Origin of the sequence: Campylobacter sp. US50a, from assembly GCF_004379015.1 — a bacterium.
Lineage (GTDB): Bacteria > Campylobacterota > Campylobacteria > Campylobacterales > Campylobacteraceae > Campylobacter_D > Campylobacter_D jejuni.
Genome location: NZ_RYYJ01000005.1, coordinates 57,672 through 115,342, shown reverse-complemented (window position 1 = coordinate 115,342; position 57,671 = coordinate 57,672). Strand labels below are relative to the sequence as shown.

Below are 57,671 nucleotides of genomic sequence, written 5' to 3'. Positions count from 1 at the left end.
CCTTTTATGGCAAAATCAGAACTTCCGTCGGTTTTAAAATTAAGCTTATATCCTTTTTCTCCATCTTTTTCATAAGTTTCAACTTTAACTGTTAAACCTTCAATACCTTTACTATTGATATGATCAGCTAGATTTTGAAGCATTTCTTGTTCTGTTTTTCCTGTTAATTTAAAATCAGTTCCATCAGCATTTTTAGATAAATCATAAGTTTCAAAATTCGTAACAATTTGAAACTTACCTGAAGAAAAACTTATACCTTTATCATCACCTTCACCCACATATTTGTTAAGACTACCTTCTTTAATTAAATCACCAGTATAGTTTATATCCTTGTATTGAGTAATGCCTGAAAAAAAGCTTTCAGTTAAATCAGGATTTTCTTTCATCTTGCTTTCAAAAGTAGAAGAGTCAAAATTTAAAGTTCCTGACTCAGTCATACTTAAACCATAGTCTTGCAAAGAAAGCATTACCTTGGCACTTACTTTATTTCCATTAGTATCTTCTACGGTACCATCAACTGATTGAGTTTTAAAAAGCACAGAAATAATACTAGATCGAATAGAATTTACTTCGGTTACGCCTTGTAAAGAACCTTTGGTTCCTGTTTCGCTGTTATAGTCTGTAGCGGCATTAAGATTTAACACTAAACCATTATAGGCATCAACCATATCTTGCATAGCCTTGGTAACAGACTCACTATCTTGCTGAACATCAAAATTAATTTCACCTGTTTTATTTAAAGTCAAAGTAATACCTACACCAAGATCGGTTATAGTATTGCTCGATCTTGTCATCTTGATACCATCCATGGTAAATTTAGCATCCTGAGCTTTTTGAATATGCAAAGGATTATCTTCGCTATCAATAATGCCAACACCTTTTTTACTTTTAGCAGGATCAAAATCTTCAGCACCTAAAGCTTTATCGTCGAGTTGCCAACCAAGACTTTCAAAAACACCTTTAGCATTTTCATCAACTTGATATTTCCCATCAGCATTCTTTTTCCCTGGATAAAAGCTTATAGCATTATCTTCACCTGTTTCCTTGCTTGTTAAAGTTAAACGATAAGGTGCGTCTTTTTCTCCTGTATTTACCATCTTAGCTACAATTTCTCCACCCGTAGCAGTATTGATCTTATCAGCCAAATCTTTATAAGTCGTATTTTTATCTATAGTGACACTGTATTCTTTTCCATTAGAAAAAAAAGTTAAATTTGTAGGTTCTTTTAAACTTGCATTGATAATTCCTGTATCATTTACCAAGCCCTTGCTTTGATAAACATCTTTTTGAGCAAGTTGAGTCACATTGATATTCATGCTTTGCAAAGCAACACCTGAAGTCACACTAAGGCTTGCAGGAGGATTATCAGTGATACTTGCTATAACCTTTCTTTTAGCAAAAGCTGTAGAATCTCCCAACGATGACACAGCTGTTTGAAAAGTAGAAAGCTTGGTTTTAAGCTCGGTTAAATCTTTTTGTTTGGTTGTATTTTCTTCAATTTTTTTAGTATAAGGATCAATACGAGCCTTTTGTTCTGCTTCTTTTAACTTATCTAAGGTTTCTTGTTTTAATACTCCAGAACCAAATCCTAAACTAGATAAACTACCAAATGCCATTTTTAACTCTCCTTATCAAATATCATTCCTATCACATCTCTAAAATACTCAGCTAATCTCATAGCTTCTTCGCTAGGAATTTGACGAATTTCCCTTCCAGTACTTTTTTCAGTCACGCTAATATACATAGAATTAATTTTATCGCTATAACCAAAACGAACATTAGTATCTAAAGAATCCATTTGTTCATTTAACTTTTTTGTAATATCAGCTAACTTTTCACTCACACCTTGTTGTTGTCCATCATCGCCTCCTTGGCTTTGACTTCTATCGGTTTGAATGTTTAAACTAGCCTGTGTCTCACTTGTTCTTTGGCTAATGTTTGCCAAAGCTGTATCCATTTGCCCATTTGCCTTCGATATTTCCATTTTAAAATCCTTTTTAAAATTTCTTATTGCTAGTTACAAGCTTATATCGACAAATTTATAAAATTATGAACACCCTATAAAGAAAAATTTATTTTTCAATATAAAAAACAGTAAGCAAAAACTGTGCCAAAATTTTAAAAAAATTTCAAATTTATTAAAAAATTTCAAATTTATTAAAAAGATCTGGATTATTTTCTAAGATATTACGCAAGATTAAATCTTCTATCACGCTTTTAGTGCAATCTGTTTGCTTAGGCCAAGTTCTTAAATAGCCCTCAGCTTCACCCTTAGCACTTGCATCCACTCCAAGTCTTTCTTCTTTGATAAAAATATCTCTTTTAGCATCTATATTATTTACCACACGCCAAACAAGCATATAAGGGTTTTCAAGCTTATTTTCGGTATCCAAAAATACTAAAATCCTAAAATGTTTTTTAAATTCTAAAAGTTTATTAAAACTTTGTTCGATTTTTTCTTTTTTATCAAGCAAAATGCAAACTATAGGACTTTTGCTTTCTTTATAAAATTGCTTTAAATTTAAAAGCTCTACCTTAGTTTTAAAAAGTTCTAATAATTTTTTATCTTCTAAAATTTCAAGCTCTTCTACTTGTGTTTCCTTGCAAGCATCAAGTCCTGCTTTACCCCCAAAACAAGCATTAGGCGAAGCATGATCTAATTGATCGCAAATTCCTTCTGAAATTAAAATTTTTTCCGTATCAAAACGATTTAAAATATAAGGAATTAAAGCATCATAATCTTTCAAAGAAGGTGCATTTTTATCCACAAAAATTGCATGTTTAACAAAGCTCATTTGCCCCACTCCCCAAAATGCATGCATGATTTGTTGCGCATGAGCGGGATATTTTGCATCGATTTTTGCTAAGATAAGATTATGAAAAACTCCATTTTCGGGCATATTATAATCAAGTAAATCTGGAACTGAAGTTTGAAGCAAGGGTAAAAAAATTCTTTCGGTACCAAGCCCCATAATCTTATCTTCTAAAGGAGGCTTTCCTACAACCGTTGCTTGATAGATCGCATCTTTTTTAGTATAAATTTTTTCTACTTTCATCACAGGAAAAAGTTCGGCAGGAGTGTAAAAACCCGTATGATCTCCAAAAGGACCTTCAATTTTAAACTCTTCTAAATCCACATAACCTTCAATAACCACATCACTATCATAAGGTACAAAAATACCATTTTCACAAGGGGTAAGTTTTGCAGGAGTTTTTTTAATAAAACCATAAAGCAAAAGTTCAAAAATTCCTTTAGGTAAAGGTGCTTGAGAACACCAAATATAAAGCGGATCTCCGCCTATAGCTATACTTATAGGCATTTTTTTAAAACCAGCATTTTTGTATTCGTGATAAAAATTTGCCCCATCTTTATGAATTTGCCAATGCATTAAAAGTTCATTTTTATCGCTCATTTGCAAACGATACATTCCAAGATTATTTTGAGTTTTATCTAAATTTTGTGTATAAACTTGCCCCATAGTGATAAATTTACCCGCATCATATTCCCAAGTTTTTAGTATAGGAAGTTCTTCAAGTGAGTTTAAAATTTCATAATCATACAAGGCTTTATTTTTTTTCAGTCTTTTAGGAGGAACATTTTTAAAACTTAACAAATTCATAAAAAAATCCATTTTTGCTTTAAAACTCGTAGGAATATGAAGCTTGGTGAGTTTTGAAATTTCTTCAGCCACCTCTTCATAATCACGCCCAAAAGCTAAATTTAAAGCCTTTTCATTACAAAAAGTATTCATCAAAACAGGAAATTTATATTGTTTATTTAATTTTTTATCTATAGGATTTTTAAATAATAAAGCCTTACCTTTTTCTCCTTTTTTAGCTTCTATATAAGCTAAATGAGCGATTTCAAGATCTACATCTACAGGCTCTTCAATTACCCTTAAAAGATCATTTTCTTTTAAAATTTGAATAAATTCTTTCATATCATACTCTCAGCTTTTTTTAAAAGTTCTTTAGCACCTTTAGCAATAAACTCCTTAGCCAAACTCTCCCCAAAACCTTTAAAATCATTCTTTTTAATCATTCTTTTATCTTTTAAAATTTCACTTCCATCGGGTAGTCCAAGCACCGCACGCACACAAATTTCATCCCTTAAAAGCTCTGCGTTAATACCTATAGGAACCTGACAACCCCCTTCTAAAGTAGCGATAAATTCCCTTTCAATGCTTGTTTCAATCAAAGCATTTTCATCATTTAAACATTTTAAAAGTTTTAAAATTTTTTCATCATTTATACTTTCTATACCTAAAGCTCCTTGAGAGGCTGCAGGGATTAGTTCATCCTTGCTAAATTCATAAACAAAATTCACTTGCTTATCTAAGTTTAAGCGTTTAATTCCCGCCATAGCTAAAATAATCGCATCAAATTCATTATTTTTTAATTTCTCTATACGAGAATTAACATTACCGCGCAAAGAAATAATCTCTAAATCAGGTCTTAATAATAAAATCTGCATCTTGCGTCTAAGACTAGTAGTGCCTATTTTTGCACCTTTTGGCAAAGAAAGAAAATCTTTATAATTTTGACTTAGCATAGCATCATTGCTTTGCTCTCTTTTACTTACCGCTGCCAAAACTAAACCTTGAGGAAAAAAACTAGGCACATCTTTTAAACTATGCACCGCCAAATGTGCTTCTTTTCTTAACATACTTTCTTCAAGTTCTTTTGTAAAAAGTCCCTTGCCACCAATTTTTGCCAAAGGAGAATCCAGCAAAACATCGCCTTTTGTTTTAAAACCTTCTAAAAGCACTTCAATTTGATGTGTATTTTTTAAAATTTGGGCTACATGTTCACTTTGCCAAAGAGCTAATTGACTTTTTCTTGTTGCGATAATAAGCTTCATTTTCTATCCTCTATAATTTCAACATCAATGATTTCTTCATTAGAATTTTGATACTCTTGCTTAGTGTATTGATATTTTGATTTAGTCATTATTTTCAAAACAATACCAAAGAAAAACACAAAAATTCCAAAAACACTTGTAATAATCCCTGGAAAAACAAGTAAAAACCCTGCGATAACAAAAGAAAATTGTGTTAACATATCCTTTAAGCCACCCATTTGAAATTCAAGCATATTTTTCCAAAAAATTCCCAATAAAACCACACCAAAAATCATACTCAAAAGTATGAAAAATAAAAAATTACCAAAACCAAAAAACACTATAAAAAATATACTTGCAATAATTTCAAGTACAAATAAAGGACTTAAGCTTAATTTATAATTCATAACACTTTCTTTTTAAGAATTTCCATAAGTTCATCAGTTTTTATAAGTTCTTTTATCAAACCCTCTCTTTGGATAAACTCTATTTCATTATTTTCTAATCCTTTGCCAATAACTAACGCATAAGGAAAACCCATAAGTTCAAAATCATTCATTTTAACCCCAAAACGCTCATTTCTATCATCAAGCAATACCTCTAATCCAAGATTAGTTAAATCCTCATAAAGCTTATTAGCAAATTCTAAAGCCTTTTCATCTTTGAGATTTGAAACAATAATTTCAAGCACAAAAGGAGCTAAAGTTTTATTCCAGATACATCCTTTTTCATCATGATTTGCTTCAATAGCTACAGCCAACAAGCGTGAAACACCTATGCCGTAACATCCCATATAAAAAGGCTGACTTTTGCCATTTTCATCTAAGAAATTTACATTCATCGCTTTAGAATATTTTTGTCCTAATTTAAAAATATGCCCTACTTCTATACCTTTGCTTTGTTTTAATTTTGCTCCACATTTAGCACAGCAATCCCCTTCTTTAACTTCAATCAAATCTTTAAAACGATCTTTGTTTAAATTTACAACATCAATGCCGATTAAATGATAATCTTTTTCATTCGCACCCATAATCATTTGCTTTTCGTTTTCAAGCTCAAAATCTATATAAAAATCTATATCTTTTAATCCCACAAAACCTATAAAACCAGCTACCAAGCCAGCTTTTTCTAATTCTTCTTCGCTTGCATCGACTAGTTCAAGGGCATTGCAAGCATTTTGAGCCTTGATTTCTTGTAAATCATCACTTCCTCTTATAAAAAACACAACTAATTTGCTTTCATTTTCATAAATAGCTTTTTTTACCACTGCTTTAATCGTATAAAAAGCATTGATTTTAAAAAATTGTGCTAAAGAATCTATAGTTTTAATATTTGGAGTGTGAAATTTACTTGCATAATTTGCTTCGGGACGCTCATCTTGACAAATTTTTTTAGCTCTTTTTGCAGCTTCAACATTAGCCGCATAATCACAATTTTCGCAAATTAAAATATCATCTTCCCCATTTTTTGCCAAAACCATAAATTCCTTAGAACCGCTTCCACCAATAGCCCCACTATCAGCTTCAACTGCTCTAAAATCAAGTCCCATTCTTTGTAAAATTTGAGAATAAGTTTTATACATAAGCTCAAACTCACGCCCTAAATCTTCTTCATTAGCATGAAAACTATATCCATCTTTCATTAAAAATTCACGACATCTTAAAAGCCCAAATCTAGGCCTTGCTTCATCACGAAATTTAAGTCCGATTTGATATAAATGCAAAGGAAGTTGCTTATAGCTTGTGATTTTGTTTTTTACCAAAGAAAGCATAGCTTCTTCATGTGTTGGGCCTAAAACAAATTCATTTTCTTTTCTGTCTTTAAAACGCAGAAGTTCTTTTCCAAAAACATTATAACGCCCACTTTCTTGCCACAAACTTGCAGGAGTGATAAAACTAAGATTTACTTCTTGTGCTCCAGCCTTATCCATTTCTTCTTTAACTATATTTTTAATCTTATCTAAAACTCTTTTTCCTAAAGGCAAGAAATTATAAAGTCCACTGCCAATTTGTTCTACAAAACCCGCACGCGTTAAAAAAATATGACTAGGCAAACTCGCATCTTTTGGCGCTTCTTTTAAACTTGGTGCATAAAATTTAGTAAATCTCATCATTATTCTCCATATCAAATTCACATTTATATTGATTTAAACCTTCAAGATTATTTTGCAAATCAAAAACATAACGCATAGCATTAATCACTGTATCGCTTTGCATTTTACCTTGTAAATGTTTCAAATTCACAGTAGGTGTGTGTAAAAAAGCCTTAAAAACTTGATGAATCAACTTTCTAGCTTCTTCTTTATCAGATTTTTTCAAATATCCTTTTTTTAACGCAATTTCAAGTTGTTTATCTGCATATTCTTTAGCTTGCAAGCGTATGGCTTTGATAATAGGCATCAAAGCCAAATCGTTTAAATACCTAAAAAATTCACTTGTTTCACGACCTATTATCCCATAAGCCATACGAGCTTCTTGTTCTCTTAGTGCTAAATTTTTTTGAACCACAATCTCAAGATCATCTACAGCAAAAACAGATATATTTTCATTTTCATTAATATCGATATCCCTTGGAACTGCAATATCAAAAAAATACCTTTTGTAAGGAAGTTCTTCTATTAAAGAATTTGTAATAATAGCATTTGGTGCATTAGTAGCTGAGAAAAAAAACTCATATTGATTTAAATATTTTTTTAAATTTTCTAAACTATCATATTCGCTTAAAACACCAAGTCTCTCACACAAATCTTTGGCTTTTTGTAAATCACGATTTAAAATAATCACTTTAGCACCCGCAGCAATTAAATGTTTTGCTGCAAGTTCCCCCATCTCTCCAGCTCCAATAACAACAGCTTTTTTCTGTGTTAAATCTGCAAGTTCTTTTGCTTTTGCCACGGCAACGCTAGCTACAGAAATAGGATTTTTAGAAATTTGAGTTTCATTGCGTACCTTAGCAGCACATTTAAAAGCACTATGTACCGCTCTTGAAAGGTGTACTCCGCAAAAATTATTTTTTACAGCAAAAGCAAAGGCATCTTTTAATTGTCCTGCTATCTGAGTTTCGCCGACCACCAAACTATCCAAAGAACTTGCTACAGAAAAAAGATGGTGGATTGCTCCACTATCTTCAAAAATATCAGCTTTTTCAAGCAAAATATCTTTATCAACATCACAAAGTAAAGCCAAAGATTTAACAATAAACTCCGCACAGGCCATTTTTACAAAAGCAATAATTTCAACACGATTGCAAGTACTTATAACCAAACATTCTTCAATATTTTCATGAGTGCTAATGATTTTTAAAAACTCACTTTTTTTAGCTTCATTGGAAAAGCTTAACTTTTCCCTTAAGGCAATATCTGTATTTTTATGAGTAAAAGATATACAATAATACATTAAAATTCCCTATCTATCATAGCTTTAATAATATCATTAAGCTTGTTATTATCATATTTTTCAATCGCTTTACTAGCCTTTTTTGTATAAGTTTTAGCTTCTAAAATAGCTTTTTCCAAAGCTTTTTGTTCTTCAAATTTAGTTTTTAGCCACTCTTTTTCATTTTCATTTAAATCTTTTTTAAATAAAGTCTGCAAATATATCCTATCTTGTTCTTGTAAATTTTCATAAAGATAAATATAAGGTAAGGTAGTCTTACCCTCTTTAAAATCATTCATAGCAGGTTTTCCAAGAATTTTTTCATCACTCTTAATATCTAAAATATCATCAATCATCTGAAAAGCGAGTCCTAAATTTTTTCCATATTCTGCAAAATCTTTTTCATATAATCCAGCCAAAATAGCTCCGCATCTCGCACTTGCTTCGATCAAAACAGCTGTTTTATTATAGATCATTTTCAAATAAGCTTCTTTATTGATATTAAATTTCTCTCCCAAATCAACATCCATAAGTTCGCCTATAGCAAGCTTTACAACAGCATCTGAAATAATACTTGCAAATCTAGCATCCATTTTACTTAATTCATAAAAGGCTTTGGAATACAAAATATCGCCCAACATAAGAGCATTTTTTGTACCAAATTCAGCATTGACAGATCTTGCTCCACGCCTTAATTCACTCTCATCGATAATATCATCATGCAACAAACTAGCAAGATGTATCAATTCTATAGTTGCACAAATTTTAAAAGCAATCTCACTCTCATCTGCGATAGCTAATAATAATTTAGAACGTAATTTCTTTCCTGATTTTACATTTGAAAGCATATTTAAAATAGGTTCATAGCCAAGTTCTTCTAAAAACTGTTTTATTAATTCATCTATTTTTTGCACTATCTTTTCCTTGTTAATTGCTATTATTATTTTCTTTGTTTGTTAATGGTTTTACCTGAGGTTCGTTAAAATTAATCATAGGAACAACCTGATTGTTTTGCGGTGGATTTTGTAAAGCTTTTTTTCTCGGATCTAAAAATTCTACCATTAAGCGAGATTCCTTATCTTCTATATAAACTGTAAAAGTTGCCAAACCTTTATTATAAGCACTAAATTCTAAAATCAGTCTTGCTCTATCAATATGTGGATTGGTATAATCAGGTATTAAAGTTTGAGTTACCCAATCTAAATTTCTTCTTAAACTCATCACAAATTGACGCGGATATTTGCGAAATTTCGAATGTACGATGATATTAGTATTATCAAACAAAGTCCAATAAAAATCAAAATTTTGCACCTTATCTTCATAGCCTATTTCTTTAATCTGCACACTAGCTCTCTCATCTTTTTTAAGTATAAATTTATAAGTATAATCAAAAGTTGGTTCAGATGCTAAAACATTACTAAAAATAAAAAAAATACAAATTAAACAAGGGCTTATTTTAAACAATTTTAGCCTTCGTGTCCTAAAATTTTTGCGCCTAATTCTATATAAATATCATTTTGCCTTTCTTCTATAAAATCACCATTTTCTAATATGAAATTTTTTACATCCATTTCTGTTAAACCTTGTTTTTCTAAAAGTTCTACCATGGCAATATGATCAGCAAAAAATTCCTCAAAAACTTTTTCTAAGGCTCCTAAATTTCCATTTTGTATAATTTCTATAAATTTTTCTTTTGGAGTTTTATTAAACATTTCATCAAAAAAATCCATTAATTTTCCTTGAAAATATAAGTTTTTGATTATAAAATTTTAATCGTTAAAAGTAGCTAAATTAAAATAATTAAAATTTAAATTTTATTTGCAATATGTAAAATTTTAGAAGTTAAATTCCGCATAATGCGGAATTTATTATGAATGTGGTTTTGCTTGAGTGGCGTATTTTACACCCAAATCAAAAGCTTTAGCATTTGCGTCACGAGTTTTTGCAGGAACCATATGAAGCATAGTTTCCTTTAAAACATCTAAATCTATACATTTGCTCATATAAGCAGCAATTGCAAGTGCTACAACTGATTGAGTAGCCACATTTCCTACCTCATCTTTAGCTATGGTAATAATAGGAATTTCAAAAATTTGCCATTTTTTATAATCTTCACTTTCAGGATGTACCAAATTTGGCTCTACAACTATGATGCCTCCTTCTTTTACACCGCCACGAAAACCTTTATAGCCCTTATCTGCAGTCGAAAGCATAAAGTCTATCTCCCCTTCTACAGCATAAGGAAATAAAATTTCTTTATCATCAATGATAATATCCACCTTAGTAGGGCCACCACGCACTTGTGAAGTATAAGTTGAAGCCTTAAAAGCTTGGCGACCTTCTTTAATGGCTGCTTCTGCTAAAATTTCTCCTGCGGTGATAACACCTTGTCCGCCTTCACCGCCAAATCTTAATTGATATTTCATTTTAAAGCTCCTAAATCCACCATTCTTTTTTCTTTGGCTGCACGACGTACTTCTTCATAAGCGTGGCAGTATTCTGGCTGAGAATTATCTTCATGTAAAATTCCTGTTGGAAATTTATCTTTTCTTTCTTCAAAGTCCATGCTTTCAAATTTAGCTTTATCCACAACGCGATTTTTAATCCAATCAAGCATAGCTACAGCTTCGCCCATTTTGTTTTTTCTACCTAGATTGATATGACAATTTGAAAAAACATCTACAAAACTATAACCCTTGTGTGCTAAAGCCTTATAAATTAAATTTTCAAGCTTATTAGCTTCGATCACATTACCCCTTGCCACAAAAGAAGCTCCTGCAGCTTTAGTTAATTCACACGCATCAAAATTTGGATCAATATTTCCAAATTGAGCTGTTACTGTATAAAAACCTTTTGGAGTGGTTGGACTTGTTTGAGAATTCGTAAGTCCATAAATGAAGTTATTGATCACAATATGTGTTAAATCGATATTTCTACGACAACCATGTATGGTATGATTTCCACCAATTGCCAAAGTATCCCCATCTCCACTTACCACAATAACATGTTTACTAGGATTGGCTAATTTAATACCTGTTGCATAAGCTATGGCTCTACCATGAGTTGTATGAACTGTATTGCAATTTACATAAGAACTCATTCTACCACTACAACCTATACCCGAAACAAGACAAACATCATCCATATTCCAACCAAGTTTTTCTATTGCACGGATAATACATTTTAAAACAACACCATCGCCACATCCCCAGCACCACTGAGTAGGCATTTTATCTACTCTTAGATATTCATCATAATTAAAAGCCATTTATATACTCTCCTTTACCTTAGCAATAATTTCACTTGGAGTGATAGGACGACCATTTGCACGGTGTAAACTAATAAAATCGCGACGCGAAGTTACTCTTTCAATCTCTTCAAGATATTGTCCCATATTAAGCTCGCTTACCATTACTTTTTTAAATTTGCTTACAACTTCAGCGATTTTTTTCTCAGCCACTGGATAAAGAGTAATTGGACGGAAAAGTCCCACTTTAATCCCTTGTTCTCTTAATCTTTGTATAGCTTCTTTTGCTGAACGACTCACGCTTCCATAAGCAATGATTAAAAATTCAGCATCATCAAGCATATACTCTTCATAAGCACAAATATCTTCTTGATTGTTTTTAATTTTACCTATGAGTCTTTCCATATTTTTTTTCACTATAACTCCATCTTCAGTTGGAAAACCTATATCTCCATGATGAAGTCCTGTAACATGATAACGATAACCTGTAAAGAAAGGATTTAAAGTTGCAGGCTCATTTTCTCCTGCTGCATAAGGTTTATAATCCTTTTTATCTCCTTCGAATTTTTTACGGTTATAAACTTTAATATCTTTTAAATCAGGTAAAACCGCTTTACCATTCATATGCCCTACAGTTTCATCCATAAGTAAAAACACTGGAGTCATATATTTTTCAGCTAAATTAAACGCTCTAATGGTTTCTGTATAAGCTTCTTCAAGACTTGCAGGAGCAATAGCAATGCTTGCAAAATCCCCATGAGTTGGTGCTTTAGCCTGAAACAAATCTCCTTGTGCTACACGGGTTGGAAGACCTGTTGAAGGACCACCTCTCATAACATTTACAATCACAAGTGGAATTTCGGCAATAAATGCAAGTCCTATTTGCTCTGCTTTTAAAGAAATTCCAGGACCGCTACTTGCAGTCATGGATTTTACTCCACTCATTGCCGCACCAATAGCCACACTAATACCTGAAATTTCATCTTCCATTTGTATAAAAGTTCCATCATTTGCAGGAAGCATATGACTTAGCTCGTGAGCTATCTCACTACTAGGGGTAATAGGATAGCCTCCAAAAAATTTACATCCACAATCAATCGCAGCTTTGGCGATTAAAACATTACCTGTTGCTATAACTTCTCTCATTATTTTTCCTATGTTAATTTTTTGTATTTGTTATTTTTTACGGCTACAGCTCTATCTTTAGACTCAGCAGTAAGTTTAGCAAATTTAAATTCATCTCTTTTTGCCACCATAATAGCAAAATCAGGGCAATGTGTCTCACACTCGGTACAGCCTATACAGGATTCAGGGTGTACCACCTCTATCATTTGTCCTAAAACCGCATGCACATCATCGCGCATAGCTAAAACCCCAGCGGGGCAATAGCTAACACAAATATTGCATGCTTTGCATCTATGCTCATCTACCCAAACAGGGGTATCTTTTGGAGCTGTCATACTCATGTTTTTCCTTTATCAACCTAATATTTTTTGAATTTCTTCACCAATTAAAGCCGGAGAATCCACCACATGAATTCCGTAACTTTTCAAAGCTTCTTTTTTAGCCACAGCACTTTCATCAGCACTTCCTACTATGGCACCTGCATGCCCCATTCTTTTACCTTTTGGAGCAGTTGCACCTGCAATGAATGCTACCACAGGTTTGCTAATATTTTCTTTAATAAATTTAGCCGCTTCCACTTCCAAACTACCACCAATTTCACCTATCATTACAATAGCTTTAGTTTCATCATCTTTTTGGAATTCACTTAAAAGTTCTTTATAAGCAAGACCTATGATAGGATCACCGCCAATTCCTACTGCAGTAGAAATTCCATAACCACCTTGAACTACCTGATTAGCAGCTTCATAAGTTAAAGTTCCACTTTTTGAAATAAGCCCCACGCAACCTTTTTTAAAAATAAAACCTGGCATAATTCCTAATTTGCATTCTTCAGAAGTGATAATACCTGGACAATTTGGTCCAATGATTTTCATACCCTTTTTATTAGCATATTGCTTAGCAAACATCATATCCTTTACAGGTGTATGCTCTGTGATTACAACTGCAAGCTTAATACCCGCATCGGCTGCTTCAATCACGCTATCACCCACAGCAAAAGCAGGTACAAAGATCAAGCTCACGTCAGCCTTTGTTGCTTTAACCGCATCTGCAACGGTATCAAAAACTGGTTTACCTAAATGAGTTTGTCCGCCTTTATGAGGGGTGACACCTCCAACTATATTTGTACCATAAGCCATGCATTGCTCAGCGTGAAAAGTTGCTTCTTTACCCGTAAAACCTTGAACTATTACTTTTGTATTTTTATTAACCAATATACTCATTTTCTATCCTTATCCTACTAAACTTTTTACAAGCTCTGCACCGTTTTTAAGATTGGTTGCTGCTTTGATATTTTTAAGATTTGAATTATCTAAAATTGTCTTTGCTTCTGCTGCGTTAGTGCCATCAAGACGCACTACAATTGGAATATTTACCTCAACATTCTTAGTAGCTTCTAAAATTCCATTTGCTATCCTATCACAACGAACAATGCCACCAAAGATATTAATAAATATAACTTTTACATTTTTATCTCTTAAAATAATTTCAAAAGCCTTTGCAACAGTTTCAGGAGAAGCTCCCCCACCTACATCTAAGAAATTTGCAGGTTTTGCACCACTATAATTAATAATATCCATAGTTGCCATTGCTAGACCCGCGCCATTTACCATACAAGCTACATCTCCATCTAATTTCACATAGCTTAAGCCAAATTCAGCCGCTTCTCTTTCAGCAGGATTTTCTTCGGTAATATCTCTAAGTTCAGCAATTTCAGGATGACGATAAAGTGCACTATCATCAAAACTGCATTTTGCATCAAGAGCATAAAAATCTCCTTCTGTAGTTTTAATTAAAGGATTGATTTCAAGCATATTCATATCTTTATCCATGTAAAGCTTATAAAGTTTAGCTATCATAGAAATGAGTTTTTTGCCTTCATCTTTATCAAGTCCTAAAACTCTCGCTACTTCAAGTCCATGAAACATTTTAAATCCAATTTGTGGATCAATACCTACTTTTGCAATTTTTTCAGGGCTTTCTTTGGCTACTTTTTCTATATCCATCCCTCCTTCACTTGAAGCGATAATGGTAATTTGCTCTGCCATTCTATTAAATAAAATAGCCAAATAATACTCTTTTACTATATTAGCGCCACTTTCTATATAAAGTTTTTGTACAAGCTTACCTTCAGGTCCTGTTTGATGAGTTACTAAATTCATTCCTAAAATTTTACTTGCGTAATCTTTTACCTCATCTAAATTCTTAGCGATTTTAACACCACCACCAAGACCACGGCCTCCTGCGTGAATTTGAGCTTTAACTGCCCAAACACTACCGCCTAATTCTTTAGCATTAGCCACAGCTTCATCTACGCTAAATGCAACTTTTCCCTTTAAGGTAGGGATGCCATTGTCTGCAAAAATTGCTTTTGCTTGATACTCATGTATGTTCATTTATTCTCCTTTATATTGATATTTGATTAAAGATTTTTCTAATTTGTCTTTTTCTTGCAAACTAAGATCTAATCTCATGATTTCAATCACACCTTCAAGTCCTAATCTTGCCATAACTCCCAAGGCTTTGTTTTGCACTCCAAATTCTCCATGTAAAATCACACTCATAGGTAAAAACTCGCCACTTCTTATGGACTCAAGCATTCTTATGCAAGCACTAGCAGGGGCTAAATAAGCTGAAGTTTTAAGATGTTTAATTACTTTAGCTCCACCTGTTTTAACTTCATTTTCCAAATCATCAAATTCTTCTTCATTTAAAAATTCGCTTATATTTTTATTTTTAACACTTGCGTAAGATTTTACCAAAACCATATCATCATTATGAAAACCAATAAGTCTTGTATCCACGCTTGACATCTTGACCTTAAGTTTTTTGGCAAGCTCGTACTTAAATCTTGCATTGTCTAAAACTCCTGCCATGGCTATAATTTTCTTTGATGAAAAAATTCCGCTTTCATAAAGAGTATTAAGTAGAAAATCCACAGGATTAGTTAAAATAATAAAAAGCGGATCTTCTGTAAAATCTTTAATTTTTTTAGCACAATCAAGCATAATGCTTGTATTTAACTGAAGCAATTCTTCTCTACTTTGCCCATCTTTTCTAGCAAAACCTGCGCTAAAAAGCACTATATCTGAATTTTTAGTATGAGTATAATCTTTAGTGCAAAGTAAATCTATATTTAAATTTAAAGCAGCTATGCTTTGAGTAAGCTCTAGTTCTTTTGCATAAAGTAAATCCTCATTGATATCTACTAAAACAATTTCATTTGCTATCTCTCTTAAAATCAAAGCATAAGCTACGCTTGAGCCTACATTACCAGCCCCTATAACAGTAATTTTCATCTTTGTCCTATTTTTTCTAAAATAGCGTTAAAAGTTGCACTTGGACGCATGATTTTATTTGCTTTTTCATCATCAAATTTATAATATCCACCCAAATCCACTTTCACACCTTGTGCATCATTAAATTCGGCTCTGATTTTTTCTTCATTAGAAGAAAGCTCTAGGGCAATATCTTTAAAAAAGCTTTGAAGCTCCATATCACTTGCTTGTCTTGCTAAATGATTTGCAAAATACATTGCTAAATAAAAATGACTTGTTCTATTATCATCTTCTTTAACTTTTCTTGATGGAGCTTTATTATTTTCAAGCCATTCGCCTATAGCCTCATCAAGACATTCTGCCAAAACCTTAGCTTTATGATTGCTACATTTATTTGCATAAAATTCCAAACTTGCTTGCAAAGCCAAAAATTCACCCAAACTATCCCAACGCAGATGATTTTCTTCGACTAATTGTTCTACTTGTTTAGGCGCTGAACCCCCTGCTCCTGTTTCAAACATAGCTCCACCATTTAACATAGGCACAACAGAAAGCATTTTTGCACTTGTTCCAAGCTCTAAAATAGGAAAAAGATCGGTTAAATAATCCCTTAAAACATTACCCGTGATAGAAATAACATCTTTACCTTCTCGGATTAACTCTAAACTTCTTAAACAAGCTTCTTTTGGAGCTAAAATGGCTATATCTTTACCCTTTTCTTTTAAACGATTTTGTACCAAAGTTATCATGATTTTATTACTAGCTCTTTTGCTATCTAACCAAAAAATAGCTTCGGCTCCACTAAGTTCTGATCTTTCTATACCTAAATCAATCCAATTTAACACCGCATCAAATTTAGCCTGATTGACTCTATAAATATCACCTTTTCTAACCTTATGTTCTAATAAAACTTTACCGTTAGAAACTATTTTAAAAGCTCCTTCTTCTTTAGCCACAAAGGTTTTATCGTGCGAGCCATATTCTTGGGCCTTTTTAGCCATTAAACCTACATTAGATACACTGCCAAGTTTTGAAGGATTTAAAGTACCATTTTTATGCAAATCTTCAACAACTGCTTCATAAATAGTTGCGTAAGTTTGATCAGGAATTACGGCATTTGTGTCCTTTTCCTTACCTTCCTTATCCCACAATCTTGCGCCATTTTTAAGCATTGCAGGCATAGAAGCATCAACAATAACATCGCTTGGAACATGAAGATTTGTAATACCTTTATCTGAATTTACCATAGAAATATCTGCAGATTTAGCTAAAATTTCATTGTATTTTTGTAAAATTTCATCTTTTTTGCTTGAATTTTCGATCTTACTTAAAAGCTCACTTAAACCATTATTTGGATTAATACCTAATTTTTCAAATTCATCTTGAAATTCGATAAATAATTCTTTAAAAAATACTTTTACCGCATAGCCAAAAAGTATAGGATCACTTACTTTCATCATTGTAGCTTTTAAATGCAAAGAAAAAAGCACATCATCATCTTTGCTTGCTTTAATTTCTTTTGCATAAAATTCCTGAAGTTTTTGCACATCCATAAAAGTAGCGTCTAAAATTTCATTTTTTTCAAGTTTTAAGCCCTCTTTTAAAATTTCATTTTTACCATCAACGCTTGTAAATTCTATATTAGCCACACAATCTTGATCGATTAAAACCGCTTTTTCATTAGAGAAAAAATCCCCTTCTTTCATGTAAGAAACACGAGTTTTTGAGTTTGGATTAAACTCAACCACACGATAAGGATTGTTTTTTGCATAGTCTTTTACCGCTTTTGTTGAACGACGATCTGAATTTCCTTGTCTTAATACAGGATTAACCGCTGAACCTAAAACTTTTTGATATTTTGTTTTAATTTGCAATTCTTCATCATTTTTTGGCTCATCTGGGTAATTTGGTAACATGTAACCCTTATCTTGCAATTCTTTAATTGCCGCCTTAAGCTGAGGAATAGAAGCTGAAATATTTGGGGTTTTAATAAGATTTGCATCCGATCTTTTGACAAGCTCGCCTAAAAGCTCTAAAGCATCTTCACATCTTTGTTCCTCTTTTAAATACTCACTAAAAGTAGCTAAAATCCTTCCAGATAAAGAAATATCCGAGGTTTTTACTCCTATATGTGCCCTACTTAAAAAAGCTTTCACTATAGGCAAAAACGAATAAGTCGCAAGAGCTGGAGACTCATCTGTTAAGGTATAAGTAATTTGCATTTTTAGTCCTTTAAAATACTTATTTTTATTTTCATTTTTAAGTATATTACAAATAAAAAAAAATGCAAGAGTAAGTTTAAAGTTTGTTTTAGTTTTCAAACAAACTTTAAATATTTTTAATTAAGTAAATTAGCAGGAAGTTGTATGATATTTTTAATAAGATTAAAAGGGGTTTTTAGAGTATCTGTTAAAATTTCGGTATGAAATTTAGGATCATCTATACTTCCATCTATTTTTAAGTTTGTGCTAATTTCTTGATTTTTACCTAAAATTACATAATTTAAAATTGGAACCTTGGATATAGCTTCTGAAGCTGATTTTAAAGTTTTAAGCTCTAAACTAAAATCCACTGTATTTAATCTTAAATTTGCTGATCCTAAACCATATATATCTACACTATCGCCATTTAAATTAATAGCTGAAACACTTAAAAGATCTTTTTTTCTATTAAAAATAATCTTTCCATCATGCAAGCTTAAACCTTTTTGATTAAAAGTTGGAGATTTAAACATCAATAAACTTGGTACAGTATCGATAAAGGAAATAAGCTGATTTACACCTTTTAAATCCTTCACATAAGTGTTTTTAAAATCAATCTGTCCATCAAAATACTCCAATCCACTTCCTTTTATACTTAAGTTAAACACTCCATCTTGAACAGCTTGTTTTTGTAAAAACTCATTTAAATAATTATCATCAATATTGCTAACGTTTAAATTTAAATCATTAGAAGAATAATAAAGTTCAAATTTTGCATTTCCTCTAGAACCTTTAAGATCCAAAGCATCGCCTTTTAAATCAGCCTCTACCCTATCAAAAGCCAAAGTTTTATTAGAATCTGACAAAATTAAAGCTACATTTGCTCCACCAAAACTAATATTTTGGGTATTAGTAGAAATATCAAATGTTGAATTTGAAGAGTTGGAACCTTTTCTATAAATATAACTTAAATTTTTCAAATGAATTTCTTTATTATCAGAACTTATTTTAGCACTTGCTGTATCACTTTGAGTATGAATTTCCATAATGCCCTTATTTTTTACAATATCAAAGCTATCATTTTCATAAGGAGTTTGACCGTTAATAAGTAAATTATTTTTAAAATAAGCATCATTAACGCTTGCATTAAAATCTTCAAAATTTAAAGTTTTATAATAAACATTTTTAGCATCGATAAACCCAAACTTTTTAAGCAATGGAGAAAATGAAAATAAAATCTTAGGATTACTAAGAATAGCCTCAAGTCCATCTTTAAAATTTAAAATCAAATTCCACTGAGGAATGCTAATGTTAACATTTTGCGAATAATCTAATTTTACTTCTACATTTTGATTTTTTAAATCTAAAAGCTCCCCATTGTCAAAATAAAGCCTTGAAATCTGAGTATTGAAATTTCCTTGCTGTTTTTGCAAGTCAAATTTAGCATTAAAATCAGCTTTTAAAAAGCCATTTTCAACACTAGCATTTTCTATATTTAAATTATTTTGATTTAATATTACAAATGCTTTTGTAATATTAAAATCAGCCAAAGAAATACTAGCATTCTCTAAAGCTAAAATACCACTATAAGAAATTTCACCCTTATCATGAAAATCAATTTTAAGCTCTAAATCACTTTTAATTTTTCCGCTTTTTTGATAAAAAGGTAATGAAAAATGATAATCTTCCAAAGCTTTAGCAAGTTTTTCATCAAATTTTAGATTATTAGACTTAATGCGCAAATAAATCCCAGCTTTTTTTTCATCAAATAAATCATATAGATAAACCTTACTAGAACTTAAATCAGCACCATTATAGAAAGCTTTATTAAAGACAAAATCAAGCTTTTGTTTGTTTAAATTTAAATCGAGTTTTGGAATTTCAATAGCATTCATTTTATCATCCAAGCGAACTTTGACATTATTAACATAACCTGATGCGCTAATATTGTCTAAATAATAATTATTTTTAGTAAAATCTATAAAGCCCTGCAAATAATCTAAATGATAAAATTCTCCCTTAGCCCTATATGCCATCCAAAGATTTAAACTCTGTGGAAGTTCTATTCTTTTATTAACTCTTTTAAAAATTTCCGTAATATTTCTAATATTTAAATCTTCTATTTTATAAGCTAAATTTTTATCTTTGTAAGAGATGCTTGCGTTAAAGTCAAGCAATTCTCCACTTGCTCTACCTTGAAAATAATAAAACTCGCTCTTAGTATTGATACTTAAATTTCCATCAATATTTAAATCATAATCTTTTAATAAAAGTTTTTTAATACCAGCTATAAGTTCTTTATTTTGACGCTGTAATGTTAATTTTAAAAACAATAAATCATTATCTATAAAAAATTCATTATCTTTAAATAAAATACGCACATGATTATCTTTTATATTTAAATTTTGTATATCAATCTCTTCAACAAAAGTATATAGATATTTTAAATTTTTTGTTATTTTTAAAATCTCTGTTGAAGCATTATCAGAAGAGTGAGTTTGTGATGAAATTTCGGAATTTTGAGTCTCATTTATAGTGATATTTTTTGCTCGTACAATTAATTTTTTATCTAATTTAATATATAATTGTTCTAATTTTAAAAAATCAAATTGGATACTAGAGATGACAATCCCATTTTTAAGCACTATAAACAAAGCTAATATAAGCACAACAAAAAATACAACAATATATAAAATTTTCTTTTTCATACGCAACTTCTTTTTGATATTTATTTTGGGGATTTTTTATTATCTAACTCAGCCTTTAAAAAGCAATTCTGTGGTATTTATTCCCCAAGGTTCAATTTCTCAAATTATAACATATTTAAAGCAAAATAAATATCAGATGAGTAGTATTGATAAATATATTTTATTTTTTTTAGGACACCCTCAATCAGGCTGGATCAACATAGGTACAAAAGATTTAAATAGGGCTGAATTTCTACATAAACTCACTATTGCTAAAGCAGCGCTTCAAACCATTACTCTTATCCCAGGAGAAACAAGCGTAATCTTTTTAGAACAAGCAGCCAAACAACTTGGACTTGATAAAGATATGCTTTTAAAAGAATTTCAAGCTCAAGCTCCTTATGATGAAGGAGTTTTTTTACCAGAAACTTATAAAATCCCAAAAGGCATTACAGAAAATCTACTCATTCAAATGCTTTTAAACCATGCTGAAATTTCCAATAAAAAAACTTCTGAGAAAATTTTTGGGGATTATAATCCAAAAAAATGGCACCAATATATCATCATCGCTTCTGTAATACAAAAAGAAGCTGCCAATGAAAATGAAATGCCTATAGTTGCAAGCGTAATTTATAATCGACTTAAAAAAGGTATGAAGCTTCAAATGGATGGAACTTTAAATTATGGAATTTACTCCCATGTAAAAGTTACCCCACAAAGAATAAGACAAGATAATAGCTCTTATAATACCTATAAATTTACAGGATTGCCTAAAGAAGCGGTTTGTAATGTTTCTTTAGCTGCTATTCGTGCAGCTATTTTTCCTTTAAAGACAGATTATTTATATTTTGTGCGTGATAAAAATACTGGAGTTCATATTTTTAACACAAATATAGATGATCACAATAAAGCCATAAATTTACAAAAAGGAAAATAATTTTGATATTTTTATGCAAAATAGTTAAATTGGAACAGTATTTGCTTGTTAATATTAAAAATTATAAAAAGGATAAAAAATGATTAACCCATTTAAGTCAAAAGAACTAGTCACTGGTGCTTTAGCGGGTAGAAATCTAAGAAATCAACTCATCAATGCCAATCTTGCAAATGTTGATACTCCTTTTTATAAAGCAAGAGATATTGAATTTGAAACAGCTTTGGTAAATCGTGCAAATGAAATTTTTAAAAAAAATGATAATAAAGAATTGCAATTAGCCATAACCGAAGAAGGACATCAAAAACCTTGGAAATTTCCAGATCCTAGTAAATCTACTATTTACTTAAGAGACGGACATTTAGCAAGAAATGATGCAAATACTGTTGATCTAGATGTAGAAACCACAGAAATGAGCAAAAATACAGTTATGATAACAGCTCTTGATGGAGTTTTAAGAAGACAAAGCAATATCTTTAGTTCTATACTTGATGCAAGCTCTAAATTAAGTTAAAGGTAAATTATGGCATACTTAAGTGATTTTGATATTAGTGGTTATGGTTTAAGTGCTCAACGTTTTAGAATGAATGTTATTAGCTCTAATATAGCTAATGCAAACACTACAAGAACAGCTGAGGGTGGGCCTTATAGAAGACGCGAAGTGATCTTTAAAGCAACAGATTTTGATAAGCTTTTAAATGAGCAAATTAACAAAGATAATAATTTTTTAAAATATGAAAATCCTTTAAATGATCCAAGTTCGCCAGAAGAAGCTAAACCTGCTATTCAAAGTGTTGTAGTGGATAAAGTGGTCAGAGATGACAAAGATTTTCGCATGAAGTATGATCCGAGCCATCCTGATGCAAATGCTGAAGGTTATGTAGCGTATCCAAATGTAAATCCTGTTATTGAAATGGCAGATTTGATTGAAGCTACAAGAGCTTATCAAGCGAATGTAAGTGCTTTTACAAGTGCAAAAACTATAGCTCAAAGTGCGATTGATTTATTAAGAGGATAATAAAAAATGAACAATATTAATGATTTAAGATTAAATAATAATATTTCAAATACCAACAAAAGTCAAAATTCCACAGGAATTGGTGATGAATTTGCCAAGATGCTTAAAAATGAAATCGATGATTTAAATAAAGCACAAGAAAGTGGAGAAGCTGCAATGACAGACATTGCCACAGGACAAGTAAAAGATCTGCATCAAGCAGCTATAGCTATCACTAAAGCTGAAAGCAGTATGAAATTTATGCTAGAAGTAAGAAATAAAGCGATCAGTGCTTATAAAGAAATCACAAGAACTCAAATTTAAACCCTAATGCAAGAATATAAAAAAAATAGGGTTTCAAAAGTTGCCTTTGCCTACTGCATGGCACTTTTGTTTATGATTATTTTTATCAGCTCTACTTTTTTTCTTACATCAAAACGTCATATACCTAACACTGAAAAAGATCAATACGCTCTTGCTCTAAGAGGATCGATTATAACTAAAGATAATTTTACTATCACAAGTTCTAAACAAATTTATCGTGCTGAAATTGATCTTAGAAGTATCAATAAAGATAAATTTGATCTATTTTTAAAGCTTTTTCAAATTTATAGTGGGATAAGTAACGATCAAATAGCAGATATTAAAAAAAGAATGCAAAATCAAAAAAAACGTTCTTATAATTTTGTTCTTTTACAAAACTTAGATTCCAAGCAAGCAAGCTACCTTAAAGACCTTGCTAAAAAACTTTATATACAAGGCTTTTTCAAAGCTTTTACAAATAATTCTGGAAGAGTTGAAACAAGAGGATTAAATATCATCGAACATGAAGAAGATAGAATTTACATGTCAAAAGATTCTTTTACTCCTATTATCGGTTATACTAAAATGATATTAGATCCAGAAAGTGGAATTTTAAAAAATATAGGAGTTAAAGGTTTAGAAAAATACTACGATGAATGTCTAAGTCCTGTTCAAAATGAAAAAATTCAAGGACTTAAAGATATAGGTGGAAATATTATTTTAAATCTAAATTCACTACAACAAAAAAAGATCAATGGTTGTGATTTATATTTAAATCTTTCTTTGAAACTACAAAAAAGCATAGAAAAAGCCATAGATCAAAGAAATGAGGATTTAAAAGCCAATGAAATCATCGTTGGGGTAATGGAAAGCAAAACAGGAAGAATTTTAGCTTTAGCAAGCTCAAGGCGCTATGACCCGCAAAATCGTGGAAAAGATCTATCAGTTCTTAATGCAAGTGCTATAGAATACGGCTATGAAGCAGGTTCTGTTATAAAACCTTTTATCTTTACAACAGCCTTAAGACTTGGTAAAATAAAAATGGATGAAGTAATTAATACTTATGGCGGTTCTTATAAGCTAGGACGTTTCACCATCAAAGACGATCACAAAATGGACAAAATGACTATGGAGGAAGTTATAAGATATTCTTCAAATATAGGCATGATACAAATTGCTAAAAGACTTAACAATATAGAAATCGTATCAGGACTTAAAATATTTAAATTTGGCGAAAAAAGTGGTATTGACCTACCCTATGAACAAAAAGGAGAAATTCCAAATCCTAAGCGCTTAAGAGATATAGAAAAATCTGTTTTAAGTTATGGTTATGGACTTAAAACAACCTTTATACAACTCCTTGCAGCTTATAATGTTTTCAACAATGATGGGTTTTATATCACACCGCGTTTAGCTGAAAAATTCTATCAAAATGGACGCTTTACAAATCTTGATAATGATGTAAAAAAAGAAAAAATTCTTTCTAGCGAAGCCACTAAAACGATGCAAAATGTTCTTATAAATGTTATAGAAAAAGGAACAGGAAAAAAGGCAATTACACAAGGTATTATTGCAGGAGGTAAAACAGGAACGGCAAGAATAGCCGAAAGACAAGGTTACACCTCAAATCGCTACAATGCATCCTTTTTTGGTTTTGCAAATGATTTAAATCACGCCTATACCATAGGAGTTCTCGTAAGACATCCTACTAAACCTTATAGTTATTATGCTGCACAAAGTGCTTTGCCTATGTTTAAAGATGTTGTTGATATTTTAATCAATGAAGAATTTCTAACGCCTATACAAGACAATAACCAAACTAACACAAACAACTAGTTTGATATATCTTTAGAAAATATCACCTCAACAGCACCTATAAGTTCTTCAGCAATCTTAGCAGCAAAAGTTGTATCATTAAGTATTGAAATTCCTTCAGCTGTTGTGATTTTTCTTACTGAAATAAGATGTTCAACATTGCTCAAGGTTAAAGTATCGATTTCTTTTAAAATTTCTTTTCCTTTTTGAAGATTTTTAATAATCAAATAAAGCTTTTCACGATCTTCAACCACTCTAAGCTCTTCGATACTTCTTAAAAGCTCTCCTAAATTCGATCTAATTTTATTATACTCTAAAGCCAAAAATTCATTAGAAGAACTAGAATATTTCTTAATATTTGCTTGGATAATTTTTAAATTTTTAGTTGTTTCGACTAAATTTTTAGCTGCCATCTTAAAGGTAAAAATTTTATGATTCTTTGTTTCATCGTTAATATAAACTTGTGCTTTAGTTGAAAAATCAATAATAGCTTCAAAAAGAACCTTTATCCTAGTTTGATACAAATAGTCCAAATCCACATTTTTACTAAACCACCTTTTATTTTCTAAAATTTCTTTAAAACTTTTATCACTTTGTATATCTTTACGACTAAAACCTATAGCATGAGCAACAATTGCATAGGTATTGTTATAAAGATGCTCGCTTTCTTTCCTTAAAGCTTCGATGGCTGTGTCGCTAAACTTAACCAAACTACTATCAAGATATAAAGGTTTGTCTTTATTCTTATCTTTAGGAGCTTTTACTATCTTATTTAAAAAAAGAACAATTTGAGGAGTAAAGAATGAAAAAAGCACAACACCAATTAAATTAAACAAAGTGTGAAATAATGCTACTTTCAAAGCTATATCTTCTATGTTTAATATAATGGATAAAAAATTAAGAAAATGTATAAAATAAGGAAAAATAAGCACTATTAAAAAAGCTATACCAAAATTAAAAATACAATTTGCAAACGCTAATTTCTTTCCTTCAATATTGGTACTTAAAGAAGCTAAAACAGCCGTTACAACCCCTCCAACACTAGTACCTAAAGTTGCTGCTAAGGAATTTTCCAAACTGATTTGTCCAGCAAGTAAAGCAGCAACAATAATAGCCATTGTAGCTGTGCTTGATTGTATAACTCCTGTAAGCAAAGCACCTAATCCTAAAAAAACAAAAACTCCTTTAAAACCAGCAAAATCAAAGCGAGAAAGATCAATTATATGTTTAAAATTTTCAAAACCACTTTTAATATAATCCACACCCAAAAAGAAAAATCCTATACCAATAAAAATATTACCCAAACCCTTTAATACACTATCTTTTTGAAAGAAAAATAATACTCCAATAATCAAAAGTGGGATAGCTAACATTGAAATTTTAATATTTGTCAAACCAACAATCAGCCAAGAACTTGCCGTATTTCCTAAATTTGCTCCAAAAATAATCCCTATGCCCGCACCTAAAGAAATAAGCCCTGCACTCAAAAAAGAAATCGTAATAATAGAAACTAAAGTTGAAGATTGCATAATTAAAGTACTTAAAGTACCAAAAAGTATACTTTTTATCTTTGTATCAGTTGACTTTGCTAAAATTTTTTCAAGCAAACCACCACTAAAAGCTTTAAAACCTATACCTAAATTAGTCATTCCAATAAGAAGTATTGCCACTCCTGCTAAAAGATTGGCAAGCTCATCATAACGAATTAAAATAAAAATCAGAACTAAAGTAAAAATGCTCCATGAAATAAATTTAAAATATTTTAAAGAATTTCTTTCCTCTTGCAATACCTAACCTTTTAATTTTTCAAATTCATTCATCAGAAATTCCCTCAAATTTTCAGCTTCTTCTTCCCCTTTTTCTAGATACTCAAGTAATAAATTTTCTAATTCTTTTAAAAAAGAAAAAAGTTCATTTTGCCAGATACTATCGCTTTTATTACTCAAATTCATGGTTTGTATGAAAGTCAGCTCCCTGCTTAAATCCCCAAGTTTTTCTAAAAATTCATCTTTTTGATCAGAAATTTTTAATGCTAAATTAGTATTTTGGATATTTTCTTTAAATTCTCTGATTTTTTCATCGATTAAATCACAAAATTTCGGATAAATATCCATTTTAATAGGCTCTAAAAGAGTTCGCTCATCTATATTTAAAGTAAGCTTTTTAACAGCAAAATAAAGAGCTAAAAAAGACAAAGCTGCTATGAGTAAATAAATTCCTAGCATTAATAACCCTTAAGGGCTAGCATGCCGCCATCTAAATTAATGCTTTCAAGTCCCAATTTTTCGGCTATAAATTCAGCTGCAACCATGCTTCTATGACCACTACGACAAATAAAAGCAAGTTTTTTATTTTCATCTCTTTTACTTTGAAATTCATCTAAAAATTTAGCATTTAAAAGCCCTTTATTATCATATAAAGCCACACATTGCGCATTAGGTAAAATACCTTCTTCCCATTCTAAAGGAGTGCGCACATCAAAAATTTGATATGCGTTTAAATCTTGCTTTGTCCAAAGACTTGCAGGGATATTCTCTATCATGAAAAAGCCTTGTTGATGATTTTTGTAAGGCTTGCATTAAATTCAGCAGGATTATCCACGCCCATACCTTCGCTTAGTTTTGCCATATTTAAAACTAGGGTTGCTATATCTGCGCTAAAGGTTTCGTTGTTTTTAAGACCTGTAAAAATAGCGTGTTTTGGATTGATTTCTAAAATAGGTTTGAAATTTTGCTCTTGACCCATTTGTTTTAAGAGTTGCTGCATAGCAAAATCAGGTTTATTTTTATCATAAACTATACAACTTGGGCTATCTTTTAAACGACTGGTTAGTCTTACATCTTCAACTTGATCTTTTAGAAGTTCTTTAAATTTAGCTACAAGTGGAGCAAAAGTATTTTTTTCCTCATCACTTAGTTCATTTTTATCTTCTACTTGATTGATGGCTACAAATTTCAAATCTTCAAATTCTAGCATAGGAGTTACTAAAGAATCAATCTCATCGTCCATGAGTAAAACTTCTATATTTTTTTGTTTATACTCTTCAAGCAAAGGAGAGGTTCTTAATAAACTTTCATTATTTCCTGCTATATAAAAAATTTCCTTTTGTTCGCCTTGAAGGTCATTTTTATACTCCTCTAAAGAGCGTAAATTTTCACCTTTAGTGCTTTTATAAAGCATGAGTTTTAAAAGACTATCTTTTTCTCCGCCAAAACCATAAAGTCCTTCTTTTAATACTTTACCAAAGGTTTTAAAGAAAGATAAGTATTTTTCTTTATCATTGTTTTTTAGTTTTTCAAGTTCACCTAAAATCTTTTTAACGCTAGCTTCTTTAACACCTTTTAAAATTTGATTTTCTTGCAAAATTTCACGGCTTACATTAAGCGGCAAATCTTCTACATCGATAATCCCACGCACAAAACGCAAATAAGTTGGTAAAAGTTCTTTATCGTCATCGCTGATAAATACGCGTTTTACATAAAGTTTTAAGCCACTTTGATAATCCACACGGAATAAATCAAAAGGTGCATTTTGTGGTATAAAAAATAAAGAATTGTATTCTAATTTTCCTTCGCTTTTAGTGTGAAGATAAAGTAAAGGTTTGTTTGAATCATGAAAATTTTGCTCATAAAATCTTTCATAATCTTCTGCTTTAAGGCTTGATTTTTGCATTCTCCATAAAGCATTGGCTTTATTGATTTGAGAAATTTTAAGTTCAGTTTTCCCTTCTTCTTCGCCTTCTTTAGCAGGAGTAAATTCTTCTTTTTCCATGAAAATTGGAAATTGAATATGATTAGAATATTTTTCTATAATGCTTTCGATTTTATAAGTATTAGCAAACTCATCATCTTTTAAGTATAAAGTAATGCTTGTACCTTGTTCTTCTTTGTTTGCGTCATTAATCTCATAGCCATTTGCATCAGAACTCCAAAGATAAGCTTTATCATCTAAAGCTTTTTTGCTTAAAACTTCGATTTTACTAGCCACCATAAAAGCAGAATAAAAACCTACTCCAAATTGTCCTATGAGTTGAGAATCTTTTTTAGCATCACCACTTAAATTTTCTAAAAAGCTTTTAGTACCGCTTTTTGCTATGGTTCCAAGGTTGTTGATAAGATCATCTTTATCCATACCTATACCATTATCACTAATACTTAAAGTTTTTTTATCTTTATCAATTTTGATTTCAATTTTAGGTTCGAATTTTAAGCTTTTATATTTATCATCACTTACGCTCAAAAAATTAAGCTTATCTAAAGCGTCGCTTGCGTTTGAAATAAGTTCTCTTAAAAAAATTTCTTTATTAGAATATAAAGAGTGTATCATAAGCTGTAAAAGCTGATTTACTTCGGTTTGAAATTGCATTTTAATCTCCTTTGTAATTTTTTAAAGTGGTATTTTAGCAAAAAATACAAATTCTAAAGTAAATTTAAAGATTTATTTGAAAATTATAAAACCAAGCCATGTAGCAAATAAGCAAAGAAAGACATTTAAGATAATATTTAACGCAAAATGAAGATAATTTCCACTTTGCAAAAGAAGTAAATTTTGATAAGAAAAAGTAGAAAAAGTTGTAAAAGCTCCTAAAAAACCTGTACTTATAAAGCTTTTAAGTAAAGGAGATAAACCTTTATTTTGCACATAAGAAAACAAAAGTCCTATGATAAAAGAACCCAAAACATTAACAAAAAGAGTTCCAAGGTTGATAGAATAAGGAAAAAATTTATTCACTAAATTTATAGAAAGCATTCTTAATATTGCTCCTATAAATCCCCCAAAACCAACAACTAAAAGGGTATTTAGCAAAGCTTAGCTCTTTCTTGCTCGAGCAATTCTTGCATTTTTTTTCTGGTGTTTTCAAGCCATTTTTCATCATTTGTATCGACTAAATCCATACAAATGATTTTAAGTACTCCACTGCTTGCACTAAAACTTTTTGTGTCTAAAATTTTTGCAGAATCCACAATTAAAATAGGCTGAACTTTAAGATTTAATTTTTCACTTAAAATTTTTGCTCCACTTTGAAATTTAAACATTTTTTCATTTTTAGATCTAGTTCCTTCTGGAAAAATAGCCAAAACCCTATCTTCACTAATTCTTTCTTTTGCTTCTTTTAAAACTCGCACTAAATCACGCGGATTTTTTCTATCTATACAAAGAAGTTTTGGTTTTTTCATAGCAACTTTGAAAATAGGAATTTCTCCTAATTCTTTTTTGGCAATCCAGCATAAATTTTTAGGATATAATTCTTCTAAAGCGATAATATCTAAAGCACTTTGATGATTCATTAAAATCATCTGAGCTTGCGGATTAAAAGTGCCAATGATTTCTTGTTTATAAGAGATGGTGTATCTTTGAAATTTAGCCCAAATTTTGCGGATTTTCCAAAGTGTGTTTTGAGATTTTGTAAAGCAAAAACAAAAAACCACTAAAGCAACGCTTAAAACAAAAAAAATCCAAAAATAAAGAGCTTTAATTTTTTTGTAAATCATCTTTATTAATCCAACCTATTTTTCCATCAGAAAACAGTACTTTAATATAATTTTGTCTTTTGCCTAAAACTTCTACTTTTTCATCTACATTTGCCGTATAAAAATAAGTTGAAGGCTCTGTAGGTAAAATTTTAGCCCTAGAACCAGCCTTGATAATCGCATTTTGAGTATTGGTATCTACAAGAAAACTAAGTGCAAAACAAACAACTGCCAAAGCCAAAATAATGTAATTTTTTCTCCATACAAATAAAGCTCCAAATAAAACCGCTAAAAACCATAAGGTATATTGTTTATAAATATTTAAGTCTTTATTTATAGGATTTAAATCACTCTGAGTACTGATCTCATCGTCACTAATTTTTAGTTTTAAATTTATATTTTCAAGCTTTTTACTGTCCTTATTGAAATACGAAAATTCAAAATTTGTTTTACTTAATGGCAAAATAGCATAATAAAAAGCATTAGAAGCATTAAAATCCCCTTTTAAATTTTCAATGCCTTGCTTTTGAATTCCTTCTATAAAAAAGCTTTTAAGATTTGTATTGGTTGCGTTTAGTTCTACCATCATAATGATATTAGCATCATCAAAATAACTCGCTTTAACTTTTTTAATTTCCAAAGAACTTGCCACAAGGTGTGAAAAATCTTTATTGGATAAAATATTTTCAAATTTGATAGGATTAAGATTGATATCAGCCTCTTGAAAAGCTTCATTATTTCTAAGAAGTTTGATAGAAATTTTACTCAAACTAGCATTTGAATTTTTAGCTTCAAACCATAAAGTTGTTTTATATTCGTCATTGATAAATTCCCATTTTGCATCTGGATTTAAAAAAGATAAATTAGTTTTTTCTACGCTTATGTTAAAATCAAATTTTGTATTTTCCGTAGTGCGAGCATAGATCGTAATAGGAAAAACTTCTCCAACATATACCCTACTTGGATATTCATCATTTGTAAGAACCAAACTCCCTTTAGCTATAAAAGGATCATCTACATTGCTTTCAAAGTCATTATTTTCATCGCTTGGCGGAATATTTTGATAAATTTTTTGTTCTTCTTGGGGTAATTTTTGTAATTCTTTTTGCATATTTTCATCTTGGCCGCTAAATACAGAAATTTCACCTCTGCCAAACAATACAACAACACTAAAAATTAAAGTTAATAAAATTTTCAAAATAAAAAGCCTTTAAGCATTTTCAAACCTAGATCATTACCTAGAACTTTTTCACAAGCACGCTCAGGATGTGGCATGAGTCCAAAGATTTTTTTGTTTTCATCACAAATTCCTGCGATATCAAATACAGAACCATTTGGATTTGACTCGTATTTTAGAGTAATAAGATCTTTATCTTGCAATTCTTTTAAAGTAGCCTCATCAGCGTAATAATTTCCCTCTCCATGGGCAATTGGTAAATTAATAATTTCATCTTTTTTGAAATTTTTCAAAAAGGCATTATCATTAGAAACTACTCTTAAATTTTGGTTTTTTGAGATAAAACTAAGATTGTTGTTATGCTTCATTGCACCTTTTAAAAGACCGCTTTCAAGTAAAATTTGAAAACCATTACAAATACCTAAGATATATCCTCCCTTTTTTGCATGATTAAAAACACCTTGCATAACAGGAGCAAGTTTTGCAATAGCTGCACATCTTAGATAATCTCCATAAGAAAATCCGCCTGGCAAAACAACTAAATCTGTATCAAATTCTTTTTCTTCATGCCAAACAATCTGCGTTTTTACTCCAAGTTTTTCAAAGGCATAAGCTGTATCAAATTCACAATTTGTCCCTGGAAATCTAATAATAGCAACTTTCATTTTACTCTTTCTCAATTATAAGCTCATAATCTTCAATGACGCTATTTACCAACAACTCTTCACACATTTTTTTGACTTGTTCTTTGGCTAATTTTTCATCTTTCTCATCAAGAGAAATTTTGATTTGTTTTGCTATTTTTACTTCTTTTACGCTATTAAAATTTAAAGAATGCAAAGCTTTTTCCACCGCTTTGCCCTGTGGATCTAAAACCCCATTTTTTAAAGAAATATTTACAATAACTTCCATATTTTTCCTTAATTTAATATTCTTTTTAAAACTTCTTCATAAGCCATTTTTACATTACCTAGATCTTGACGAAATCTATCTTTGTCTAATTTTTCATTATTAAATTTATCCCAAAATCTACAACTATCAGGACTTATTTCATCAGCTAAAACAAGTTCATTATCTTTAGTTAAACCCAGTTCGATTTTAAAGTCAATCAGCCTTAAATTCTTATTGTCAAAAAATGGAGTTAAAATAGAGTTAATCTTTCTAGCTATATTTTTAATTTCACTAATTTGAGCTTCATTTTGCACTAAATTTAAAATCAAACAATGCTCATCATTGATAAAAGGATCGCCTAAGGCATCATCTTTAAGACAAAATTCCACCAAAGCAAAAGGTAGTACAGTGCCATCTTTAATGCCCAGTCTTTTTGTAAGAGAACCTGTTGCAACATTGCGTACTATAACTTCAATAGGAACAATTTTACATTTTTTAACCACTTGTTCTGTATCGCTTATAGTTTCTACCAAATGGGTTTTAATCCCATTTTTTTCAAGCAAATGAAAAATTTCAGTACTGATTTTACAGTTTAATGCGCCTTTTCCACTTTCATTGCCTCTTTTTTCTGCATTAAAAGCAGTTAAATCATCTTTAAACTCACTAATTAGTAAATTTTCATCATCGGTTTTGAAAAGTTTTTTACCTTTTCCTTCGTAGAGCATTTCTTTTTTTGTCACTTTATTGTCCTTGTTTGATATTTAAAATTTTAATAGTATCAATAGCTGATTTTAACTGTGCGTCATCATTGATTTGTTTTTGACTGATTAGATTTTTATTGTCTTTATTTTCTTGTTTATCTTCTTTTTTATTTTTATCTATTTTTTCAAGCTCACTTTCTAAATGTTGTTTTAAGTCGCTTTCTTTTATAGAAAAACCATCTTCTTGAGTATTTACTTTACCTGGAAAAACTTCAATATCAGGTTTTACACCCACTGCTTGAATAGTACGCCCGCTTGGAAGATAATATCTTGCAATAGTAAGCCTTAAAGCTTCAGTTTTATTAATAGGTATGATTTGTTGAACACTACCTTTTCCAAAAGTATTTTCACCCACAATAACACCGCGTTTAAGATCTTGTAAAGCTCCACTTACAATTTCACTTGCACTAGCACTTCCACCATTTACAAGCACAACCAAAGAAGCATTAGAAATTTTGTTTTTAGGATCGGCTTTATATTCTTGATTTTCACTTGCAATGCGTCCTTTTTGAGAAACAATAACACCTTTATCTACAAATAAATTTACAAGTCCTATAGCTTGATTTAAAAGTCCACCAGGATTATTTCTAAGATCTAAAATAACCCCTTTAACATTAGGATATTTTTTAAGTTCTTTACTTGCCACATCTACAACATTTTTATCAAAATTTGTAACTCTAAGATAAAGAATGTTTTCATTTTCTATCATTTTTGCATAAACACTTTCTATCTTAATAATTTCTCTTGTAAGTGTAACATCAAAAGGTTTTGTTGCACCTTTTCTAAAAATGGTTAAAGTGATTTGAGTTTTTGGCTTACCACGCATTTTATCTACAGCATCATTGAGATTAATTCCTAAAGTGGCCTCATCATTAATTTTTAAAATAATATCTCCTGATTTTATCCCTGCTTTATCTGCTGGTGTTCCTTCTATAGGAGAAACAACTGTTAAAGCGCCATCTTTCATACCTACGGTTATACCAAGGCCACCAAATTCACCATTGGTTTGAATTTTCATATCATTAAAATCTTTTTCATTTAAAAAAGAAGAATGCGCATCAAGATTGCTTAAAAGCCCTGATAAAGATTTATCCACCAAATCGCTGATATTTTGATCATCCACATAATATTGCTCTACTATGGCAAGAGTTTTTGTAAGCTTATCTAAAGCTTCTAGGCGTTTTTGAACCTGCTCTTCTTTTTGATCAACTTTAGCTTGTAAATGACTTGTTAAAAATAGACATAAAATAAAAGTAGTGGCAAAGCCTGCAAGACCTGCAAAAAATCGTTTTGTTTTCAAAATAAGCTCCATTATTGAGTTTTAGTTTAAAGAGTAAATTTTAATAAAAATTACTTAAAACTTCGTAAATAAATTTAAATTCTTAAAAATATGTTAAAATAGACTAAAAATTCCAAAAAGAAAGTTAATACAATGTGCCAAGAAAAACATATTCATACACATTCTCAAAAACATCTTAAAGCAGTTTGCAATCGTCTAAGTAGAACCATAGGGCATTTAAGTGCTATTAAAAGAATGGTTGAAAATGACAAAGACTGTAGTGAAATTTTAATCCAGCTTGCTGCCGTAAAAGCCGAAGTTAACAATACTGCAAAAGTAGTTTTAAAAGAACATTTAGCTCATTGTATGGTACATGCTATAGAAGAAAATGATATTCAAAGCATAGAAGAATTAAACAAGGCTATAGATATGTTTATGAAATAATCTAAAATTAGTTATTTGTCCTATTATTTAAAAAATTTTACTCAATTAACTTGACATTATATGACTAAAGTTATATAATGTCAAGTATATAAACTAAATAAAGGATAAAACATGGCAAATATACAAGATTTTTTAACTGATAATATGCTTTCAAACCTTGAAAGTGCAGCATCTTTAGCTATACATTCTAAAAATACCGAAGTCGTATCTTTGCACCTTTTATGGGCTTTAAGCGTAGATAGTACAAGTATTTTAAATCAAATTTTAAATAAATTAAATATTTCTAAAGAAGCCTTAGAGCTTGAAATTAAAAGCAGAATTTCAAAACTTGCAACGAGTTCAAATGTAAGCCGTGAAAATATACGCTTTTCCAATGAACTTATAAATTCATTAGAAAATGCTAAAGGATTGATGAGTGCTAATGGAGATAGTTATTTAAGTGTGGATACTTGGCTTATAAGTGAAAGTCAAAAAAGTCCTATTAAAGAAATTTTGGCGCAATTTTTAGATTTAAGAGAATTTCAAAAAGAGCTTGAAAGTCTAAGAGCGGGACGCAAAATCGATAGCAAAACAAGCGATGAAACCTTAGATAGTTTAAATAAATTTGGTATAGATTTAACCTTAAAAGCAAGCGAGGGTAAACTTGATCCTGTTATAGGCAGAGAAGAAGAAATCGAACGTTTGATGCAAATTTTAATACGCAAAACCAAAAACAACCCTATACTTTTAGGTGAACCAGGCGTAGGAAAAACAGCTATAGTAGAAGCTTTAGCACAAAGAATTATCAAAAAAGATGTTCCAAAATCTTTACAAAATAAAAAAGTCATCGCTCTTGATATGAGTGCTTTAATTGCAGGTGCAAAATACAGAGGAGAATTTGAAGACAGATTAAAAGCTGTGGTTAATGAAGTGATAAAAAGTGAAAATATCATTCTTTTTATCGATGAAATTCACACTATAGTAGGGGCTGGAGCGAGTGAAGGTAGCATGGATGCGGCAAATATTTTAAAACCCGCTCTTGCAAGAGGTGAACTCCATACCATAGGCGCAACCACTTTAAAAGAATATCGTAAATATTTTGAAAAAGATGCGGCCTTGCAGCGCCGTTTTCAACCTGTAAATGTGGGCGAACCAAGTGTTAATGAGGCTTTGGCCATGTTAAGGGGTATAAAAGAAAAGCTTGAAATTCATCATAATGTAACCATAAATGATAGTGCTTTAGTAGCCGCGGCTAAACTTTCAAAGCGTTATATAGCAGATCGTTTTTTACCTGATAAGGCTATTGATTTAATCGATGAAGCTGCAGCTGAACTGAAAATGCAAATTGAAAGTGAACCAAGTTCTTTAAGAAAAGTACGCAAAGATATAGAAACTTTAGAAGTTGAAAATGAAGCTTTAAAAATGGAAAATGATGAGAAAAATCAAAAAAGACTCGATGAAATCGCAAAAGAACTAGCTAATTTAAAAGAAAAACAAAATGCCCTAAATTCACAGTTTGAAAATGAAAAAAGTGTTTTTGATGATATAAGCACTAAGAAAAAAGAAATTGATTTGCTTAAAAATGAAGCTTCTTTAGCTAAAGCTAGAGGTGAATTTCAAAAAGCAGCTGAGTTAGAGTATGGAAAAATTCCAAGTCTTGAAAAAGAAGTAGAAATTTTAGAAGATAAATGGAAAAAAATGAGCGAAAATGGAGTTTTACTTAAAAATCAAGTAGATGAGGATTTGGTTGCTGGAATTTTAAGCAAATGGACAGGTATTAGCGTGCAAAAAATGCTAACCTCTGAAAAACAAAAATTCTTAGAAGTGGAAAAACATTTAAAAGAAAGTGTCATAGGACAAGATAAGGCCTTAAGTGCTTTAGCTAGAGCCATTAAACGTAACAAAGCAGGACTTAATGCGGACAATAAACCTATAGGAAGCTTTTTGTTTTTAGGGCCAACAGGGGTAGGAAAAACACAATCAGCTAAAGCTTTGGCGAAATTTTTATTTGATGATGAAAAAGCAATGATTCGCTTTGATATGAGTGAATTTATGGAAAAACATAGTGTTTCAAGACTCTTAGGTGCGCCTCCAGGATACATAGGACATGAAGAAGGTGGAGAGCTTACTGAAGCTGTACGAAGAAAACCTTATAGCGTGCTTTTGTTTGATGAAGTTGAAAAAGCACATAAAGATGTATTTAATGTGCTTTTAGGGATTTTAGATGATGGTAGAGCAACCGATAGCAAAGGTGTAACAGTGGATTTTAAAAATACCATTATCATTTTAACTTCTAATATCGCCTCAAGTGCTATTATGAATTTAAGTGGAAAAGAACAAGAAGATGCGGTAAAAAATGAGTTAAAAATTTTCTTTAAACCTGAGTTTTTAAACCGCTTAGATGATATTATCACCTTTAATCCACTTGGAAAAGATGAAGCTTATGAAATAGTTAAGCTTTTATTTAAAGATTTACAAATGAGCTTAGAAAACAAGGGGATAAAAGCGAGTTTAAGCGAAAATGCAGCTCTTTTAATCGCTAAAGATGGTTTTGACCCTGATTTTGGTGCTAGACCTTTAAGAAGAGCTATTTATGATCTTATAGAAGATAAATTAAGCGATATGATACTTGCTGATGAACTTCATGAAAATGATAGCATTATCATTGATGCAAAAGATGATGAAATAATCATCAAAAAAGCTTAATCATTTTGAAAGTAGATCTTTCTACTTTCAAAATATAATCTCGCTTTCATTAAATTTCATATTTGCTTTTGGTAATGGTGATTTGGTGGTATAATAAGCACTTTCTCCTTTATAATTTCCACGATAAACCCCATTAGGAATGCTAAATTTTCTAGTTGTATCAGGGAATTTTTCTATATATTGAGTTAAAAATTCTCTAAACACAGGAGCAGCTGTTCTAGCCCCACCTTCTGTATAACGCATAGGCTTGTTATTATCATTTCCATACCAAATGATTGCTTCTATTTCAGGCGTAAGTCCACAAAACCAAGCATCAACACTTTTATTCGTTGTTCCTGTTTTTCCTGCTATTTCTATATCTTTTACTCTTGCATTACGTCCTGTGCCTTTTTCAACAACATTTCTCATCATATCTAAAACCAGAAAACTTTGCGCTTCATTGCTGACTTTACGCTCATTTGAGTTAAATTCCATGATGGTTTTACCGGTTTTATCCTGAACTTGTCTGATAATTTGAGGATCTTTAATTATACCATAGTTCCCAAACATGGTATAAAATTTCGAATACTCCAAAGGAGAAATACCAAAACTTCCCAATACGATTGATAAATTAGGCGGTATATCTTTAAATCCAAATTCCATTAGTTTAGAGTAAAGAACATCAAGCCCCATATCAAGTGCGAGATTAATGGTAGCTAAATTTCTTGATCTTGTTAAAGCTTCTTTTAAGGTAATTAAACCTAAAAATTTACCCCCTTCATTTTTAGGTTTCCAATCCTCATTATTACCCGCTCCACCTTCAAAAATTCTAGAAATATCAGCAATTTCACTCATAGGCGAATATCCTAAATTAATCGCCACTTGATACACAAAAGGTTTAAAAGAGCTTCCAGGTTGACGCATACTTTGAGTAGCACGGTTATAATTACTTTTTTCATAATCAACCCCACCTACCAAAGCTAAAACATCGCCACTTTGATGATTTACCACAACCATAGCTCCGTTTAAAGTGCTTAAATTTGCATCTTTATCGCGTTTTACTATCTCATCATAACCAAATTTCAAAGCATTTTGCGCCATATTTTGAACATCTAGGTCTATATTTAAAATGATTTTATATCCACCTGTTTTTAAGTCTTTAATGCTAGGACTTAATTGTTTAATCACTTCATCTACGACATAAGGAGCAGCATTTTGAGTAAGCGTATCATCATAAACTTGCGGAATTTCTTTGATGGCTGTATCATAATCTGTTTTTGAAATCCAGCCTAGATTATACATTCTTGAAATAACATTATTAGCTCTTGAGATGGAAAGATCTAAATGCTTTGTAGGATCATAACTGCTAGGTGCTTTTGGCATACCCACTAGCATAGCAATCTCTTTAAGGCTTAATTCATTTAAATTTTTATGAAAATACCCCAAAGCTGCGGTTTTTACTCCATAATACCCATGTCCAAAAAAGATAAAATTTAAATACCTTTCTAAAATTTGCTCTTTAGTTAAAATGGTTTCCATTTTATAAGCAAGCAAAGCTTCGCGAATTTTACGCGTAATAGTTCTTTCTGGGGTTAATTCTGTGTTTTTAATAAATTGCTGGGTAAGAGTGGAAGCTCCTTCCATGGTTTTTCCACCGCTTTTTATGATTTTTACAGCAGCTCTAAAAATGGCATCGATATTAACTCCATTATGTTCAAAAAAGCTTGTATCTTCTATAGCAACCAAAGCTTCTATAAGGCGTGGAGGAAGCTCTTCATAAGGAGCGTAAAAACGATGCTGTTCAAAAATATTAGCCACAAGCTTGCCATTTCTATCGTAAATTTGTGTTGTAAGAGGAGGTTTATATTCTTTAAAAGTATAACCCTCAGTATCAGCACTTGTGAAAAGATAAGCCACATAAATAAATCCAGCTATAAACAAAAGAGTAAAAAATGAAAAAATATATTTTAATATTTTCATAAATAAGCCTTTAAAGTTTGGATATCAAGCCCTAAAGCAGTGCTTAGATTTCCTACTTGTTGGGTGATGAAATTTTGATGAAAACCCTCACACATAATACAACCCGCCTTGCCTTTATAAAGATCATTTTCTACATAATGTCTTAAAGCATTTTCATCAAAATTTTTAAAATAAAGCGTAGTTTTTGAAAGAGAAAAAACTCTTTTTTCAGGTTTTACAAGCAAAAAAGCCGATAAAATACTTGCATACTTTCCATTTTGCAAGGCAAGCATTTCATAAGCTTCTTTTTTATCCTTTGCTTTGGTAAGAATTTTTTCATCTATACAAACTATACTATCTGCAAAAAGCAAATTTTGGTTTTGAAAATCTTTGCCTAAAGTACTTAAAAATTGTCTTTCTTTTTCAAGAACTATTTTTTGAACATATAAAAAAGGTGAAATATTTTTATTTAAATTTTCATCATAATCAAAACTAACTTGCCTAAAATCAATCTTTGCGGTTTTAAGCAAGTTAGCTCTTGAAATGGAACTTGAAGCAAGAATTAACATTAAAGTGCTTTTTCTATTGTTTCTAAGCTTTGTTTTAAAGCTTCATTGATTTTGCTTAAATCTTTTCCACCTGCAGTAGCAAAATCATCTCTTCCGCCACCATTTCCACCTAAAATTTGCGCCGCTTCTTTAACCAAAGCTCCTGCTTTTAAAGGTGCATCTTTAACACCAGCTGCTAAAGTGATTTTTTCATCTTTTACTTGGATAAGTAAAATCACCGCTTTAGCAAATTTGTTTTTAAAATCATCAATCATAGCTTTAATATCGCCATTATCTACGCGTTTTACGCAAATTTCAACACCTTGGATATTTCTAGAATCAAGCTCTGTTTTACTTGAGTTTTTAAGCTCATTTTTTAAACTTAAAATTTCATTTTTAAGCTTTTTAACCCCACTTAAAATATCATTATTTTTAAGCTCATCTTTTGCTTTAGAAAGTTCTTCAAGTTGGTTTTTTACAAATTCTAAAGCCGCTTTAGAAACCACAGCTTCAATGCGTCTAACCCCAGCACTCACACCACTTTCTTTAACTATGTAAAAACTTCCTATTTGAGCAGTATTTTTAACATGAGTTCCCCCGCAAAGTTCTTTGCTTTCACCTAGAGTTAAAACACGCACATTACCTTGGTATTTTTCATTAAACAATGCTATAGCGCCGCTTTTTTTAGCTTCTTCTAAAGGCATATTTTCTAAAATAGCTTCACTTGAATTTATAATCATTTCATTGACTCTTTTTTCAATGCTTTCTAGCTCTTCTTTGCTTAAAGCTTTATGATGAGTAAAATCAAATCTTAGTTTATTGCTTTCAACTAAAGATCCTGCTTGGCTTACATGAGAACCTAAAATTTCTCTTAAAGCATGATGTAAAAGATGAGTAGCTGAGTGGTGGCGTGCGATTTGTTCTCTTTTTTCTGTATCGATTCTTGCATGAACTATATCGCCAACTTTTAGTTCTTCGCCTGCTTTTATAAAGCTAAGATTGAGATTAAAAAACTTTTGCGTATCTAAAACTTCACGCTTAGCTATAAATCCACTATCAGCACTTTGCCCTCCACTTGTTGCATAAAAAGGTGTGTTTTCAAGCATCACCCAACCCGCATCTTTAAGAGTAGAAACTTCTTTAAATTCTTCATCTAAAAGGGCTAAAATTTTACTTTCGCATTCTGCTTTTTCATAACCTACGAAATGATTTTCTCCAAATTTTTCAAGCAAGTTTTTAAAATCTCCGCTTGCAGTTTTATCTCCACTTCCTTTCCAAGAAGCCTTAGCGCGTGCTTTTTGCTCATTCATTAAAAGTTCAAATTTTTCTTCATCAACTTTAAGGTTTTTTTCTCTTAGCATATCAGCTGTTAAATCAAGCGGAAAACCATAAGTATCATAAAGCTTAAAGGCTACTTCTCCGCTAAAAATTTCTTTAGTGTTTTTAAGCTCTTCATTAAAAATTTCAATCCCATTTTCTATAGTGCTTAAAAATCTTTCTTCTTCAAGGCGAATTTGTTCTTTTATAAAGTCTTTTTTCTCATTAAGATAGGTATAATGTCCGCCCATTAAATCGCACACAACATCAACTAGTTTATACATAAAAGCTTGTTTAAAACCTAGCAAATATCCATGTCTTAAAGCACGACGCAAAATACGACGCAAAACATAGCCTCTACCTTCTTTATCAAAACTTACCCCTTGCGCAAGCAAAAATACACTTGATCTTATATGATCAGCTATTACTCTAAAACTTGCTCCGCTTTCATAAATATAAGTTTTATTACAAAGTTTTGAAATTTCATTGATGATTGGCATAAAAAGTGAGCTATCAAAATTGCTAAATTTACCTTCTTTAATTGCTGTTACTCTTTCAAGCCCCATTCCTGTATCAATGCTTGGCTTTGGCAGTGGGCTAAGCACTCCATCAGCGCTTCTTTCATATTGCATAAAAACAAGATTCCAGATTTCTAAAAATCTATCTCCATCTCCACCCATATAATCTTCGCTTGAGTTAAAATGCTCTTCTCCTTGGTCATAAAAAATCTCACTACAAGGACCACAAGGACCAGTATCGCCCATTTGCCAGAAGTTATCTTTATCGCCGAATTTGTAAATTCTTTCTTTTTGAATGTGTTTTTGCCATAGATTAAAAGCTTCACCATCGTTTTCATGCACGGTTACATAAAGTCTATCTTTAGGTAGTTTTAAAACTTCAGTTACAAATTCCCAAGCATAAGCTATGGCTTGTTCTTTAAAATAATCCCCAAAGCTAAAATTCCCAAGCATTTCAAAAAAAGTATGATGGCGTGCGGTATAGCCAACATTATCTAAGTCATTGTGCTTTCCACCTGCTCTTATACAAGTTTGACAGCTTGTTTTGCGTGGAGGGTTTGGGCGTGGAATTTCTCCTGTAAATATACTTTTAAAAGGCACCATGCCCGCATTGGTAAAAAGTAAAGTTGCATCATCAGGAACTAAAGGACTTGACGGGGTTACCTCATGTCCTTTTGATGCAAAAAAATCCAAATAAGCTTTTCTAATATCCATGAATTTTCCTAAAGAAATTTTTATAAAAACATATCATACCAAAATTACTTTAAATTAAGTAAAACTAAAATACAATAAACATTTTTATTTAATTTTATTTCTCTAAGGTTTTTTATGAATTTTATCAATCTTCAAGCCCAATATCTCGCATACAAAAATGAAATCGATGCTGAAATTGAAAGCATTTTATCAAGCTCTTCTTTCATAGGCGGTGCAAAACTTAACGAATTTGAGCAAAATTTAGCTCATTTTTTAGGTGTTAAACACGCTATAGGTTGCTCAAGTGGAACCAGTGCTTTATATCTTGCCTTAAGAGCCTTAGATATTAGCAAAGATGATGAAGTTATAGTGCCTAGTTTTACTTTCATAGCAACAGCTGAAGTTGTGGCTTTAATAGGTGCAAAACCTGTTTTTGTAGATATAAATTTATCAAATTACAATCTTGATTTTGAAGCAGTGCAAAAAGCAATAACCCCAAAAACTAAAGCTGTTATAGCAGTAAGCATGTTTGGACAAATGAGTGATTTAAGGGCTTTAGAAGAAATTTTAAAAGATAAAAATATCACTTTGATCGAAGATGGTGCACAAAGTTTTGGCGCAAGTTTCAAAGGAGAAAAATCCTGCTCTATAGCTAAAATTTCATGTACGAGCTTTTTTCCTTCAAAACCTTTGGGAGCTTATGGTGATGGCGGGGCTATTTTTTGCCATGATGATGAAATTGCTAAAAAAATAAGAATTTTACTCAATCACGGACAAACTCAGCGTTATAAACATGAATTTATAGGTATAAATGGACGCCTTGACACCTTGCAAGCGGCGATTTTAAATGTTAAGTTAAAATACCTAGAAAAAGAATTAGACAAAAGACAAAAATTAGCACAAATTTACAATGCAAATTTAAAAAACTGCCAAATTCCGCAAATTGATCCAAATGCTTTTAGCGCTTATGCACAATACAGCGTTTTAGTTGAAGATAGAGCTAGTGTATTGCAAAAATTTGAAAAAGCTAATATACCTTATGCTATACACTATCCAACCCCTTTGCATAAACAACCTTGCTTTAGTGAGTTTTCAAATTTAGAACTTAAAAATTCAGAATATGCAAGCAAACACATCTTATCTTTGCCTTTTTCACCTTTTTTAAGTGAAGAAGAACAAGAGCAAGTTATTTGTATTTTTAAAGATTAATTCCATGAAAATAGGTATCATAGGCCTTGGAAAAATGGGGCAAAACCACTTAAATGAACTTAGCAAAAATTCTCATTTTAAGCTTAATGCACTTTTTGATCTTTGCAAAAATCCAAATCTAAATATTTTTTATGATATTTTTTATGATGATTTGAATAAATTTTTAAATCAAAATAATGATATTATCATCATAGCAACACCTACAAATTCACATTTAGCAATAGCAAAAAAAGTTTTTAAACAATGCAAATGCGTTTTAATCGAAAAGCCTTTAGCTCTAAATTTAAAAGAAATAGACGAAATTTCAAATTTAGCTAAAGAATACAGCATAAAAGTAGGCGTAGGTTTTTGTGAAAGATTTAATCCTGCGGTTTTAGCCCTAAAAAAAGAGCTTGAAAATGAAGAAATTATCAGCATTAACATACAAAGATTTTCACCCTACCCGCAAAGAATCAGCGATGTAGGGATTTTACAAGATTTGGCTGTACATGATCTTGATTTGCTTTGTTTTTTAAGTAAGCAAGAAATAACAAAAACCAATTTGCTTAAAAAATATACCCAAGATCAAACAAGAGAAAGTGAAAGCATTATTCTATGTGAGCTTGAAAAATGTATTGCTAGTATACATCAAAGTTGGAATAGTACACAAAAACTAAGAAAAATTCATCTTATTACTAAAAATCATTTTTATGAAGCCAATTTAAATGATTTTTCCTTATTAAAAGATGGAAATTTTATAGAACTTACTCAACAAAGTCCACTTTTTTCAGAACACGAAGCTTTGTTAAAACTTATCGATAATCAACCCAATCATCTAGCTAGCACAAGCGATGCTTACAAAGTTCAAGAAATTTTAGAAAGGTTTGCGTGAAATTAGTTTTATTTTTAAATATGGGCGGAGCTACAAATTTACAAGATTGTGAAGTTTTTTTAAAAAATATGTTTAATGATCCTTATATTTTAGGAATCAAAAATCGATTTTTAAGAAAATTTGTAGCGTGGATTATAACAAAGGCTCGCGTTAAAGCTATGCAAGAAAACTATAAAAAAATGGGCGGAAAATCTCCTTTAAACGAACTTACTCAAAGCCTATGTAACAAGCTTAATTTAAAACAAGATGAATTTAAATTTGATTTTGTAAATCTTTATGTGCCTCCTTTTGCCACAGAAATTTTGCAAAAATACACTTTAAATGAAAATGATGAAATCATTCTTTTTCCACTTTATCCGCACCATTCTTGTACCACAGTAACTTCATCTTTAGAAGTTCTGCAAAATGAAATTTCAAAGCAAAAAATTCAAGCAAAAGTAAAAACTATAGATATTTTTTACAAAAATGAACTTTATAATGAGATGATAATTTCGCACATTTTGGCTAAAAAAAATAAATTTGATGCCAAAATTTTGATTTTTTCAGCGCATTCTTTACCACAAAGCATTATTGATAAGGGTGATTTATACGAAAAGCATGTAAATAATCATGTAGAAATTTTAAAAGAAAAATTAAAAGATCATTTTGATGAATTTATTTTAGCTTATCAGTCCAAACTAGGCCCTGTAAAATGGCTTGAACCAAATACAAGCGATATTTTGGCAAATTTAAACGATAAAGCTTTGATTTATCCTATTTCTTTTTGTATAGATTGTTCTGAAACGATTTTTGAACTAGGTATGGAGTATAAACATTTAGCAAAATGTGATTATGATTTGATAAGTTGCTCTAATGATAGTGATGAATTTATGGAATTTATTTTAAAGTATTTATCTGATCTTAACCAAGAATGAATTTGAGACCCTTGTCTATCATTTTTTTAAAGATTAACAAGGACTTTTTGGTAAAAATTTAGCTGACTAAGCCAAAGTATAAGCTTTTTCTCCGTGCAAACTCACATCTAAGCCTTTTTGTTCTACTTCTTCTTTCACTCTTAAGTCTGCAAAATAAGAAATGATCTTAAAAATAACAAAGCTTATGAGAGCTTAAAAAACATACAAATCATAATAGCAAGAATTTGCTCTTTTAAAAGCTCTAAACTTCCACTGATAAAAAATCTCGCCAAGTGCATTTTAGGCAATCACATTAGGATTTACTTTAGCACTTGCAAAAAGCCCTGTAGCAATTCCTCTCAAACACCTCCGATTCCGTGCAAAGAAAAAGCATCCAAAGAATCAATAACAAGAGAAGCATAAATATCTACATAAACGCAAGCTGAAGTAATCCCTACAAGCCCACTAAGTCCACCTAAAATAGTCGGTTTTTTATGGATGAGCCACTCAAGCACTACTCAAGATAAAAAGCAAAATCGCACCTAAGAAAGCATAAGAATAGAATGCGCGTTTTTATCCTCATCATCGCTTTTTCCAGCACCCACCATCAAAGCTCCTACAAGTCCAGCAACCCCAGAGCCAATATGGACAACACCACCCCCAGTAAAATCAAGACTTCCTCTTTTAAGCAAAACCCCTCGCTACTCCAAATCATATGTGCTAACACATCATAAAATAAAGTACTCCAAAAAAGCAAAAATATCACCAAAACACCCGGTTTAATTCTTCCTACCAAAGAGCCTGTTATGATGGCAGATGCAATAAGTACAAACATCATTGAAAAAGCACAAAAAGAATATTTAGAACACCTGAAGCATTGTATCCGCTAATACCCTCTAAGAGAAAATTCTCGAAATTTCCTACAAGCCAAAGTCCTTCATCTTTACCAAAAGAAAGGCTAAATCCAAGCACTACCCATTGTAAAGTAATGACACCAAAAACAATAAAGCAATTCATTATGGTATTGAGTGTATTTTTACTTCTTACCATACCCAAATAAAACATTGCCAAAGCTGGAGTCATAAGCAAAACTAGCAAAGTGCACAATACAATAAAACTTGAATTTATCGCATTCGCTTACCTACCCTTTCTTGCAAAATATAATTACAAGATAATTATATTTAAAATGATTTAAAAAATATAAATTTAAGAAATATTTTATATATTTTTTTATAAAAGTTTATTTTTTTATTTTAAATTACTATAAATAGGGATTTAAAAAATATTTTACTTCTCTATAATTCAAATTTACTAGCATTAAAATAAAAATTTGGGCCAAACTAAAAAACAACAAAGATAAAAAAGGATTATTACAAGATGATGAAGAAAAATTTGATTATTTAATAAAATTATCTAATATTAAAAAAGCAATTGCACTTTAAAATGATCTAAAAGCTCTTCTTTAGCTTTTAAAATATCATCGGTATTTAACTCAAAATCAATCTTATCTGGTTTTTTATAAGTTTTATCATAATACTCCAAAAGCATAGCAATAAGCTTTTGCCATTCTTTTTTCTCATAACTTTGAAGCAAATCTTGGCGTAAATTTAAGCTGATATAAGGGCTGATTTTTTGCACACATTGTTGAAATTTTAAAGGAGACATTTTTTCTTGATAAATTTTTTGTATTCTTTTAACGCGATTTTCCAAAGAACAAAAACAATAAATTTTAAAAGCCTTTTGCATTTTTTTATAAAATTTCAAAGGTAAGATGATATCCCCTATTTTGCGACTTTCACTTTCTATGAAAGCAAAATTTTCTAAATTTTGCATATTGTGAAAAAGTTCTGCTTCAAAAGCTTTTTGCGTAGGTTGTTTTCCTAAAATATCGCCAAAAGATGAGCCTAAATGATTTGCCATTTTTTCCAAATTTATAGCTTGTGGGAGTTGTTCTAAGAGCTCTGTTTTTCCACATCCTGTATTGCCGCAAAGAGCAAAAAAATCAAAATTTATTTCATTTTCAAAATAACGCGTTACAAAAGTTCTATAAGCTTTAAAGCCACCTTTTAAACGCACCACTCTAAAACCAAGCTCACTTAAAATCACTGCGATAGATTTTGAACGCAAACCCCCACGAGAACAATAAATCCCCACCTTTTCTCCTATGCGAAAATTTTGGGTGATTTCTAATATATGTTTAGCGGTATTTTGGCAAATATAACTCGCACCCCTAGCCTTGGCTAAAGCTTGATTCTTCTTATAAATTGTTCCTATTTCTTGATATTCTTCATCGTTAAGTGCATAAAAATTTAAAGCTCCTATTAAGCGAGAATGCAAAAATTCTCTAGGGCTTCTTGCATCAATTAAAAGAGAGAAATTTTCTTTTTGAAACTCTGCAAATTCAACTTCACTGAGCATTTTTAAAGGCCAAAACAAGTTTTTGATAAACTTGCTCTATATTAGTACCACAAACCCTAGTTTCTCCTATGGTTGTGATAAAATTTGTATCTCCTGCCCAGCGTGGCACTAGATGATAATGACAATGAAAAGCTATGCCAGCTCCTGCATCTTTGCTTAAATTCATACCGATATTCACCCCATTTGCACGAATTTGCTCTTTTAAAATTTTTACCCCCAAACGCACAAAATGGCTCATTTCTTGCCAAATTTCATCGCTTAAATTTTCTATATGCTCTTCATGTACATAAGGAATCACCATAAAATGCCCCGCAGAATAAGGATAGCGGTTCATCACTCCAAAACAATGCTTTGCTCTAAAAATCACACCTAATTCTTTATCGCTTTTGATCTTATTAGTACAATCACAAAATGGACAAACAGTTTTTTCTTTTTCAAAATACTCACTCCGCCATGGCGCATACAAATATTGCATTTTCCCTCCTTAAAGCAAAGCTTTTAAAGCCTTTCCTTCATCTTTTTCGCGCATAAAATATTCGCCGATTAAAAAAGCATCAACGCCTAAATTTTGCAAATGCTCTAAAAATTTTTTATTTTCTAAACCACTTTCTGCGATGATGATTTTTGAATTTGGGATCTGTGGGATAAGTTTTTCACACAAACTCATATCCATAGTAAAATCCTCTAAATTACGATGATTGATACCAATGATATCCGCTCCAGCAAAAATTGCCTTACTCAAATCCTCTTTATCGTGAATTTCAACCAAAGCCTCAAGACCTAAATGTCTTGCAAACTCAAGCAGTTTTTTAAGCTCTTTCATGCTTAGCATTTTAGCGATTAACAATACAAAATCCGCCCCATAAACCAAAGCTTCTAAAATTTGATACTCATCAAAGATAAAATCTTTTCTAAGTAAAGGAATTTGCGTATAACGGCGTATAAGACTTAAGTATTCTAAAGAACCTTTAAAAAAATGTGGCTCAGTCAAAACAGAAATCGCCGCAGCTTTGTTTTTCTCATAATTTAAAGCAATACTTAAAGGATCAAAGTCTTCTCTAATGACTCCCTTGCTGGGACTTGCTTTTTTTACTTCTGCTATGATTTTAACTTCTTTTTCTACTCTTTTTAAAGCCTTAATCACATCTTTTGGAAAGAAAGGATTTGAAGCTAAAGAACGCCCTAACATATCATAAGGAAGTTTTAGTTTGCGTTCTTTTAAATCTTCTTTTGTTTTTTCAAAAATTTTATCCAATATCATGGTTTTATACACGCCTTTATCGCTTTTATATGAGCTTTGCTCTCATCAGAATTTGCAAATTCTTTATCTTTTAGTGTTTGTTTTAAAATTTCCCATGCTTGCTTACAATCGCCTAGTTTATAATACCCCCAAGCTAAAGAATCTAAATAATACAAATTCTGTGGATCTTTTTCTAAGGCAAGTTTCACAAGCTCTATGCCTTTTTTAACATCTAAATCGTAATCTATGAGCAAATATCCATAGTAGTTTAAATACAAAGCATTGCTATTTTTATCGATAGCCTGTTCGAATTTTTCTTTTACAGAATCAATAACTTTTGGAGTGATTTTTTTAGCTTCATTTGCAGCTTCAAATTCAAAAACTGCCGCTCGTAGAAGATATTCTTTATTTTTTGTTTTGTGATAAAGAGCTAAACTCATTTTTTTAGCATCATCAAAGCGTTTTAAATTCTGATACAAAGCAAGTTTAATATCATCATCTAAATCATACTGCAAAGAAATTTTTAAAGCTTCTTCTGTTTTGCCTTGAGAATTTAAAAGCTCTACTAAAGCCAATGCAAAACTTTTATTTTTGGTAAGTTGATAAAGCTCTTTATACACACTTTTTAAAGCTTCGATATTTTTTTCATCAAAATAAATTTTAGCAAGCAAAACGCAAGTTTTGAGAGTGCAACCATTGGTTTTTCTTGAAAATTCTAAAACATTTTTAATATTTAAAGTATCATTTAAAATCGCATAAATTCCTATGAGTTTAAATAAAATTTCTTCATTTTGCACTTGATTGTAAGCAGATCTATAGTACTTTGTGGCATTTTTTAAATCATTTTTTTTAACCAAAATATCACCATAAAGCTCTAAATTTCTAGGATCACTATCCTTTTTTGCCAAAAGTTCTTTCATAAGTTTTTGAGCATTATTGATATCATTTGAATTTAAAGCATAAAGAGCACTAAGTCGCTTAAGGTTATTATTTTCATTTAAATAAGACTTTGCTAGATTATTTAACTCTACTTGCTTATCAAGATTGTTTGCTAAAGTAAGCAAAAATGCATTTTCTAAAAAATGAGTATTATTGTAATCTTGATAAAGACTTAAAAATTCATCTCTGGCTTTTTTGTATTGTTTATAATACTCATAATTATAAGCCTTCATAACCCTTAAATCAAAATCATTGCTTTTATATTTTGTATAATCAGAATAAACAACATTGATTTTTGAACTTCCACAAGCTGCCAAAAAAAAGGCTGCTAAGACAAATAACAAATACCTATACATTCTTTTTCTAATTCCTTTTGATGTGTTTTAAAATATTCCCAAAATGGAAAAGTTCTGCATTGTTTTGGACGAAAATCGTAGATACTGCAATTTCTTTTTTGAGTATCAAAAAAAATGCAAGCAAAGCCATCTTCAAATTCGACTTCCTTAAAACTCATTTTAAAACCCACTTTTCTCAAGTATTTTTCAGCAAATTCTTTGCTTTCTAAATTTAAATGCTTTCTTAATGCTTCTAATTCTTCCTTGTTTACAAAAATATTACCACTTTCTCCAGTGCAACACTTTCCACCGCATTTCTCACAAGCATTTTCATCAAAAGCATAAGAAAAATTTTTATCAAATATCATAACTTTTTAACCTAAATCTTAAGTGAATTTCTTGCATTTGTTTGCTTAAAATTTCATTTTCATATACAAAAAAAGGAGGTAAAATCTCACAAGGCGATTTTGAACCTTTTTTTACCTGTATCAAAACAAGTCTTGCTTTTTTGTTTTGATGTGTATGTACAAAGCAAAGCTTTGTTATTTTTATTTTCATATCTTTTAAAATAAAACAAATTTCATCTAAAGCTAAAGCTTCATAGCAAAAATACAAAGTACCATTTGGCTTAAGCATAGAATTTGCTTTAGTTAAAAAGCTATGCAAGGGTAAAAATTCCTGAAATTTACTTATAGCTTTATGCTGATCTTCACTCTTGTAAGCTCCTTGTCTATAAAATGGAGGATTGCAAACTATGGAGTCAAATTTTTTTATGCTTTGAAATTGATTGAAATCATCATGAAAAATATCGCCTTGTATTTGGTTGGATTTTAAATTTTTTTCAATCAATTTTATATTTTCTTTTTGAATATCAATCAAAGATAAACTTAAATTTGCAATATTTTTTTTAAGTAAAATACCTATGATACCACAGCCCGCACCTACATCAAAAACAGCGCCTTTAATTCCTTGTTTTAAAATAAAATCAGCTAAAATTAAAGAATCACTATTATAACGATATCCTTGTGATAATTGCGCTAGCGTAATCATATTTTAATGAGTTGGAATTTTAATGCGTTTTGGAGGTTGTTCTTTAAATATATTTTGTTCTTTTGTTATATTGCTATCTTCTTTAAAATTTAATGGGCTTTGTGCTGCCAAAAAAGAAATTACAAAAGCTATAAAAAAAGCAATTTTTATCATAAATAACACCCCATAAAATGGTGTCCATGGCGAACACCTAATAATAACTATAAAATACCATAAAATATAAATTTTAAATATTTAAAATTTAATTTGGCTACAAAATGGCTACAAAAATTAAAATATAAAAATAGGTTTTTCTTTCTTTTCTATTTTTTCATTTAATATATCTGCAGTTTCAAAATTATACCATAAAGTTGGATTAATTGCATCTTTTGCTAATTCTTCAGCTTCACTTCCATTTCCGCCTTCATTATCAGAAACATCGCTTTGCTCATTTATCATATCAGGGGTATTAGCTGTAATGCTTTGTACCACATCAAAAATCTTACTAGCTCCGCTTAGTAAATTTCCAACAATATTTAAAGTTGATCCAAAAGTTGACATTTCTTGTGCTGCTTGTGCTGTATTTTTTGTAAAATCTGCAGCTAAATTCCAATTATTAGCACCCCAAGCACCTAAAAAATTAACCAAACCCCAAACAGCATTAAGAATTGAAAATAATTTATTTCCAGTAAGTGAACCCACGGCTAAACCTAAGCTAATTCCTAGTGTGATACCCGCAGCTACATTCTCACTCACTCCTATCAATGTTCCTAGCCATGCACCTTGTCCGCCAATCCACCAAGTAGCTACAGCCAAAATAATAGTAACAATAGGTGCCAAAAAGCTTAAAATTCCTTTATTTGATTTTTCATATACATAAAGATAATAAAAACTATCCCATAATGCAAACCATCTATCTCTACGCCCATAAGGCAAATTTGAACTTTTTCTATATAGTGGATATACGCTTGGCGTAACACTTGTATCTTTTTTTCCAAAGCTTTTATTACTTGGATATGAATAAGCTATATAAGGCTCTTCATAACAAACTAAATTAAAACTATTATAAAAACATAAAGGAGTTGCATATTTGCATTTATAATTTTCTTTTATTGAGTTAAATACTTCAAAAAAAGATATCTTTTTGCTTGTTAAAGTATAATATATTTTACTCGGATCACTCTCTCTAGTTTTTTGTGCTTTCTCATATACATTATAGGTTATTTCTACTTTTTCAATTCTAAATATACTCTCATTTAACTCCTTAAAATCATTATAAAATTTTTCAACATCAATGCATAATTTTTTATAAGGTTTTCCAAAAGTCGGTTTAAATTCAACATTTTCTACTTTAATTTCTGGTATTTTAATATCATCAATACTAGGATATATCCATTCATTATTTTTTTGGATGGTTTGAGAAAAAATAACTACTTCTATATCATTTGTAAGCATGTCATAATTTATATTTTCCAATGCCTTATTTAATATATCTTTGAAATTTATTTTTTCATCAATATAAAAAAATCCTTTTCCATTATATTTCCAAGCTTTTTCTTTTTCAAATAAAAGAGCTAAATTATTTGGAAAACCATAATAATACTGCATACTTCCTAAATTATAATTAGTTCTTATTTCGCAAATATCATGATATATTCCATTTTCACTACTAGGATCTCCTTGATAAGGTTTGTATGGATCTTGCCCTACGAAAAATTGGTTAAGTCCTAAATCATTATAGTTTTCCTTATTATAAGGTGCAGTGCTAGAACTTTTAATGTTATATTTTTTCACTATATACGAATTTTTAAATAGCGGATGGTTTATATTTTGAATTTGACTTCTACCTTTTCTTACAAGTTGTTTATGTAAAAGCTCAACATATTTATTTACCCCTATCATAGCATAGGTAAACCATTGTTTATATACTTCTTGTGTATCTAATTCTCCTATGTTTGATGGATAAGCAGGCTTAAGAGTATAATTTCTCATAAGCCTTTTTTCATCTATAAGCATTATGAAGACTTTTCTATATTTTCTATCTTTTCTTTAACAAGCTTCATAATTTCTTCTGGTATATCAAGACCACCAGTACAATATCCAAATTGAACACTCTGTGTAACTTTTGCAGCTTCAATTCTTAAATTATCATCTATCTGTGAAGTTTGTCTAGCTATTAATGCAGGTTTTGCTTTTTCTGTTTCTGTTTGAGCTCTTAAAAGTAAAGCTTTTTCAGCGTTAAGCTCGTTTTCATCGCCTTGTAAAATCATGGATAAAGCTGTATTTTGACTTTGAGCTACTATGGTTTGTCCAACACTTACCAACGCTTGTGCTAAGCTTTGAAATTGCTGGTCATTTCTTATAACATTATCGTTTCCAAATTGTTCTAAAAGCTTTTTAAATTCTCCAAATGGAGATTTTTCTGCTAAACTCATTTCTAAAATTTGCGGATAAATTTCTTTAAATGCTTCAAGTCTTTTGTTGTAATCAACATTTGTATTACTCATTATTTAGCTCCTTTATTTTGCTTATCTGAATTTCGCACTGTTTATATTTGTAAAAAAGCATAGAATAAGCATTTAAAATATCAAGTTCATTTTTTGCTATTGGCTTTTCAAGGGGGCTTAATGTTAGTAGTTCTTGCGGAATTCTAACTTTTTGAATTTCTATTTTGGTTACTACTTGTTGAGTTTGCATCCCACAGCCTATCAACCACATTGTTAAAAAGCTTAGTGAGATTATTTTCATTGCTTTTATAAATGTATTCTTTAACATATTGCACCCTTTCTTGTACTTGATTTTTTTGATTGTTTGCTTCATTTAAAGCCTTTAATTCTGTTTTATGAATTTGATTTAATTCTTTTAATTTTTCTTGATTATTTTCATTTATTTTTAAAGCCAAATCTAAATCACTTTGACTTTTTTCTAATTTTACCTTTGTGCTATCAAGTCTTAGATAAAAATATCCTGCTAAGATTGCCATTAAAGCTAAGGCTATATAAAGCTTTGCATTTCCAAATAAAAGATTTATCATATTTTGTTTTAGAAGTTTAAGTAAGGTTTTTATATAATACCCCTAAGGGTTAGCCGTAGGTCTAGCCCCCTATGGCTAAATTTTACCCGTGAAAGTGGGTGATTTTTATGATTACATATCACCAAATAATCGTTATAATTATACTCTTATGTATAATTATTGTCAAGGCTTATTAGTCTTGTCCCCTTTTTAGGGGATTATTTGGTAACCTACTTAAATTTCTTTCTCCTTTCTATGCTAACTCATTTGTTATTTCAAGTTTAATGTCTTCAAGATTTTTACCATACATCAAATCATAAAATTCTTTACAAGCTTCTTGTGCTTCTTCTTTGAGTGTTTTATCTTTAATACTTTCTATAAATTCTTTAGCCGATCTATCAAAATCTTTTAAATTATTTATATTGCTAAACCCCCTTCGCATTTGTATTCTTGTTCCAGCTCTTTTGCCAACTTCCCATAATCTCATAAAATAAAAAGCTATATAATCAGTGAAATTATTAACAAGCATTGTTTTAGCTCTTTCTATGAAATTTGTACTTATTCCATGTCCTAGTTCTTTTGCTTTTGAATTTAAAATACCATCTATTACAGTTTCAAAGTTAGTACGTAAATCACCTATTGTTTTTAAAACTTCAATCTTCTCTTGTCCTGATTTGCTTTTTGGTTTAAAGTTTTCAAAATTATCCATGACCGCTTTATAATTTACTGCAAATTTGGGATTATTGGCATCTCCTATATTTACTTTATTTTTTTCTAAAGCTCTAGTTATTATTTGATTATCTAAAACTTTAATCTCATCATCATTAAGTCCTTTTGTTATAGCTTCATAATTCTTTTTTGGATTAGTTTCATTAAGTATTTTATCTATATCTTTTGATATCTCTTTTTCACTTCCTTCTAGTTTTTTTCCTAATTTACTTTTATCATATACTTTAAAATCTGCATAATCTTTTCTAATCTTGGTTAAAATCTCTTTTGCTTCTTGGGGATTATCAGCACTTTTTACTATATTTTCTAAAAATGCGTCTTTTAAGCTATTTAAAAAATCTTTATAGTTGTAACTTGAGCTTTCTTTTATTTTATTGCCTATAGCATCAATTCTATCGTAAATCTCTTTAACGCTTTTACCATCTAATGCACCGCTTTTTGCTTCATGAATAAAATTTTTTATCATAGCTGGTGTGCTTTCACTATAAACACTTGAGTTTAAAACTATATCATCTATGGTTTGCTTATCTACTTTTACACCATTTGGATTAAGTTCATCTAGTTTATCAAGTCCTTTTCCAAATTCATCATAAGCTCTTTTTGCTCTAGCATCTCTTAAAGCATAAAGCTCATCAGCCTTAGAAGCATTATTTAAATTTAACTCTTTTAATATAGCCTCATCTTGTAAGTGTGAAGAGTTTGCAACCTTATTTGCCATTTTAGGGTCATTTGCTAAAACACTTCTTGCCATATTAGCTAAATCATCATTCATAAAAGAAAGATTAATAAGATCTTGTTGATTCAGTGCTGCTTCTTTTGAGCCTATATTTTTACTAATATTATTTAGTGAATTAGTTACGCTGTCTGCTGTATTTTTTACAAAGCCATTTTTTGCAGTATTTGAGAAATCTTTTATTTTGCTTGCCACTCCATCAACTAATGCATTTCCTTGATTAACTTCTAAAGGCATAGCTCTTGATTTTTGCAATATATCATCATAATTTCTATTTCCGCTTTCTATTAGCTCTCTTGCATAAGCTTTTGAAGTTTCGCTACCTTGTGAAGCTAAATCATTTAAAATACTAGGGCTTATTTTTCTAAGCTTATCCCCTATATTTTCTTTTAAATTACCACCTTTTACTGCCATGCTATCATATCTTTACCAGCTTGTGCTCCTGTTTTTGCCATATTATAGGTATTTTTTAAAGCTCTTGCTCCTTTAGCAACTCCTGCAAAAGCTGCGTCTCCTATCAAAGAAAGTCCAGCATTTTCACCCATAAGCATAAGAGCTTCTTTTAAATTCATATCTTGATTTGTATCTTTTGTATTTCCGTAGTAATCATATCCTGCCCCTAAAGATGCACCTAATGCACCCCCTGCAACCATACCAACTCCGCCACCTAGCATTGTGCCGCCAATGGCACCTGCTGTTCCTAAAGCCATACTAGCACCATTATCTCTTAATCCACGATATAAATCACCCATTGTGCTACCTTGCACTTTTGAATAATTTCCGTTATTATCTTGCACCCAATAAGATCCATCATCATCTTGCAATAATCTTCCACGCCCTGATTTTTGCAGTTCATCGCCTAAATCTCTCATAAACTGATTACTTTTTCTTGCTACTTCATTATCATCAGCAAAAATAGGTTTAGAGGCATTAAATTTAGATTGCTTATCTAAAATATAATTACTTAAATCATCAGCATTCATGGATGGATTTTTATTATAATCATATAAATCCCTTTTATATTCACTAATATTACCCATAGGATTTGTTAAATTTTGGTCTTTGAAATTATATTTTTCATATTCTTTAGCATATCTATCTTTATTTTTATAAAAATCATTTATTACTTCATTTTTTAAATTTGATAAATATTCACTTGTATTTTGATTTTCACTTTGACTTACTCCATCTTGTAAAAATGAAATAATGTTATTTTCTTGTGGTTTTTCTAATAAAAATTCTCTTATATTCATTGTATTAATCCTTGTTTTTTTAATTCTTCTACGCTAACTTGCATTTTTCTACCTACTTGATTAACTAATATTACATTACCATTAGCATCAGGCTCTGATATTTGAGCATTAATTCCATTAAAACTAACGCTATGTAATTTTGGTGTATTTTGATTTTGCACTTCTAATATATTTTTGGCTAAATCGTTTTGTATATTTTGATTAGTTGTTGAATTATCTATAATTACTGCATTTTTACTAGGTTTTGAGTATTTTTCATCCCAATAAAAAGCTTTTACCTTTGGGGCATAGTTATTATAAAAATTCATATTCTTTTGATAGTCTTCTATAGCACTTTGTTTTTCTATATTTGTTTTGGCATTTCCTAGTCTTTCTGCTAATTCCATTTTAAAAGAGTTTGGAGCTTCTGCTAACCATTCTCCTGCTAATGCTTGAGCTACCCTTTGATTATTTGCTTCCATGGTATAACCATTAATAGGGAAATTG

Annotated in this window: 56 protein-coding genes and 2 pseudogenes (2 of these 58 cut by a window edge); 10 read left to right on the top strand and 48 right to left on the bottom strand. The window is 30.6% G+C overall.

Annotated elements, in window-relative coordinates:
- The 19 genes from fliD to ELQ11_RS04780 all read right to left on the bottom strand — a co-directional run.
- On the bottom strand, positions 1 to 1,616 hold the 5' portion of the coding sequence (gene fliD, locus ELQ11_RS04870) for a flagellar filament capping protein FliD (protein ID WP_126233110.1). 331 nt of this gene lie to the left of the window's left edge; the window shows 1,616 of its 1,947 coding nt (coding positions 1–1,616); its start codon is at positions 1,614 to 1,616; its stop codon lies off the left edge, out of view.
- Positions 1,617 to 1,618: 2 nt separating this feature from the next.
- Positions 1,619 to 1,984: a FlaG family protein gene (locus tag ELQ11_RS04865; protein WP_002870942.1), complete on the bottom strand. Its 366-nt coding sequence runs from the start codon at positions 1,982 to 1,984 to the stop codon at positions 1,619 to 1,621.
- A gap of 154 nt (positions 1,985 to 2,138) precedes the next feature.
- Positions 2,139 to 3,941, bottom strand: coding sequence for a menaquinone biosynthesis decarboxylase (locus tag ELQ11_RS04860; RefSeq protein ID WP_126219270.1), 1,803 nt, complete (start codon positions 3,939 to 3,941; stop codon positions 2,139 to 2,141).
- Positions 3,938 to 4,861, bottom strand: a complete 924-nt coding sequence (gene hemC, locus ELQ11_RS04855) for a hydroxymethylbilane synthase (protein ID WP_002870944.1) — start codon at positions 4,859 to 4,861, stop codon at positions 3,938 to 3,940. The genes ELQ11_RS04860 and hemC overlap by 4 nt, the downstream gene beginning before the upstream one ends.
- Entirely contained in the window at positions 4,858 to 5,247 is a 390-nt protein-coding gene (fxsA, locus tag ELQ11_RS04850) for an FxsA family membrane protein (RefSeq protein WP_002870945.1), read from the bottom strand. Before fxsA ends, hemC begins: the two co-directional genes overlap by 4 nt.
- On the bottom strand, positions 5,244 to 6,953 hold the full coding sequence (locus tag ELQ11_RS04845; protein ID WP_126219269.1) for a proline--tRNA ligase: 1,710 nt from the start codon (positions 6,951 to 6,953) through the stop codon (positions 5,244 to 5,246). Before ELQ11_RS04845 ends, fxsA begins: the two co-directional genes overlap by 4 nt.
- Complete coding sequence (gene hemA, locus ELQ11_RS04840) at positions 6,937 to 8,235, bottom strand: glutamyl-tRNA reductase (RefSeq protein WP_134225174.1); 1,299 nt, start codon at positions 8,233 to 8,235, stop codon at positions 6,937 to 6,939. The genes ELQ11_RS04845 and hemA overlap by 17 nt, the downstream gene beginning before the upstream one ends.
- The gene (locus tag ELQ11_RS04835) at positions 8,235 to 9,128 is read right to left on the bottom strand and encodes a hexaprenyl-diphosphate synthase (RefSeq protein WP_052949770.1); all 894 of its coding nucleotides are present in this window, start codon (positions 9,126 to 9,128) and stop codon (positions 8,235 to 8,237) included. The genes hemA and ELQ11_RS04835 overlap by 1 nt, the downstream gene beginning before the upstream one ends.
- Positions 9,129 to 9,141: 13 nt before the next feature.
- The gene (locus ELQ11_RS04830; protein WP_002870948.1) at positions 9,142 to 9,678 is read right to left on the bottom strand and encodes a hypothetical protein; all 537 of its coding nucleotides are present in this window, start codon (positions 9,676 to 9,678) and stop codon (positions 9,142 to 9,144) included.
- 2 nt (positions 9,679 to 9,680) lie between these two features.
- Positions 9,681 to 9,944 carry a DUF2018 family protein gene (locus ELQ11_RS04825; RefSeq protein WP_002854834.1) on the bottom strand — a complete coding sequence of 88 codons (264 nt, stop codon included), beginning with the start codon at positions 9,942 to 9,944 and terminating at the stop codon, positions 9,681 to 9,683.
- A 138-nt stretch (positions 9,945 to 10,082) separates the two neighbouring features.
- The gene (locus tag ELQ11_RS04820; RefSeq protein WP_002870949.1) at positions 10,083 to 10,640 is read right to left on the bottom strand and encodes a 2-oxoacid:acceptor oxidoreductase family protein; all 558 of its coding nucleotides are present in this window, start codon (positions 10,638 to 10,640) and stop codon (positions 10,083 to 10,085) included.
- Positions 10,637 to 11,482, bottom strand: coding sequence for a 2-oxoglutarate ferredoxin oxidoreductase subunit beta (locus tag ELQ11_RS04815; protein ID WP_002854895.1), 846 nt, complete (start codon positions 11,480 to 11,482; stop codon positions 10,637 to 10,639). Before ELQ11_RS04815 ends, ELQ11_RS04820 begins: the two co-directional genes overlap by 4 nt.
- Positions 11,483 to 12,607 carry a 2-oxoglutarate synthase subunit alpha gene (locus ELQ11_RS04810; RefSeq protein ID WP_002870950.1) on the bottom strand — a complete coding sequence of 375 codons (1,125 nt, stop codon included), beginning with the start codon at positions 12,605 to 12,607 and terminating at the stop codon, positions 11,483 to 11,485.
- Between the two features lie 8 nt (positions 12,608 to 12,615).
- The gene (locus ELQ11_RS04805) at positions 12,616 to 12,927 is read right to left on the bottom strand and encodes a 4Fe-4S binding protein (RefSeq protein ID WP_070240562.1); all 312 of its coding nucleotides are present in this window, start codon (positions 12,925 to 12,927) and stop codon (positions 12,616 to 12,618) included.
- Between the two features lie 12 nt (positions 12,928 to 12,939).
- Entirely contained in the window at positions 12,940 to 13,809 is an 870-nt protein-coding gene (sucD, locus tag ELQ11_RS04800; protein ID WP_002861259.1) for a succinate--CoA ligase subunit alpha, read from the bottom strand.
- Between the two features lie 9 nt (positions 13,810 to 13,818).
- On the bottom strand, positions 13,819 to 14,982 hold the full coding sequence (gene sucC, locus ELQ11_RS04795) for an ADP-forming succinate--CoA ligase subunit beta (protein ID WP_002872644.1): 1,164 nt from the start codon (positions 14,980 to 14,982) through the stop codon (positions 13,819 to 13,821).
- The gene (locus ELQ11_RS04790) at positions 14,983 to 15,885 is read right to left on the bottom strand and encodes a malate dehydrogenase (protein ID WP_002861258.1); all 903 of its coding nucleotides are present in this window, start codon (positions 15,883 to 15,885) and stop codon (positions 14,983 to 14,985) included. It abuts the gene before it with no gap.
- Positions 15,882 to 18,086, bottom strand: a complete 2,205-nt coding sequence (locus tag ELQ11_RS04785) for an NADP-dependent isocitrate dehydrogenase (protein WP_126264422.1) — start codon at positions 18,084 to 18,086, stop codon at positions 15,882 to 15,884. Before ELQ11_RS04785 ends, ELQ11_RS04790 begins: the two co-directional genes overlap by 4 nt.
- Positions 18,087 to 18,202: 116 nt before the next feature.
- Positions 18,203 to 20,773, bottom strand: a complete 2,571-nt coding sequence (locus tag ELQ11_RS04780; RefSeq protein WP_126264423.1) for a DUF3971 domain-containing protein — start codon at positions 20,771 to 20,773, stop codon at positions 18,203 to 18,205.
- On the opposite strand from ELQ11_RS04780, the gene mltG reads away from it, so the two are divergent.
- From mltG to ELQ11_RS04755, 5 genes are all read left to right on the top strand, one after another.
- A complete protein-coding gene (mltG, locus tag ELQ11_RS04775; RefSeq protein ID WP_032603289.1) occupies positions 20,688 to 21,689 on the top strand; it encodes an endolytic transglycosylase MltG in 1,002 nt (333 codons plus the stop codon). The genes ELQ11_RS04780 and mltG overlap by 86 nt on opposite strands.
- Positions 21,690 to 21,768: 79 nt before the next feature.
- A complete protein-coding gene (gene flgB / locus ELQ11_RS04770) occupies positions 21,769 to 22,200 on the top strand; it encodes a flagellar basal body rod protein FlgB (RefSeq protein ID WP_002861254.1) in 432 nt (143 codons plus the stop codon).
- A gap of 9 nt (positions 22,201 to 22,209) precedes the next feature.
- Complete coding sequence (flgC, locus tag ELQ11_RS04765; RefSeq protein ID WP_002855235.1) at positions 22,210 to 22,704, top strand: flagellar basal body rod protein FlgC; 495 nt, start codon at positions 22,210 to 22,212, stop codon at positions 22,702 to 22,704.
- 6 nt (positions 22,705 to 22,710) lie between these two features.
- On the top strand, positions 22,711 to 23,007 hold the full coding sequence (fliE, locus tag ELQ11_RS04760) for a flagellar hook-basal body complex protein FliE (RefSeq protein ID WP_002856884.1): 297 nt from the start codon (positions 22,711 to 22,713) through the stop codon (positions 23,005 to 23,007).
- 6 nt (positions 23,008 to 23,013) lie between these two features.
- Positions 23,014 to 24,822 carry a penicillin-binding protein 2 gene (locus ELQ11_RS04755; protein WP_002870954.1) on the top strand — a complete coding sequence of 603 codons (1,809 nt, stop codon included), beginning with the start codon at positions 23,014 to 23,016 and terminating at the stop codon, positions 24,820 to 24,822.
- Here the strand turns inward: ELQ11_RS04755 and ELQ11_RS04750 are convergent.
- The 11 genes and pseudogenes from ELQ11_RS04750 to ELQ11_RS04700 all read right to left on the bottom strand — a co-directional run bounded on the left by ELQ11_RS04750 (position 24,819) and on the right by ELQ11_RS04700 (position 34,416).
- Positions 24,819 to 26,588 carry a Na/Pi cotransporter family protein gene (locus tag ELQ11_RS04750; RefSeq protein WP_052857920.1) on the bottom strand — a complete coding sequence of 590 codons (1,770 nt, stop codon included), beginning with the start codon at positions 26,586 to 26,588 and terminating at the stop codon, positions 24,819 to 24,821. The two genes, ELQ11_RS04755 and ELQ11_RS04750, sit on opposite strands and share 4 nt — an antisense overlap.
- A gap of 3 nt (positions 26,589 to 26,591) precedes the next feature.
- On the bottom strand, positions 26,592 to 27,026 hold the full coding sequence (locus ELQ11_RS04745; protein WP_070243453.1) for a hypothetical protein: 435 nt from the start codon (positions 27,024 to 27,026) through the stop codon (positions 26,592 to 26,594).
- Positions 27,026 to 27,343: a rhodanese-like domain-containing protein gene (locus ELQ11_RS04740; protein WP_002861250.1), complete on the bottom strand. Its 318-nt coding sequence runs from the start codon at positions 27,341 to 27,343 to the stop codon at positions 27,026 to 27,028. The genes ELQ11_RS04745 and ELQ11_RS04740 overlap by 1 nt, the downstream gene beginning before the upstream one ends.
- Positions 27,340 to 29,166, bottom strand: a complete 1,827-nt coding sequence (gene htpG, locus ELQ11_RS04735; RefSeq protein WP_134225173.1) for a molecular chaperone HtpG — start codon at positions 29,164 to 29,166, stop codon at positions 27,340 to 27,342. Before htpG ends, ELQ11_RS04740 begins: the two co-directional genes overlap by 4 nt.
- A 72-nt stretch (positions 29,167 to 29,238) precedes the next feature.
- Positions 29,239 to 29,607 (bottom strand): fluoride efflux transporter CrcB, encoded by a 369-nt coding sequence (gene crcB, locus ELQ11_RS04730; protein WP_052857932.1) that lies wholly within the window; start codon positions 29,605 to 29,607, stop codon positions 29,239 to 29,241.
- Positions 29,601 to 30,293, bottom strand: coding sequence for a lysophospholipid acyltransferase family protein (locus ELQ11_RS04725; RefSeq protein WP_126264427.1), 693 nt, complete (start codon positions 30,291 to 30,293; stop codon positions 29,601 to 29,603). Before ELQ11_RS04725 ends, crcB begins: the two co-directional genes overlap by 7 nt.
- Positions 30,274 to 31,470 carry an SH3 domain-containing protein gene (locus ELQ11_RS04720; protein WP_126264428.1) on the bottom strand — a complete coding sequence of 399 codons (1,197 nt, stop codon included), beginning with the start codon at positions 31,468 to 31,470 and terminating at the stop codon, positions 30,274 to 30,276. The genes ELQ11_RS04725 and ELQ11_RS04720 overlap by 20 nt, the downstream gene beginning before the upstream one ends.
- Positions 31,442 to 32,114, bottom strand: a pseudogene (purQ, locus tag ELQ11_RS04715) (phosphoribosylformylglycinamidine synthase I). Before purQ ends, ELQ11_RS04720 begins: the two are co-directional and overlap by 29 nt.
- Before the next feature lies 1 nt (position 32,115).
- Positions 32,116 to 32,361 carry a phosphoribosylformylglycinamidine synthase subunit PurS gene (gene purS / locus ELQ11_RS04710; protein WP_002858611.1) on the bottom strand — a complete coding sequence of 82 codons (246 nt, stop codon included), beginning with the start codon at positions 32,359 to 32,361 and terminating at the stop codon, positions 32,116 to 32,118.
- Positions 32,362 to 32,369: 8 nt separating this feature from the next.
- A complete protein-coding gene (purC, locus tag ELQ11_RS04705; RefSeq protein WP_002861244.1) occupies positions 32,370 to 33,080 on the bottom strand; it encodes a phosphoribosylaminoimidazolesuccinocarboxamide synthase in 711 nt (236 codons plus the stop codon).
- A gap of 1 nt (position 33,081) precedes the next feature.
- A complete protein-coding gene (locus tag ELQ11_RS04700) occupies positions 33,082 to 34,416 on the bottom strand; it encodes a S41 family peptidase (protein WP_002856815.1) in 1,335 nt (444 codons plus the stop codon).
- A gap of 117 nt (positions 34,417 to 34,533) precedes the next feature.
- Between ELQ11_RS04700 and ELQ11_RS04695 the strand changes: the two genes are divergently transcribed.
- Positions 34,534 to 34,824: a metal-sensing transcriptional repressor gene (locus tag ELQ11_RS04695; protein WP_126230270.1), complete on the top strand. Its 291-nt coding sequence runs from the start codon at positions 34,534 to 34,536 to the stop codon at positions 34,822 to 34,824.
- Positions 34,825 to 34,935: 111 nt separating this feature from the next.
- A complete protein-coding gene (locus tag ELQ11_RS04690) occupies positions 34,936 to 37,509 on the top strand; it encodes an AAA family ATPase (RefSeq protein WP_052949762.1) in 2,574 nt (857 codons plus the stop codon).
- A gap of 27 nt (positions 37,510 to 37,536) precedes the next feature.
- Here ELQ11_RS04690 and ELQ11_RS04685 read toward each other — a convergent pair whose 3' ends face one another.
- The 3 genes from ELQ11_RS04685 to alaS are packed head-to-tail and all read right to left on the bottom strand — an operon-like array spanning position 37,537 to position 42,544.
- Complete coding sequence (locus tag ELQ11_RS04685; protein WP_070261613.1) at positions 37,537 to 39,468, bottom strand: penicillin-binding protein 1A; 1,932 nt, start codon at positions 39,466 to 39,468, stop codon at positions 37,537 to 37,539.
- Positions 39,465 to 40,016: a septum formation inhibitor Maf gene (maf, locus tag ELQ11_RS04680; protein ID WP_126230268.1), complete on the bottom strand. Its 552-nt coding sequence runs from the start codon at positions 40,014 to 40,016 to the stop codon at positions 39,465 to 39,467. The genes ELQ11_RS04685 and maf overlap by 4 nt, the downstream gene beginning before the upstream one ends.
- Complete coding sequence (gene alaS, locus ELQ11_RS04675; protein WP_134225172.1) at positions 40,016 to 42,544, bottom strand: alanine--tRNA ligase; 2,529 nt, start codon at positions 42,542 to 42,544, stop codon at positions 40,016 to 40,018. The genes maf and alaS overlap by 1 nt, the downstream gene beginning before the upstream one ends.
- 114 nt (positions 42,545 to 42,658) lie before the next feature.
- Here alaS and ELQ11_RS04670 point away from each other — a divergent pair, with 114 nt between their 5' ends.
- From ELQ11_RS04670 to hemH, 3 genes are read left to right on the top strand one after another with little or no spacing between them, the layout of a single operon-like run.
- Positions 42,659 to 43,732, top strand: a complete 1,074-nt coding sequence (locus ELQ11_RS04670; RefSeq protein WP_126211106.1) for a DegT/DnrJ/EryC1/StrS aminotransferase family protein — start codon at positions 42,659 to 42,661, stop codon at positions 43,730 to 43,732.
- 4 nt (positions 43,733 to 43,736) lie between these two features.
- Complete coding sequence (locus ELQ11_RS04665) at positions 43,737 to 44,603, top strand: Gfo/Idh/MocA family oxidoreductase (protein ID WP_072223784.1); 867 nt, start codon at positions 43,737 to 43,739, stop codon at positions 44,601 to 44,603.
- Entirely contained in the window at positions 44,600 to 45,517 is a 918-nt protein-coding gene (gene hemH / locus ELQ11_RS04660) for a ferrochelatase (RefSeq protein WP_070275133.1), read from the top strand. The genes ELQ11_RS04665 and hemH overlap by 4 nt, the downstream gene beginning before the upstream one ends.
- Before the next feature lie 66 nt (positions 45,518 to 45,583).
- Here hemH and ELQ11_RS10455 read toward each other — a convergent pair.
- From ELQ11_RS10455 to ELQ11_RS04590, 15 genes and pseudogenes are all read right to left on the bottom strand, one after another.
- Positions 45,584 to 46,624, bottom strand: a pseudogene (locus ELQ11_RS10455) (ammonium transporter).
- Positions 46,625 to 46,915: 291 nt separating this feature from the next.
- Positions 46,916 to 47,914, bottom strand: a complete 999-nt coding sequence (gene mnmH, locus ELQ11_RS04650; protein WP_126264430.1) for a tRNA 2-selenouridine(34) synthase MnmH — start codon at positions 47,912 to 47,914, stop codon at positions 46,916 to 46,918.
- Complete coding sequence (locus tag ELQ11_RS04645; protein WP_052949752.1) at positions 47,904 to 48,389, bottom strand: HIT domain-containing protein; 486 nt, start codon at positions 48,387 to 48,389, stop codon at positions 47,904 to 47,906. The genes mnmH and ELQ11_RS04645 overlap by 11 nt, the downstream gene beginning before the upstream one ends.
- A 9-nt stretch (positions 48,390 to 48,398) precedes the next feature.
- Complete coding sequence (trpC, locus tag ELQ11_RS04640; RefSeq protein WP_126264431.1) at positions 48,399 to 49,175, bottom strand: indole-3-glycerol phosphate synthase TrpC; 777 nt, start codon at positions 49,173 to 49,175, stop codon at positions 48,399 to 48,401.
- Positions 49,172 to 50,449, bottom strand: a complete 1,278-nt coding sequence (locus ELQ11_RS04635; protein WP_126230260.1) for an ATP-dependent nuclease subunit B — start codon at positions 50,447 to 50,449, stop codon at positions 49,172 to 49,174. Before ELQ11_RS04635 ends, trpC begins: the two co-directional genes overlap by 4 nt.
- A complete protein-coding gene (locus ELQ11_RS04630; protein ID WP_002870978.1) occupies positions 50,422 to 50,796 on the bottom strand; it encodes a YkgJ family cysteine cluster protein in 375 nt (124 codons plus the stop codon). Before ELQ11_RS04630 ends, ELQ11_RS04635 begins: the two co-directional genes overlap by 28 nt.
- Positions 50,786 to 51,478, bottom strand: a complete 693-nt coding sequence (locus ELQ11_RS04625; protein ID WP_070261608.1) for a tRNA1(Val) (adenine(37)-N6)-methyltransferase — start codon at positions 51,476 to 51,478, stop codon at positions 50,786 to 50,788. The genes ELQ11_RS04630 and ELQ11_RS04625 overlap by 11 nt, the downstream gene beginning before the upstream one ends.
- Positions 51,479 to 51,481: 3 nt before the next feature.
- The gene (locus ELQ11_RS04620; protein ID WP_070243441.1) at positions 51,482 to 51,631 is read right to left on the bottom strand and encodes a hypothetical protein; all 150 of its coding nucleotides are present in this window, start codon (positions 51,629 to 51,631) and stop codon (positions 51,482 to 51,484) included.
- Between the two features lie 117 nt (positions 51,632 to 51,748).
- Complete coding sequence (locus ELQ11_RS04615; protein ID WP_134225171.1) at positions 51,749 to 53,473, bottom strand: hypothetical protein; 1,725 nt, start codon at positions 53,471 to 53,473, stop codon at positions 51,749 to 51,751.
- A complete protein-coding gene (locus ELQ11_RS04610) occupies positions 53,473 to 53,964 on the bottom strand; it encodes a hypothetical protein (RefSeq protein ID WP_126264433.1) in 492 nt (163 codons plus the stop codon). The genes ELQ11_RS04615 and ELQ11_RS04610 overlap by 1 nt, the downstream gene beginning before the upstream one ends.
- Complete coding sequence (locus ELQ11_RS04605; RefSeq protein WP_002781772.1) at positions 53,957 to 54,154, bottom strand: hypothetical protein; 198 nt, start codon at positions 54,152 to 54,154, stop codon at positions 53,957 to 53,959. The genes ELQ11_RS04610 and ELQ11_RS04605 overlap by 8 nt, the downstream gene beginning before the upstream one ends.
- Positions 54,108 to 54,491, bottom strand: coding sequence for a hypothetical protein (locus tag ELQ11_RS04600; RefSeq protein WP_126264434.1), 384 nt, complete (start codon positions 54,489 to 54,491; stop codon positions 54,108 to 54,110). Before ELQ11_RS04600 ends, ELQ11_RS04605 begins: the two co-directional genes overlap by 47 nt.
- Before the next feature lie 232 nt (positions 54,492 to 54,723).
- Complete coding sequence (locus tag ELQ11_RS10275) at positions 54,724 to 56,346, bottom strand: hypothetical protein (protein WP_243833536.1); 1,623 nt, start codon at positions 56,344 to 56,346, stop codon at positions 54,724 to 54,726.
- On the bottom strand, positions 56,337 to 57,185 hold the full coding sequence (locus tag ELQ11_RS10070; RefSeq protein WP_230100221.1) for a hypothetical protein: 849 nt from the start codon (positions 57,183 to 57,185) through the stop codon (positions 56,337 to 56,339). The genes ELQ11_RS10275 and ELQ11_RS10070 overlap by 10 nt, the downstream gene beginning before the upstream one ends.
- A protein-coding gene (locus tag ELQ11_RS04590) for a hypothetical protein (RefSeq protein WP_134225170.1) crosses the window boundary here: on the bottom strand, positions 57,182 to 57,671 show its final stretch. 725 nt of this gene lie beyond the right edge of the window; the window shows 490 of its 1,215 coding nt (coding positions 726–1,215); its start codon lies beyond the right edge, outside the window; its stop codon occupies positions 57,182 to 57,184. The genes ELQ11_RS10070 and ELQ11_RS04590 overlap by 4 nt, the downstream gene beginning before the upstream one ends.

Coding starts and splice junctions, on each gene's coding strand:
- ELQ11_RS04865 (WP_002870942.1), bottom strand. CDS start 1,984: ATGGAAATATCGAAGGCAAATGGGCAAATGGATACAGCTTTGGCAAAC.
- ELQ11_RS04860 (WP_126219270.1), bottom strand. CDS start 3,941: ATGAAAGAATTTATTCAAATTTTAAAAGAAAATGATCTTTTAAGGGTA.
- hemC (WP_002870944.1), bottom strand. CDS start 4,861: ATGAAGCTTATTATCGCAACAAGAAAAAGTCAATTAGCTCTTTGGCAA.
- fxsA (WP_002870945.1), bottom strand. CDS start 5,247: ATGAATTATAAATTAAGCTTAAGTCCTTTATTTGTACTTGAAATTATT.
- ELQ11_RS04845 (WP_126219269.1), bottom strand. CDS start 6,953: ATGATGAGATTTACTAAATTTTATGCACCAAGTTTAAAAGAAGCGCCA.
- hemA (WP_134225174.1), bottom strand. CDS start 8,235: ATGTATTATTGTATATCTTTTACTCATAAAAATACAGATATTGCCTTA.
- ELQ11_RS04825 (WP_002854834.1), bottom strand. CDS start 9,944: ATGGATTTTTTTGATGAAATGTTTAATAAAACTCCAAAAGAAAAATTT.
- ELQ11_RS04820 (WP_002870949.1), bottom strand. CDS start 10,640: ATGAAATATCAATTAAGATTTGGCGGTGAAGGCGGACAAGGTGTTATC.
- ELQ11_RS04815 (WP_002854895.1), bottom strand. CDS start 11,482: ATGGCTTTTAATTATGATGAATATCTAAGAGTAGATAAAATGCCTACT.
- ELQ11_RS04810 (WP_002870950.1), bottom strand. CDS start 12,607: ATGAGAGAAGTTATAGCAACAGGTAATGTTTTAATCGCCAAAGCTGCG.
- ELQ11_RS04805 (WP_070240562.1), bottom strand. CDS start 12,927: ATGAGTATGACAGCTCCAAAAGATACCCCTGTTTGGGTAGATGAGCAT.
- sucD (WP_002861259.1), bottom strand. CDS start 13,809: ATGAGTATATTGGTTAATAAAAATACAAAAGTAATAGTTCAAGGTTTT.
- sucC (WP_002872644.1), bottom strand. CDS start 14,982: ATGAACATACATGAGTATCAAGCAAAAGCAATTTTTGCAGACAATGGC.
- ELQ11_RS04790 (WP_002861258.1), bottom strand. CDS start 15,885: ATGAAAATTACTGTTATAGGGGCTGGTAATGTAGGCTCAAGCGTAGCT.
- ELQ11_RS04785 (WP_126264422.1), bottom strand. CDS start 18,086: ATGCAAATTACTTATACCTTAACAGATGAGTCTCCAGCTCTTGCGACT.
- mltG (WP_032603289.1), top strand. CDS start 20,688: ATGACAATCCCATTTTTAAGCACTATAAACAAAGCTAATATAAGCACA.
- ELQ11_RS04780 (WP_126264423.1), bottom strand. CDS start 20,773: ATGAAAAAGAAAATTTTATATATTGTTGTATTTTTTGTTGTGCTTATA.
- flgB (WP_002861254.1), top strand. CDS start 21,769: ATGATTAACCCATTTAAGTCAAAAGAACTAGTCACTGGTGCTTTAGCG.
- flgC (WP_002855235.1), top strand. CDS start 22,210: ATGGCATACTTAAGTGATTTTGATATTAGTGGTTATGGTTTAAGTGCT.
- fliE (WP_002856884.1), top strand. CDS start 22,711: ATGAACAATATTAATGATTTAAGATTAAATAATAATATTTCAAATACC.
- ELQ11_RS04755 (WP_002870954.1), top strand. CDS start 23,014: ATGCAAGAATATAAAAAAAATAGGGTTTCAAAAGTTGCCTTTGCCTAC.
- ELQ11_RS04745 (WP_070243453.1), bottom strand. CDS start 27,026: ATGCTAGGAATTTATTTACTCATAGCAGCTTTGTCTTTTTTAGCTCTT.
- ELQ11_RS04740 (WP_002861250.1), bottom strand. CDS start 27,343: ATGATAGAGAATATCCCTGCAAGTCTTTGGACAAAGCAAGATTTAAAC.
- htpG (WP_134225173.1), bottom strand. CDS start 29,166: ATGCAATTTCAAACCGAAGTAAATCAGCTTTTACAGCTTATGATACAC.
- ELQ11_RS04725 (WP_126264427.1), bottom strand. CDS start 30,293: ATGATTTACAAAAAAATTAAAGCTCTTTATTTTTGGATTTTTTTTGTT.
- purS (WP_002858611.1), bottom strand. CDS start 32,361: ATGGAAGTTATTGTAAATATTTCTTTAAAAAATGGGGTTTTAGATCCA.
- ELQ11_RS04695 (WP_126230270.1), top strand. CDS start 34,534: ATGTGCCAAGAAAAACATATTCATACACATTCTCAAAAACATCTTAAA.
- ELQ11_RS04690 (WP_052949762.1), top strand. CDS start 34,936: ATGGCAAATATACAAGATTTTTTAACTGATAATATGCTTTCAAACCTT.
- ELQ11_RS04685 (WP_070261613.1), bottom strand. CDS start 39,468: ATGAAAATATTAAAATATATTTTTTCATTTTTTACTCTTTTGTTTATA.
- maf (WP_126230268.1), bottom strand. CDS start 40,016: ATGTTAATTCTTGCTTCAAGTTCCATTTCAAGAGCTAACTTGCTTAAA.
- alaS (WP_134225172.1), bottom strand. CDS start 42,544: ATGGATATTAGAAAAGCTTATTTGGATTTTTTTGCATCAAAAGGACAT.
- ELQ11_RS04670 (WP_126211106.1), top strand. CDS start 42,659: ATGAATTTTATCAATCTTCAAGCCCAATATCTCGCATACAAAAATGAA.
- ELQ11_RS04665 (WP_072223784.1), top strand. CDS start 43,737: ATGAAAATAGGTATCATAGGCCTTGGAAAAATGGGGCAAAACCACTTA.
- mnmH (WP_126264430.1), bottom strand. CDS start 47,914: ATGCTCAGTGAAGTTGAATTTGCAGAGTTTCAAAAAGAAAATTTCTCT.
- ELQ11_RS04645 (WP_052949752.1), bottom strand. CDS start 48,389: ATGCAATATTTGTATGCGCCATGGCGGAGTGAGTATTTTGAAAAAGAA.
- trpC (WP_126264431.1), bottom strand. CDS start 49,175: ATGATATTGGATAAAATTTTTGAAAAAACAAAAGAAGATTTAAAAGAA.
- ELQ11_RS04635 (WP_126230260.1), bottom strand. CDS start 50,449: ATGTATAGGTATTTGTTATTTGTCTTAGCAGCCTTTTTTTTGGCAGCT.
- ELQ11_RS04630 (WP_002870978.1), bottom strand. CDS start 50,796: ATGATATTTGATAAAAATTTTTCTTATGCTTTTGATGAAAATGCTTGT.
- ELQ11_RS04625 (WP_070261608.1), bottom strand. CDS start 51,478: ATGATTACGCTAGCGCAATTATCACAAGGATATCGTTATAATAGTGAT.
- ELQ11_RS04620 (WP_070243441.1), bottom strand. CDS start 51,631: ATGATAAAAATTGCTTTTTTTATAGCTTTTGTAATTTCTTTTTTGGCA.
- ELQ11_RS04615 (WP_134225171.1), bottom strand. CDS start 53,473: ATGCTTATAGATGAAAAAAGGCTTATGAGAAATTATACTCTTAAGCCT.
- ELQ11_RS04610 (WP_126264433.1), bottom strand. CDS start 53,964: ATGAGTAATACAAATGTTGATTACAACAAAAGACTTGAAGCATTTAAA.
- ELQ11_RS04605 (WP_002781772.1), bottom strand. CDS start 54,154: ATGCAAACTCAACAAGTAGTAACCAAAATAGAAATTCAAAAAGTTAGA.
- ELQ11_RS04600 (WP_126264434.1), bottom strand. CDS start 54,491: ATGATAAATCTTTTATTTGGAAATGCAAAGCTTTATATAGCCTTAGCT.
- ELQ11_RS10275 (WP_243833536.1), bottom strand. CDS start 56,346: ATGGCAGTAAAAGGTGGTAATTTAAAAGAAAATATAGGGGATAAGCTT.
- ELQ11_RS10070 (WP_230100221.1), bottom strand. CDS start 57,185: ATGAATATAAGAGAATTTTTATTAGAAAAACCACAAGAAAATAACATT.